Here is a 57,671-nt window from a genome sequence, read left to right on the forward strand (position 1 = left end):
CGAAGGGGTGAATGATGCTTTGCAGGATTCAAGCCGTTCGCTGCCGATGTTGGTGACTGGCTTTCGCCCGCGGCCTTGGAGCCCGAGTTCTGTCCTTCTGATCGGAAACCTGCTCAGCTTTGCAGGCTTAGCCGTCGGCGAACAAGAGAATGAACGTCTGCTGGTTGATCTCGTGCAAACTGGAGTGAAGCCGGAACTCTTGCGAGAGTTGTTCGGCCCCTATCTCGCAGACGTTGACCTGGATGTTCTCAAGGAAGTGACGATGGAGCGGCGACTCTCTGACGATGCTCTTGAAATGCTCACTGACTTACCGCGCCTGGCCGGTAGCAACGCCTGGGCGGTGAGTCCCCGTCGCAGCGCGACCGGCGGCGCGTTGTTGGCTTCAGATCCGCATCTGGAAATCAATCGTCTTCCCGCCATTTGGTACGAAGTGGCTTTGCATTGGGGAGAAGAGGGCAGCGAGCAGTACGCCATGGGCGCGACGCTGCCCGGTTGCCCCTTAATGGCGGTGGGAAGAACGGAAAAACTTGCTTGGGGCGTGACTTACCTGCACGCGGACACGAGCGACTTTTTTATCGAAGATGTTAGGAAGCAATCTGAGTCGAGTAGCGTAAGCTCCCTTGAGCCGAGAAGCGTCAGCTCTCGGGTTGAAGCGGAACCGAGCGAACAACCCGAGAGCTTACGCACCTCGACTCAGGATTTGGTACACGAAAAGTGGCAGTACCGACGTGGCGAAACCTGGTACGACTTCCGACTTCGAGAAGAGCCGATTCATTGCAAAGGGGGCAAAACGCTTCTCTATCGCGTCTTCGAGAACGACCAAGGCACACTAGGCCGCGATCTTACGGGCGGAGCTGATGGGAAGTACCTTGCGGCTAAGTGGGTTGGCACGGGCGAAGGGGCAGGGGATTCGATTGGATGCTGGTTAGATGTGATTCATTCACCCACGACGAAGGAAGCCATGGATGTCGTGCGTGAGAATTCCCATCCAACCCTTGTCTGGGTGTTCGCCGATTGCGAAGGTCATATCGGACGGCAAGCGAGTGGTTGGTTACCCAAGCGAGCCGAGGGGCATCTTGGAGTTGTGCCCGTCCCCGCTTGGGAGAAAAAGAATCATTGGCAAGGCGTACAAACGAGTGAACTGCTGCCCTCCCTCTATGATCCTCCTGAGGGATACTTGGCGAGCGCGAACGAAGATTTGAATCGGGCCTTCGATTGGACGATCAACACGCACCGGTTGGTTGAGTATCGCAAGCGTCGCATTGTTGAAGTGCTGCATGAGAATCACGCGGCAACCATCGAGGACATGCAAGCCCTGCAGTACGACGTACTTAGCCTCCAGGCCCGCGATCTGTTGCCGGTCTTCCTACCACACGTGCCAGAGGGTGAGTTCAAGGAATTGCTCGTCACTTGGGACCTTCGCTACACACCCGAAAGCATCGCCGCCACGGCCTTTCAAATCCTCTATCGGCATGTGCTATTGGAAATCTTCGGGCATAAGGAGGGCATCGGCTGGCAGCGGATGTTTTACTTGGCCACGCGAATCGGGTACTCATCGATGGTCCTCACAGCGATTGATTCATTGCTGCTACGGGAAGATTCTCATTGGTGGTCGGGACGGGATAAGTCGCAACTCCTTGGCCAAGCCGCTTCAGCAGCTTTGGCTGAAGAGTTGAAACCGTGGGGCGAAGTGAATTCGTTTCATTTTGCAAATCGCTACTTCGAGCAAAGTCGTGTGGGTCGACTTCTAGGCTTTCACACGGACCGGATGCCGATGCCGGGTTGCGGGGCGACGCCGTTCCAAGGGCACCTCTTGCAGACGGCCACGCGTGAGTCGAGCTTCGCCCCGAGCTATCACTTCGTTACGGATATGAGCACCGACGAGGCGTGGGCGAATCTCCCCGGCGGCCCAAGCGAAAGCCGCTTTAGCAAGTGGTACAAAAGCGATATCGTCCGCTGGGCTGAGGGCGAATACCGGCGGTTGACCGGATCGTCTGTCGGCTAAACGACACATATAGAGGGGTTTGATGAATTCTCTTAGCATTCGATGCAGTTAGTCGATATGCTAGAGGCTAGGAACGGAACTGCTGGCGAGCTATGGGGATTCTGGGATTTGGGGCGCTCGCTGTCGAGTTGGGTCCTGCACGTGCAGGAACTGCTTGAGATGTCGAGGCATAGCGGGATCGCCTCGAAAGCTCTCGTTCCTTGGATTGCACGGAACAGATAGAGAGCCATTCATGTCGCGCCCGAACGTATTCAGTCGCCGCCTACGCGAAGGTTTTGCGCTGCTTTTAGGTCTCGTCGCTAGCTTCAGCTTCGCGAATGATTCGCCGAACATCATTCTGATCTTCACCGACGATCAGGCCTGGAACGGTACCTCCGTAGCAATGGATCCGAATAATCCAGATTCGAAAAGCGACTTTTATCAGACACCTAGTCTCGAGCGACTCGCATCAGAGGGAATGAGGTTCAGTAACGCCTACTCGGCAGCGGCAGTTTGCTCGCCGACACGAGCCGCTTTGGTAACTGGGAAAAGCCCAGGGCAGATCAATTATCAGGATCTGTACTACGTGGACTCAGTCCGGGGAGGTCTGAGACATCCCCTCACGCCCCCGCAGGTGTTGCAGTTAGATCGCCACCAGGAAGGCATTGCAGACCGGGTAAAGCAGGCGAATGCCGATTATGCGACTCACCTAATCGGGAAGTGGCATATCTCGGGCGCGACACCCCAAGATCTCGGCTTTGACTCTTACGACGAATTGCGCAGAGACACTACGCCAGAGGATCCCAAGGGGATCATGGCACGCAGCAACGCAGCGGTGTCCTTCGTCGAACAGCAAGTAGCAGCTGAGAAGCCCTTTTTCCTTCAGCTTTCAGAGTTCGCTCTTCATCAGCCCATCCGACCCACTCCAGAAAATGTTGCTAAGTATGAGAACTTGCCTCCGGGTAGTCGTCACACCTCCGTCGAGTACGCGGCATACACTGAGGATCTTGATACGGGTATCGGAAACTTATTAGATCGCGTCGATGCTCTCGGGATTCGCGACAACACTTATGTGATTTTTGCATCTGATAATGGATCTTCGACAAACGATAGCCGTTCGACGCCTTTGTTCAGCGGCAAGAAGTCGATCTTCGAGGGTGGAATACGATCGCCGCTCATTATTAGCGGTCCAGGGATCGACGCAAATTCCCATAGTGCGGTGCCAGTCACGACGATGGACCTCTATTCGACCGTTAGTGATTTGGTCGGCAATGCAACGCCGTTTGACGTTGATGTCGAGGGGGCAAGCCTGAAGGCACTTTTAGAGAATGGTGGACAACTGCCTGATGGGACTGAATATCTCCAAAGGGCGCATGCTGAGCAGGGGGCTCTTTACTTTATTTCGCCCTCGAACATTGCTAGTGGCAGTACCTATCGCCTACGGCCTATGGCAGCGGTTCGACAAGGCGATTACAAGCTCGTCAGGATTTTCGGCGAGAATGGGAATCCCGATGAGGATCTTCTGTTTAACATGAGCGCTTCCGTAGAGGAAACCGAGACGGTATCACACGCGCTCAACTTGGCTCGTATTGAGCCAGAGGTCGCCAGCGAGCTTGGCCAGCGGCTGGACAATTGGATTGATTCTGCTGACGTTCCGCTGCCTTACAATGTGGCGTCAGATGTCACCGTTCAGTGGCTTGCCGATCAGAGGAATGGACATCGTGATGTGGTCGTCAGTAATGAGTGGCGAGCGACGACCGACATCAAACAAAAGTTTCGAGAAACTTGGTATCAGTCGACGAGTCCTCAAGCAACTCCTCGCCGGACTTCCGCCGAAAGTTATCAACGCTCTTTGCCTACGGAAGCTTTTACGTTCGATGGCGATGATCGGATGTCGCATCAATACTTCCATGTGTCAGACGAGGTTGAACGGATTTCCAACCGTGCCTTTCCGACCGGTGAAGAGGACTACGATCGCTCCGTCAGCTACGAATTCTGGGTTCGATTACAGGATCTGACCAACGATCATATCCTCTTCGAGTCTGGCAGCCCTGATCGCGGACTCTCCGTGACTCTGGGGGACGCGAACAATGACGGGCTTCATCGCGAAGCGCGCTTTCGCGTTGTCGGTGCTAATGGCGAGTCAATCGCTGTCACGGGCGATATTGGTCGCTATGCGGATCCCACGAAGGACCTCGTCCATCTGGCTGTGGTCTACAGCGACGACCCCAACGATCGGTACGCACAGATTTTCGCTAACGGTCACCCGGTAGCTCGCACCCAAGGACTTTCTGGAACGGAGAACTCGCTTCATTGGGACTCGTTCGAGCAAGGCTTTGAAAATGCTTCTTTGGGAAACGCCAGTGCCGCAGAACTTGGTGCCGCCGGTGGAACTGGAGACTTGCCCTTCACGGCAGCCGGCCTAAGAGGTGAGGTCGCAGTGGTTCGATATCACAACCATTCGATCAGTGCTCAGGAAGTGCTGGCGAACTACAATGATGTTCTTGACCCCGTGGGCATTGGTGTGGATACACTTGCCGGCGACTTGCGACTTCCTGCTAGTCGCCCCTCCTCAGTCGGTTTGGGAGACTTCGAATCAGACGAGGTCATGGTCTTCGAGGAACGTCGCGACCAGTTAGCCGAAGATCTCCCTGTGGACTTCCTAACTGCTGCTGATGGGGCCGGTGTTTTGCCGGCCGAGAATCTGTTTACCAGTTATCTGTTCCATTTCGATCCGGAAGGATCAGATCCGTTGAGCACCGAATTGGTAAGTGGTTTTGCGATTTTCGAGAAGCCGATCCTCGGAGTGATTTTTGATTCGGCATCTTTGGCCAGTACGGACTCGATCTTGGGCAGCGTTGGAAATTATGGTGAAGAGACGGATCGGGGGCTCACCCTCGACGAGGAAAACTTCTTTGCTATTTCTGGCGAAGGGAACAGCCTGTTTTTCGACTTTGCCGTTTCTGGTGAGGAGATGATCCAGTTCCGTGTGCTCACTGAGAAAGCAACCCTACATCCTGCGGACCTCAACTTTGATGCGAAGGTAGATTTCCAGGATTTAGCTATCTGGCAGGAAGCTTATGGCATGGACGATGGGGGGGATATCAATGCTGACGGGTTTAGCGACGGTACAGACTTTCTCGCTTTCCAAAGACCGTTTGTTGAGGGCATCGCGGTTCCGATTAGCGCGGACTTCGACGACGACGGCGACATCGATGAAGACGATTTGGCACTATGGAAAGCAGCCTTTGGGGTTTCAAGAGACGCCGATGCCGACTTGGATGGGGTTTCGTTGGGATCAGATTTCTTGATTTGGCAACGACAAAGACTCTCGAACCCAGACTTCAACGGCGACACCGTGATTGATGGCGATGATTTAGCAATGTGGAAAAACGCCTACGGTGTGAATTCCGAAGCGGATGCGAACTCGGATACACTTACTGACGCTGAAGACTTCCTTGCTTGGCAAATTCGGGCAAGTGCCGAAGGCCAGTCTGGTTTTGGCTCTGTGCCCGAGCCTACGAGCATGGTACTCGGCATGTCACTCATTGCGTGCTTACTTTGGAGACGCGAGCGAGTTTATTCGCAAACGGCCTAAGACCCCAAGATTGCGTCGAGGTCGAATCGGTCACAGCGACCGTAGGTACTTCACCGCGTTGGAGCAATCTCCCAGCAGATTGGGTGAATCGTTTCTCTGGACCGTTACCCAGCCCCGGTAGTTGTGTTCTTCCAACATCCCGAGCAATGCAGGCACGTCGGCGGTGCCGCGGCCCAGTTCAACATCTGTGCTGCCGCTACCACCAAAGCCTTGAACAGCATCATTGGCGTAGATATGTCGGATATGTGCGCCGTGAGACTCCGCGTACTCTTGCGGGCTATGGCCGTGTGCAATCAGCTCAGCCGGATTCAGGTCGAGTCCGCAGGTGCCTTCCGGCAGGGCGTTCATGAGGGCTTCCAGCTCTGTATTCGTGGCCTTGGGAGCATGACCTGCAATGCTGACCCCTAAGCGATTGCCTTGACTTCCGAGGGTTTCTAGCACGTCGACAAGCATTGAGAACCGTGGGCTTTCCAGCTCAGGCACTTCGCCGAAAAGCAAGATGATCGTTCTCGCTTTCAACTCTGAAGCGAGCTTCATTGCTTCCAGCGTGGCCTGCACACGGCGATCAAGGTCCGCGGGGTCCCCGTAGCCCCGACGCGTTGGAAACGTCACGGATCCAACCCGCAAATTCAGATCATCCAGCATCTTCCGAAACTGTCGCAGACCGGTTGCGGATAATTCGGACGGGAGGAGTTCGCGGCGTGTGTCGATTTGCACGCCGTCGTACTCCAGTTGAGCTGCAGTGTGCAATGCTTTCTTGATGCTTTTGTTGCCCATTGTGTGGGGCGCAAGGCACGAGGTCTGCAGGGCGATGGGAAGCATGCGGTTTTCAGTTGTCAGTGTTCAATTTTCAGTTCACGGCTGCTGGTGCTTCCGAGCAGTGTGAAGTGCTCTGAGTTACCGGCCTATTCTCAACTTTGTCGTTGGTTTCAATCAAGCACTGAACTCTGAAAACTGCTAACTGAAAACTCATAGCTCCCCATGTTTTCTCTGGTCAAACTTGTGATCGCACTTGCCTTGGCGACCCCTACTTCGGGCGACCAAGTCGATCTGCATGGCCGACAGACCGATGCGGTACCGGTTTTCTACTGCGACTTTGGGAAAGCTTGGGATGTGAACTTCGATCGTTGGCCTGATCGATGGACACGCGTGACAGGCCCCAAACTGCCCCACTATGTTGAAGCCGATCTGGTGAAAGACAGCTTCGCCAAGGCAGCGCGTACTTTGACGATTCGTGCCAATGGGGGCGACGTGCGGATTGAAAGTCCGTTGATCGCAGTTTCTTCAAAATTTGGCTACGTGGGAGAAGCCAACCTCCAAGTTGAGGGAATCCAGCACGGACGAGCCCGGGTTTGTATTGAGTTTTGCGATGGAGAGCAAAAAGTCATCCAGACAACCCACGGTGACTGGATTCGTCGGACACATGGATGGCAACTGAGCACCCTAGGCCCCGTCAATCCGCAGGATGTACGAGTCGAATACGCTCGCTTCGTGCTTGAGTTTCAGCAAGGCAAGCGAGCTGATCTGACAGGGACAGTTTCCCTGGACGACACATGGTTGGCCCGGATGCCGAAGATGGTTGTCCGCACAAACAGTCCCTCGAATGTATATACAGATCCGAAAAATGTTGAGATCACCTGCGAGCTTTCCGGAATTCGCGAGCAGGACCCAGATATTCTCTTCGAATTACTAGATGCCAGTAGCTTGAAGCTCGGTAACAATCGGGTGCAACTCGATGGGCGATTGATTACCGATGAAATCCATAAAGCTTCCGAGTTTCTCGAACCCTCGAAGTTTGACGGAGCACGCAGCGAGCCCGAAGCGAGCTATATGGGAACAACCTCATGGAAGCCTGATATCACCGACTATGGCTTCTACCGGGTTCGTGTCACGATGAAGACCAAACGCGGCCCTCTGAAGAAGCACGAAGTCAATCTGGCAATTGTACCCCCCCTCGAACGAAAAGCCGTGGGTGAATTTGGCTGGTCATTGGCGAACGGAGAGACACCGCTTGACTATGAGGAACTGGGGCTTCTGTTACCAAATGTGGCTATCAATTGGCTGAAGCTACCCGTCTGGAATAATTCAACAGCTCCCAATGCCATCGAAGAACTGGTGATCTTTACGGAGCAACTCTCGGCAAAAGACATCGAAACCGTTGCGGTCGTTGATCGTCCGCCAGCAGGAACAGAGCTCTCGCAAGAAATCGCCGATAAGACAGCCATTGCAGATGCGCTCTCTAGCGACCCCTCTGCTTGGCTACCCTCGCTCGACCCGATTTTAACGAGGCTTTCCTTACGCGTGCGTTGGTGGCAACTCGGGAACGACCACGATTGGAGTTTTACCGGATTGCCTGACCTAGAAGAGGAATTGGCAGCTTTACGCAAAGCACTCTTTCGCTTTGGGCAAGATGTCAAGCTAGGGATTGGCTGGAAATGGATGATCGCCCAGGGAAGTAGCAAGCTGCCGACATGGGAGTTCGTTCAATTTGCTGCGGACCCACCACTAACAGGTGAGGAAATCGGGGCTTACTTAGACTTGCCCAGCCGCCCAGGGGTCAATCGTTGGGTACTTATCGAACCGCTCTCTGCCGACGAGTACGATCTTGAAACACGTGCTCGAGACCTCGTTGAGCAAATGTTGGCTGCAAAGATGCACGGCGCGCACGCGGCCTTTGCTGCACATCCGTTTGATGATCAACGCGGACTGATGACCTCGCATGGCACTCCCGGTGTTTTATTATTGCCGTGGCGAACAACTGCTTCGCTTCTGTCAGGTGCCAAGTACTTGGGGCAGATCCAGTTACCAAGCGGTAGCGAGAATCGAGTTTTTCGGACTGCTGACGACGATGTCATTATGGTTGTCTGGAACGAGTATCCCGTGGAGGAAGTCATTCACTTAGGAGAAGACGCTCGCGAAGTGGATGTCTGGGGCAGAGAACGTGTTCCTGAACTGCGAGAGCATCGTCAGGTCATCCACGCAGGGACTCTTCCTAAATTCGTCACTGGCTTGAACCCGGCGATCGCTCGCTGGCGGATGTCCGTCAAGTTTGCGAAGTTTCATGTGCCGAGTGTGTTTGGCAAAGCGCATGAAAACCGTGTTGAGTTTCGCAACTTCTTTCGCCAAGGGGTTGGTGGAGTGCTCACGATGGCCACGCCTGAGGGATGGACCGTTGGTCCGTACGAACTTCCTTTCAAACTTGGGGCGGGTGGTCGAGAACGTAAAGACTTTGATTTGACTTTGCCTTTTGATGCCAACAACGGAAATTCCCCCATTCGCCTCGATTTCGTTGTTACCAGTGACAAAGATTACAAGTTCAGTGTCTATCGCGAGCTTGACGTTGGGGACGGTCGCATCGTCTTGGACGTGACCAGTAGGCTCGATCAAGAAGGAAATCTCATTATCGAGCAGCGAATGGTTAATCGAGGCGAGCAACTGACGGACTTCAAATGTCTGTTATTCGCTCCTGGGCACCGCAGGCAGCGGACACACGTTTTCCAATTGGGCGGTTCGGTTAATTTGCAGACGTATCGCTTGAAATACGGTGAGCAACTCCTCGGTAAGGAAATCTGGTTGCGAGCGGAGGAGGTTGATGGGGCCCGAGTACTCAACCATCGATTCGTAGCGGAACAATAGAGGTTCGTTTTCAGTTGGCGGTTTTCAGGTTTCAGTGCTTGATCGATGAGCAGAGAAGCGTAAGCTCTCGGGATACGCAGAGAATCAACGTAAACCCGACGGCTTACGCCTGACGGCTCCTCCTAAACTGAATACTGAAAACTGTTCTATGCCCCAACTCAGCGATATCACTTCGATTCTCGAAACCTACGCCCCGCTGGAATTGGCGGAAGACTGGGACAACGTCGGTTTGCTTGTGGGTGATCCGGACTGGTCTGTGCAGCGTCTTATGACTTGCCTCACCATAACCCCCGCGACAGTCCGAGAAGCCGTCGAAGGGCAAGCAAATTTGATTGTCGCGCACCATCCGCTTCCCTTTCATCCTTTGAAAGCCATTACCACTTCGACAACTGCCGGCAAGATGCTTCTTGAACTGATTGCCCATCGAATCGCTGTGTACAGTCCACACACGGCATTCGATTCGGCCCAGGCGGGGATCAACCAACATTTAGCCATTGGACTTGGCCTGCGTGAGATTCAGCCGCTTGAGCCTGCTTCTGACGAGGAGCCAGAGGTGGGTGCCGGTCGCAGCGGGATCGCTGGGGAGCCACTGACCCTGAGCGAGCTAGCCAATCGACTTGCTAGTTTTTTGAAATCTGAGCGAGTTCAAATCGTCGGGTCCGCTTCGCAGGAAGTTTCGCGAATTGGCGTCGCTTGCGGTAGCGGCGGTTCGTTTCTTGAAAAGGCGATTCAAGCTGGATGCGATGCGCTCGTTACCGGCGAGACGAATTACCACACGTGCCTGGAAGCCGAGGCACAAGGCGTTGGTCTCGTCCTGGCGGGACACTTCGCCAGCGAGCGATTCGCACTCTTGACGTTAGCAGACTACCTTTCGGATCAAATGAATGATGTCGAAGTTTGGGCCAGCCGCACTGATCGCGATCCGGTAAGCAGCCTCTAGCGATTCCATCGCTTTCTATTCGCTTTTCGCGTTGCGTAGCGGCTTTCTGCAAGAAGATTTGACCCAGATAACCAAGGTGCCAATAATGCCGTGAACCAATAAGCACCAAATGCCACACGTCAACGTGAAATCTTATCTGCAATGAATCAATCCGAACTCGATCTGGAAGAACCTGGCTTTCGCTTCTTAACAGCGTTGCCAGTCTTCAATGAAGAGAGTCACGTTGACGAAGTTCTCGACAAAGTACGGAACTATGCTTCGGACATTCTCGTTGTGAATGACGGCTCGTCCGACGGTACGGGCGAAAGGCTTGCTGCTCGTAACGACATTGCAGTGGTTACCCACGAAACCAACCAAGGCTACGGTGCGGCTCTGAAGACGGCCTTCGAATACGCCATTGTGCATCGCTACGACGTGCTGGTCACGATCGATTGCGATGGACAGCACGAACCCCAGCGAATTCAGGCGTTGGTCAACGCTTGCGACCCCACGGTGAGCGAGCCAGTCGACATTGTCTCGGGAAGTCGCTATCTCGATCCGGCTGCGAAGAAGAAAAGCGCTCCGCGTGATCGAAGACGAATCAATTTACAGATCACCGAGGAGATGAATTGCCGTTTCGGTTTGAATCTCACCGATTCGTTTTGTGGGTTCAAAGCCTATCGGGTTCAATCCTTAGCGAAGCTCGACCTCAAGGAAACGGGCTATGCCATGCCGTTGGAACTGTGGGTGCAAGCGGCGGCCCATCAGTTACGCATCGTCGAACGGTCCGTACCGTTGATCTATCTTGAAGAGGAGCGAACCTTTGGCGGTGCCCTGGATGAGAGCGACACGCGGCTTCGCTACTATCACGAAGTGATGGATCGAGCGATGGAATCGACCCGCTCGCTCTTTGCCGCTCAACGTGATAGCTCTGCCCAGGACGACGATTGTCGCCCCTGTCCCGAAGAAGACACCTCGGTTGCTTCCGGCTCGTAACACGTGGACGATGGCCCTTAAAATAAAACCAATGGCCAACGAACTATCGAGCGAGAACCCTACAAGCTTCCCGAATGCTCGGTATCGTGCACCGGAAGCTTCTGGTCAGTACTTCTGTCTACCTGAATGGTCACTCCTGCCTGAGATTGCACAAAGCAATCGGGATCTCTTCTCGAAATCAAGCCAGCAGCTTTTTGGTCTTGAGTTGAATTTACTGAGAACCCGTGCCCGCCGAGAATGTTTGCAGGCCGCGGCCTTACATACTCGTGCCTATGCAGACGTTGCTGATCCCGATGCGGAAGCGACGCTTATCGTGACCGGGCATCAGCCCGCGCTCGTTCACCCTGGAGTGTGGCTGAAAAGCTTTGCCGCTTCGCAACTCGCCGAAGCGGCAGGCTCGTTGGCACTGAATCTGGTCATCGATAGCGACCTCTGCCCTGCCCCATCGATCCGGGTTCCAACAGGCACGATTGATCAGCCGAGAATCGAGTATGTTCCCTGGGACAAAGCCACAGAACTTATTCCTTTTGAAGAGCGGGAGGTGACTGAGGCGACTCTATGGAACTCGTTTCCCGACCGCACGATGGAAACTATTGCGCCATTCGTCGAGGAGCCGATCGTAAGTACCTGGTGGCCAAGACTTCCAGCCTCGTCAGATTCTCGAAACGTGGGAACGCTGGTCTCGCAAGCCAGACATCGCATGGAGCTTGATTGGGGTTTGCAGATACTCGACTTGCCGCAAAGCGCTGTTTGCCAGACGGAAGTCTTCCGCACGTTTTTCGTTCGTCTCATTGAAAATCTGCCAGTATTCACCGAAGCCTACAACGGTGCACTTACCGACTATCGACGAGCGCATCGGCTGCGGAACCACGCCCAGCCCCTGCCAAATCTTCAGCGTGAAGGGGATTGGCTGGAGTGTCCTTTTTGGGTTTGGTCACGCGACGATCCCCAGAGAAGACCGCTATTCGCTTGTCAGCAAGAGGACGGTTGGCAGCTGACGGATCAACGGGGGTGGGCCGAGATGCTTCCGTCCTCAGAGGAGGGGGATTTCAGTCTCTCGTTGGAGGCGCTCCAGCGATGGGAAACTGTCGGAGTGAAGCTTCGCTCTCGGGCTCTGACCACGACTCTCTTCGCCCGCTGGTTCTTGGCAGACCTGTTTCTGCACGGAATCGGTGGCGGGAAATACGACCAAGTCACAGACGAGATAGCACGCCGTTTATCAGAAGCAGAAGCTCCGCAGTACGCGGTGCTGTCAGGAACGCTTCATCTGCCAGTGGATCATCCCGCAGTTAGCGAAGTCGAGCTGCGCGAGCAGAGGAAATTCCTGCGAGACATTGAGTTCCACGGCGAAACGCTCATCGATCCTCGCGAGTTGTCGGATGATCAGCGTGCTAATTTCATGCAGGCACAAAAGCAGAAGCTTGCGGCAATTGATTCCTCAGTCACCTTCAACAGTCCCCGAGAGCGTCATTTTGAGATTTCGGACGCAAATAGAACCTTTGAAAATCTACTCGCCGAGCAAAGGCGACGCGCTGAGCGTGAACTTGGCGAAATGCGGAAGCAACATCAGGCGAACCGCACTCTTGATTCGCGAGAATACGCGTTTTGCCTATTTCCTCGCGAGGATCTGCGGAAGTTTTTACTAGATTTTCGCACGTCAATATCTTAGGCTCATTTGTGTCACATCTGAACGCTTCGTTTGCTTGGGGAGAGCGGCGTCGCGCGTGGAGCCTGACATTTTGTCTTGGAAGACAAGTGCTCAGATTCGCGAGGATGGACGACCCTCCTCAAACCCAAAGTGAGCCACCCGATGCCGACCCCCGCTGAGTCGAGGTCGCAAGTCGATGCCGGAGAAGTCGATGCCGCACAAGTCGGTAAGGCGGCAGCGACTCCGTTTCGCGTCCCATCGAACAATGATACGAATCAAGGCATTCACAGAAGCTCTCCTTCTGCACCCGATTGTCTAAAGCAGATCGATGCCGCGACGCGCATCGTTGCCTGCAATCAAGGAGATCACCCGCTTGTCTCGGAGTTCCTTTCCCGGGTTCAGCAGATCTCGTTGCAGGCCGATTTTCAAAGCCGGCTCGACTATCCTAACTATCAGGCCAGTGATCGACTGATCGTCAAGAAGAGTCAGGAGATCGTTGCCCACTTAAGGGTTAGCCATAAGGCCGGATGGTTCGCAGGAGAGCGGCTACCGATCGTAGACTTTACCGAGCTTGAGACTTTCCCCGAGTTCGCCAACAGCGGCTACTGCCAGGAATTACTAGAAACAGCAGAACAACTTGCCACTGCCGAGGGGGCCGTTGTCGCTTTCCTGCGATCGAACCAGCAAGAACAGCTCGGTAGGCAGGGTTGGACTCGACTAAGGAACCAGGGGCACACCCGCGCGAATACAAGATCTGTGCTCTCGCACCTAGAAGCACAAGAAGTAACGCAACGTCGTCGAAAGCCACGGCTTGAGGTTGCAAGTTGGCGCCATTTTCAGTTGGACAGTATTCGTCATTTGTATGAAAAGGTCGCTGCTCAGGGTTGGGGAACACTTGGCCGTAGTGAGGCTCACTGGCAATGGCTTGCGAATCGAAAAGCGCACGATCACATACTCGTTGTCTACGACCATCGGCTAGGTAAGCCGGCTGGCAAATCTTCGCGATTCGATTCGCCTAGTCATTCGGTCTCAGTCGATGATTCTTCAGCGGTAGCAGTCGACTCGGAGGACGGAGTCGACAAGACCGTTGGGTACGCTGTGTTGCGTGATTCTTGCATTGTCGAACTCTTCACCTTGCCAGGCTATGAATCGGCGAGTGCTTTACTCCTCAGACGCGCTTGCCAGGACGCGATCGACCGCGACCATCGTTTTGTCGCCGTTCATACTTCTCCGTCCGATCCGCTCCACGAGCTGCTTGTCACAGCAGGTGGGGAGTGGATACGCGATGCGACGACACCGGGCGGGGCTTGGATGGCAAAGCTGCTCTCGCCACAGAAGTGGGTGGAAAAGCACTACGCCTTTTTTCATGCACAAGCCCGCTCAGCAGAAGTACCGCGTCCTGTGGAGATTGACTTCCGTTTGAGCGAACCGCAGAACGACGTCCTCGGACTTCGGCTAAAACTCACTCGACGCAGCGCACGCATTGAGCCAATTGCCGAACCTTCGCCCAATGCCATCGTGGCGACTTGGCAAGAGTTGCAAGATCTTCTCCTGTTGAATCGTCGCTGGCCCGATGAAATTTCAGAAACATTAGAAGCAGGTACCGGCGGTGAACTTGCAGGCACTCTGAAGGCGCTGTTTCCCAACCAGCTTTTCTGGCGGTCGCCGTTCGAGTCGATTATGCTGTGAGCTCGCAGGTACTCATCGCCCGCTCTCGGCAGTTATTCGATGATCTTTCCCTACTCGGTTGACGCTCCGCTCTATCACTTGCCGTTCGCCACCGTCGGATTGATTGTGGCGAATGTCGTCTTGTTTCTTTGTGCGGCCTTTGGGCCTATCTATGTGGACGATGGTTGGCTTCTGGAATACGGCACGGGAGTTCATCCCGTCCAATGGTTCACTTCGCGATTCATGCATGCTGACCTCGGCCACTTGCTAGGCAACATGTTCTTTTTGTGGGTCTTCGGTTTGATTGTCGAAGGGAAGCTTGGCTGGCTTCGCTTTCTCTGTGTCTATTTCGCCATCGCGATCGGACAAGCCGCATTGGAACAGGTCGTGATGAGCGGTTACTCAGGTGTCACCCCCGGCTCATTAGGTGCCTCCGCCGGTATTTTTGGCTTGATGGTCATTTCTTGCATCTGGGCTCCCGTGAACAATATCAACGTACTCGTTTGGTTTGCATTTCTCATTGTCTTCACGTTTGAAGTGATGGTCGGCGTGTTCGCTGCGTTTTTTGTCGGTCTTGATATCACGATGTGGCTCATTTTTGGCGGCTACGCTGGTAGTTCGATTCTGCACTTGATGGGTGGTTTTCTAGGGGGAATCCTCGGCGTGGTCATGCTGAAACGCAACATGGTCGATTGCGAAGATTACGATCTCTTCTCGTATTGGAGCGGCGAATACGGCGCTGAGAAGCAAAAGAAACGTCAAGCAGCAAAGGAAGCTGATCCGGCGCGACTTGCCGCGGTGCAACATAGCAAGAGACTTGAAGCGGAAAAAAAGTTAGAAGCGTATCTCCATATCGGCCAGCCGGAGCAGGCCATCGCGCTGCGCCGCCGCATGATTGATCAAGGCATGTCGTTGGACATCAGTCGTGAACAGCTTCTCGCGCTGATCGTCGGCCTTCACAAGAAGCAAGAATGGGCCAAGTCGGCTCCAGTGATGGCAGAGCTGCTCGAGCGTTTTCCGGAAGATTCCCAGGCAGTTCGACTGAAACTCGCACAGATTTGCCTGATGGAGCTGGAGAAGCCAAATCGTGCATTGGAACTACTACAACCACTCAACAAGAACAGCCTAGCCGAGCCGCATCAGAAGCTCTTCAAAAAGATCGTAGTAGCCGCCAAGCACCAGATCGAGCAAGGGGTCGTCGAAATCGATAACGACGATTGGTGAGAAAGTTCGTAGTTCCGCCTTTAGGCGGCTGTTGTTCGAAGCTGGTAGCCCGCGAGCCCCATGATATTGGGGCTGGCTCGCGCGGCTTGTTGATTTTTTACGTTGAGCCGCCTCAAGGCGGAACTACCAACTACTCCTCACGACTCAAATAACCAGCACTCGTCTCGAAGTATTTCCGACGGCGCTTATCGGCGTCTTTCGAGTTCGCGGTTGCTTGCTGTTCTTTCAAATCGGCAACGCTGGCTTGGCAGCGACGGCAATGGACGGTCTCGACATGGAAGGCAACATAGGCAGCTTCCTCCTTCGGCAGGACGCCCATCAGGAAGCTTCCCAATTGTTCGCGACTGGGGCAACTCAATCGGTGCCGTCGCCAAATGGCCCCTAGTGTGTGAAGACCAGCGTCTCTACGACCTGCTGTTTCCGCAACTCGTTTGGCCAGCGTCGCGTCAGAAGCGATTGCCTGCTCAATGGAGTCCATCTGTTCCGCGGCAAGACCTTCGTCAAGAAAGGCATCGAGTTCTGCGTCGGTGTAGCTCATGTCGGTCACTTGCTGGCAAGTTCAGGGAAAACATCGAGATTCAATCGCTCCGTACGAATGAATTTTCGTAGTCGCTCCAAAAAATCGTACTTAAAGTTCGCCACCTGCTGTTCGCTTAAGCTGAGCGCTTCAGCGACCTCCTTATTTCCGCGTCCGACGACGAACAGCATCTCCATGCATTTCACTTTTTCCCAATCACCCTGCTCTCTCCATTTATTGAGTTGGGCTTCGATGCCGTCGGCGAGGACCTCGTCTTCAAGTCGTCGGCGTTCGGCACTTCGTGCGATGCTGCTCGCGTGACGTGCTCTACCCTCGGGTTCCCAATTGCCGCTGGAGCCGTCGGCAGAGGAGAAAGGCACCGCGGGACGACGCCCTTCGCGACGCAGATAGTCGGTCAGTTTGTGGGCGGCGATCGTGAACAGCCAGCTTTCCAGCGGGCGACGGACGTCGTAGTTAGGAAGGCTCGTCAAGAAGCCAATGAACGTATCTTGGACGACATCCTCGCTGGCAGCACGGCGGCGGAGACGGCTCTCGACAAATGCCAGCAGGCGCCCCTCGTACTGCCCGATCAAGCGAGTCCAAGCGTCGGGTTTTCCAGCGCGAATCGCCTCGACCAGTAGGGCGTCAGGATTCGCAGGAGACGTGGTCATGAAAGTTCAGCTTATACAGTCGTTTAGCCCGTTGCCGAAGGCGAGGTTTTCAGCGTGTCTCGCCTTCGGCAGCGGGCGAAACATAGCTAGAAGAATTACATGTTCTCAGCGATGAGCCCGATCAGACAGATGCCTCCGATTATCGCCGCTGGAACGCCTAGGAACAAGCGCTTCGTGTAATAGCCACGTGTAAAAGTATCGAGCCAAAGAAGCCCCCACACGCCTGCGATGATGGCTAAGGTCAATCCTGCGAAGGCAGTGACTCCAAAGATGCGATCGAGACGCTCGTAGTCTCGCCACTGGTTAAGCAGAAAGGCGTTTTGCTCAGGACCAAACTCCATTAAAACGTGCAGCGTTTTCATTTCCCCCACCGAGGTGTCCAAAACCTCGATATATTCCCCATCAGGAGGACATAAAACGCGGAGAATTGTTTGTGGAGTGATGTTGTACCGCCTGAGGTTGGAAACGTGCCCCTGGTTGAAGGCGGGCTGAGAACGGACCAGTTCTTGAAGGTGGACGACGACTGCTTCCTCAAGCTTTCTTTCAATCTGGCGGTAGCAGTCAGACGTCGTCTTAAAGGGCCCTGCAGAGACCACGCGTCTCGTCACGTTGCCAGTGCGTTTGGGAGGATTTGTTACCCAGCTTGGAGGAGCCGCTGGTGGCTCGGCCGTGACCGGCTGATCTTCTTCGTCAGTTTTTTTGGCATTCGGGGCAGTTTCCGCGGCGGATGCTTCCTCCGCTTTGTCATTCGCTTTGTCATTGGGTTCCTCGAGCTGGATACGCGGTTTCGTAAGCTCTTCATGCAGCTCATCAATGCTCGCAACGGCGGCTGCACCCTGTGCCTGAGCAGCTCGAGCAGTTGCCATTTGAGTGTCAGCCACCGCTCGCGCTTCCTGAACCACTCGCTGGCTCGTTCGGGAAGCACTGAGCCAGAAAAATACACTGCCGATGAGCAACAACCCCAGTACTGAACCCACGGTTCCCCATGCGGATGGGCGATCGTCTGCGTGTTCCTCTTCTTTTCCAAAGTGCCGCCACAACGCGAACAGGACGATCAGGGCGAGGGGGAACAGCAACAGAAACCCAAAGCTAAAGCGTGTGCTGGTCGAAACATAGGTCGGTGCAGCACCTGCCGCATTGGAATAGGTAACGGCAGCTTCTTCGTCCTCCGCGGGGGCGATTTCGACGTTCGACTTCTGAAGCGGATCGTCCTGCGCCGCGATGACGGTCGATGGATTGACGAGGACCTCATTGTAAATCTGTGCCATCTCAGCAGTGTTCGTGAGTGGCCTTGATTGACGCTTGACGCCCGCAGAGGTTGCCCCGTGATACTCACCGCTGAAGTACCATAGTCCTGAAGTGCCAACAATGGCAGACATACCAAGTGCTGCAGCGGCGATTCTCCCGAGTACTCCCGCTGACATCGGCGTGCCTGTCAGCCAACGAAGCACATGGTAAAGAATCGCAACGCCCAACAGGATAAATACCAACGGCATTAGAATTGTGGCAGCAGTCATCAAGTAGGAAGGTGAGCTAAGTGCCTGAGCGACCATTTAGACCACCTCTCCCGCCAGCTCACGCCGGCGACTGGGTGGCATCCAGTGAGAGGTGAGCTGCACTGTGAACGCAGTGGCCATCACGACGATCATCCCCACGGGTTGCGGGAACCAGGTGATGAGGCTCAGACCCCAGCTCGCAGCACCGCAGACCGCGATCGACCACACGCTGACGCGGCTATTGCGGGTGTAGTCGGCATGGCGCCACCACCGCAGGCCCACCATCAGGATGGTGAAGTACGAGGCGAACATGGCTAACGGCAGTGAAACGGCACCTCGGTCGAAGTAGCCCTGCTTCAACTCGGGGCTCGTCCAACCAAGCAGACCTGCAAATAAAGTGTCGTGAGGGCCGGGAACGAAGTTACGATTCACAGGCAAATCGAGCATGAGGGTTTGGGCAAGCACATAGGCAGACAATCCAAGCAAAGCTCCTGAGAATAGCATGATGAATCGCATTGGCGCCTGGTCCTCGAACCGTCCCTCGGTCAACTTAGCTGGCACGATCACAGCCCAACTAGCCAGTATGGTTGTCAAGACCGTCCAAATGGACAGCTCCAGCGACGCATGGCTAGCACCAGAGAAAATGCAGGCGACGAGTGCCGTCACTGATGCGACGATGGCAGAGCTCAACAGCGCGCCGAACAAGCTACTTGCTCGTTGGCGGAGCGTGCGGTCCGCCAGTTCGCGATACGCAGCATGACGCCAACCTTGGTTCTTCCGTTTTCTCCAAGGTGACTTTGTGTAGGTGGGTTGCTTGGGCTTTGAGGGTGCTTCCGCTCCGAGGAACGACTCGACACTCTGCGGCTCGAAGCTCGAGATGCTTCCTGGCTCGCCGCCGGGTTCACGGTGACTGGTGAACTCGCGTTGCCCAGCAGGGTGTGATCTTGGTCGGTCGCGTCGTGTGAAAGTGCGCTCTCTGTGCGGGGGATTCAGCAGTGCCCAAATCACCCAATAAAAGCCATAGACACAGCAGGCAAAAAACAAGGGGATCCAAGCACCGGTAGCGACCAGGGCGATCACCAGAAGTAAGAATCCGGCAATCTTTTGAACGGGAGCCCAATTGTGAAAGCCGAGTCGCGCACCGATGTTATCCACGCCACGCATCACGCCGGCAGCGATCGGCTCGACGGGAAAATCAAGGTCCGTGTAGTAATCGTCCTCGATCGGTTTGGCATCATTCACGGGCTCGCCTGAGTAATCCGCGGTGTCAGCCTTTTGAGATTGAAGGTGTATCTCTGGCTCGCCCGGATCGGTCCCCGCGGCCGTAGCAACTCCTGCGGCAGGCGAACCTGCCATGGCTGCTGCTGCAAAGGCGGTCGAGCCAGCGACGTTCTTCAAGCTGCCATCAGCACGCAGTATCGCGAGCATCTCGGCGACGCTCTTGATTCGCTTATCGGGATCCTTAGCCATCGCGCCTTGAATGATCTGGCGGTAAGGCTCTTCGACCACCGTAAAGTCAGGCTCAGCCGTAAGGTGCTTCATCAGCACTTCGCCGACGCTCTCCCCTTCAAAGGGAACATGCCCGGTTAGCATTTCGTAGAAGATGATCCCCAAGGCGTAAGTATCAATCTCCCGCCCGTACCGCCCGTTGGCGATTTCAGGGGCCATGTAATGGACCGTGCCGACGCTTTCGGTTTGTCCGCTACGACGACTGCAGGAGATGAACTTGGAGAGTCCGTAGTCGCCAATCTTTACGCGGCCTTCGTCGATAAAGATATTGGCCGGCTTGAGATCGCGATGCACGATGCCGTGATCATGAAGGTAGGCGACGGCTGAGGCGATCCCCTCGAACCACGCCAGCGCCATGTCTTTGGGCATCCCCTCAGGGTAACGCTCGATCATGTCTTCGAGCGACGCTCCCGAGACGTACTCCATCACGACCCACTGATCTTCGAGATCGTCGGTGCGGATATCGAACAGCGCAACCAAGTTGGGGTGCTTGAGATTCAAGCACTGCTTGACGCCGCGGAGCTCAACTTCTAGATTCCGTCGGATGAGCTTCAGCGCGACTTCCTTGCCGGCATCGCTGACGGCAAAGTAGACCTCGCCAAAGCCGCCGCTGCCGACCCCGCGTTTGATCGTGTAGCCCTCAAGGGGACGAGTCCCGCTGGCGTAGGTAAATCGCGTCGGCTTGCGTGGCGGCTGACTGTTCCCAGAGTCGGGGACGTCAGTCTCGGCAGGCTCAGACGGGGCGGGATGGGGATTCATGGTTAGCGTTTCGGGCATGAGAAGTCGTGGCTCCTAACCACTATGCTATTGTAACCTCATTGCTTGTAAGGTTTTAGTTCTAGCCGGGCAGGTTTCGCTGGGGTGCTTACTCGGCGAATCGGCAAGGATGCTTCTCAGAGTGATTCGAAACTCAGAGCGAAATCTTCCCCCTCAATGCGGGAATTCTCCGCAATTTCCCCCACTTCGACGCCCGGCTCGTCGTCAATCGTCAGTGGGGAGTTGCCCCGGCACCTGAGTTCGTCGCCGTGTCGGAAGAGCACCAGTTCCTCGGACCACTTGCGGCAGCGGACGTGACTATGGGCCTGAGGGCCGAAAACGCAGGTGTCTGCCATTAGGACAATTCCATCCACGGCAGGTTCCAACTTGTTGTGAGTTTGCAGTTGCAGCACCGCCGTGGCACTTAGCACGTGTGGGCGAGTAAACTTCAGCTCCACGGCATCGGAGAGGCCAATCGAGTCGCCGTCGTGTACCACCGTCGGCTCGGTGAGTTTGACTCCATTGATGGTCACTTTGTTTCGAGGTTCCAGAACGTAGTCGCCACCCTCGCGTCGGATGACAGCGTGGCGTCGCGAAAGGTCCGCCAAGATCGGCACATCAACACCGCCGACCGGATCGGGCCGGCCTAAGACAATCGTGTCTCCCAAACACACGAGATAGCCGCCGACTGCGTCAATCCAAGCGACCATGCGTGGGCCTGAATGCTGGTTGGATTGCGAAGGTGTCACGGTGTCGCTCTTGGCACTGACGGGCTTCTGGGTGCTGTGTTTCTGCGGATTGGGTTTCCAACTGGCTCTCTGCTCGCGTTTAGCAGGTCGGCGGAGTTGCAAGGAAGCGACATGTCCGCCAAGTTGTCCAGCGGGAGGTCCCTGGTAGGCACGGGTGACCTCCATACCGACTGCTTTCCAGGCCTTGCGACGCGCCCGACGGGCAGCCGCATGGGACGGAGCTAATTCTAGCAGAGCATCGGCGGTCGCGAGGACCCCGCTCCATTGTCCGGCAGAGATCTGCTCGTGCAGCTTAGGCTCAAGTTCGTGGGTTTCTTTTCCCTTTTCTTCGGCCACGCGAATCGACTCCTCAATGTTACTAGCCAGTTCTGTGGTTGCCGGCTCTAAGGTTGTCGGGGCAGAACTGTCCGATGGCAAGAGATCCTTTGCTGCTTTCCAGTGAGCGACCGCTTTGCGAAATTCTCCTTTGGCTGAGCATTGCTGGGCGGCGGCGACTTTCGCGGTGATGCTCGCCCACACCTTCGCGGTTCCGCTCGCCAAGCGTCGTCGTTTCATTCGGGCAAGCTCATCCTGGGCACTTTGGGTGTCCCCAATCGCAAGCCAGTGAAGAACCTTCTCGAGCCGCTCATTCTGTTGTGAGATGCGAAACTGTTTGAGGTCTTCCTCTTTCGCCCCCAGGTTGGCTGCACGATCAAGATCGCGCCACCCTGCACTACTGGCTCCTTCAGCAATTCGTTCTCCGGCCCTTGCCAGTAATTTGTGGGCCAACTCTTGGGAGAGTCGCTTGGCGGGTAGGAATTCACGCAGCCCTTTGTCGCTTAGGGCGCGGACTGCCTCGTCCCAGCGACCTTCCGCAACCGCCATCCTTGCCGTTCGAAGTTGAAGTCGCCAATACATGGGAGTTGTGAGGGGCTAGAGGTGAGAGGCGAGCGAACACAGAAATGACCAGATCCAAATTACCAATGACCAATGCTCGGGTTGGGACTCCCAAGCATTGGTCATTAAGGCTTGGTCATTGGTCATTCAACAGACAGGCTGACCTTCGCCAGCGAAGTCTCGCCAGCTTCTTCAATCAGGAAGTAGTCCGCGACTTGCTCAGTAATGTCATCAGGCGTCGTCTCGTCGAGAGGAATCTCTTCGACGAAGTTCACGTCGGCATTGGCGAGCTTTGCGGCGACATCTAGCCGTGTGCGAATGTCGTGCATGAGACCTTTAGCGCGAGCGAGTTGACTGTCGTCGAATTGGAAATCGCTCGAAGCTTCGGCGACTTCAACCAACTTGAGCTTGGCTTCCAGGTTCTCCACTTCGACTTGAAGCTGACGCTGCGAGCTCATCATGGCTGTGAGCTTTGCCTGGGCGGCTTCCAGATTACGTTGACGGGCGTCACGCATTTGCTGCAGGCTACCGAGCGTGGCATCGCAAGTCTTGAAGCGATTAAAGCGGCGAGCGAGGTCCTGCTTCACTTCATCCGCACTGTAAGTGCTGCTGGCATAACGGAAGACGTTCTTGCCGGTCTTCAGATCGGCTTGCAGTCGCATGATGTCGGCCTTGTCCTTGTCGGCTTTGGCTTGGGCCTTCTCGATGCGACGATCGAGTTCGGCTACTTCAACCTCTTCCTTGGCGATCACGTGCATCGAACGGCGAATCTCCGGCTCCAGATCGCGTACCATTTTGCGAGCCCGATCGATCTCAAATTCGACGGGGACGCTTTCTTTGACCGATTGAGTGACCCGCTCGTAGCCTGTGCCGACATAGCTTTTCCATTGGTTGCCGAAAAGCAGATAGCCCAAGACGACCGTGGTGACTGTTCCATAAATCAATTTCTTACACATGGCTCTCGCCTCCAAAACTCCAAAAAAACTGGTGGTCGTAAGTACCCAAACGGATGGGCCCGCTCGATGGTGCCAAGGGTAATGAGGCCCCCGAATCGCAGCGGTTGTACGTCAGACAGCACTCAGGAAGTTGCCTAGAGTGGCCGTCTAATAGGGCTTTCGAGTGCTCTGCGACGATCTTGGGAAGTTTTTCAGGTTTTTTTACCAGCATCGCAGCACTGGATTACCGAGGCAGCGTAGGAGTTCAGTGAATCCGCGTCCCTGAGAGGTTCGCGTTGTCTGACATCGAGAAAACCCTAGAATAGTGTGCTTATTAGCTCAAATCCCCAACGCATTAGTGGAACCTGATATGCCTCGCTCCCCCCTCGCTGCCCTGACGGCAGTATTCACGACAGCAAGTTTTTTCTTAATGGCCGGCTGCACCGAGCCAGCTGGCATGAGTACCGCCGACCTGAAAAAGTACCGCACTAGCTTCACCCTGTCAGAGGATCCCGAGGGGGCCATGTCGGTCTTGGACGTGCGTGAGGCGCTGACAGGCGAGCCGCTGGAAGAGGATCACAACCACGATGCGGAGGAAGCTGAGCATGATGAAGAAGGTCACGATCACGAGGATGCCGATCATGACCATGAGGAACACGATCATGCCGACCATGATAGGCATGGCCATGACGGGCACGATCACCACGCCCACGCCGTCGAGGGCGGGAAGGAGATCGTACTGGTTGGCTCCGTAGGTGGACTCGCCAATCCCTGGAAAGAAACTGAGCCGGCGTTCCCCTTCTCCAAGGAGCACGCGGTTCTCTACGTTGTTGATTCGGCCGAGTTGCAAGAGTATGAAGCGCACGAACACAACCACGCCCCAGGCGAGGAATGTGCCTTCTGCGCTGCTCATGCCGGCGATCAATCGAAGCTGATGGCACGGGTAGAATTTAAAGGCAAGGACGGTAAGCTGCTGACCGTGCCGACGCAAAAACTGTTCGAGTTGAAAGAAAAAGAAACCGTCGTCGTGAAAGGCACGGCCCGCATCGCCCCCGGTGGAACCCTGGTGGTTGAAGCGGATGGCCTTTATGTTCGCAAGTAGTCATCAATTGAAACTTTTATATTTTAGGAAACCCATGTTGAACACGATCAAGATATCCACGTTGTGTGTTTTCGCTGCGACGCTGGCGTCTTCGCCGTTGGCGATCGCAGCAACCCAAATCACTGCGAAACCGCAAGCGACGGCAAAAGTTGACGCGACAAAAAAATCAATCAAGAAAGAGCCGGCACTCAAGCTCGCTCCCGAGCAGACAGCCGTTTACGTCGAAAAGATGCACTGCGGCCATTGTGCAAAGAAGATCGTTCGCAAGGTGATTGTCCTCAAGGGAGTGAAGAGCATTTCGACGGACGTGAAAGCCAACCTCGCGATAGTCACGCCGCAGAAGAAGAAGCAAGTCAAGTCCGCCGACATTTGGAAAGCTTGTCAGACTGCCGGGTTTCAGCCCGTGAAGCTGATTGGGCCTGAAGGTACTTTTGCGGCTGACAAGAAGACCAAGGGGCCGCTGCTGGTGGCTAAGCCGCAAGCGGTTAAGAAATCGAAGCAGACTACTCCGCAGAAATCGGCGGCGAAGCCAACAACCAAGAAAAGCTAGCCTCACTGGTTACGCCCAACGGATCGCTTGCGGTTTCGCCGTCATGGCCGACGAACTATCAGCAAGCAGCGTAGAATCCGCAAAGATCACGATCGAGAAGAACTCGGACCCGAACGCCCCGCACAAGGGCGGCTACGTACTGCGTGCTGACTGCGTCGTGCCCGAGTCGATCGAGCGGGTTTTCGACTACTTCAGCGACGCCGGGAATCTTGAGGCCCTAACGCCGCCCTATCTCAACTTCAACATTGTCACACCGCTACCCATTGAGATGCGGCAGGGGGCGATTATCGATTACCGGCTCCGATTGCGGGGACTGCACATCAAGTGGAAGACCGAGATCGCCGCTTGGGAGCCCAATCGGCGGTTCGTCGACCGAGCACTCCGCAGTCCCTACCACTGGTGGCATCACGAGCACTTGTTCGAAGAAACCGAACTCGGCACCCGAGTCATCGATATTGTTCACTACGCGGTGCCAGGTGGTGCGTTGATTCACAATCTACTGGTAAAACGAGATGTCAAGCACATCTTCGAGTACCGCCAGGATCAGCTCGCGTCCGTCTTCCCAAGCTAGGCGAGAACCTATCGCACTTCGGTCGCGAGAAACTTCCGGGTATAACTATGGGCTCGTCTTGCGTAGACGCACACTGACCCAATAGCTTCACTACCTGTTATCCGGAATGTCGAAATTGTCTGGCTCGATGCTACCGCTGGATGCTCCGATCTATGTGACTGGTCATCGGGGAATGGTCGGCTCAGCACTGTTGCGGCGTCTGGAATCCAGTGGATATTCGAATCTGCTCACGGCGACTCGCCAGCAGCTTGATCTCCGCGACCAAACTGCCGTGAACCACTGGTTTGCCGAGATGAAGCCTGCGTTCGTTTTTCACGCAGCGGGAACGGTAGGAGGAATTCACGCCAACAGTTCCCGCCCCGCCGACTTTCTCTACGACAACCTCATGATGCATGCGACCGTCTTGCATGCGTCTTGGCAGACGGGCGTCGAGAAGTTGCTGTATCTAGGGAGCTCCTGCATCTACCCGCGTGACTGCCCTCAACCGATCAAAGAGGAGTATCTGCTCACCGGGCCGTTGGAGGTGACGAACGATGCTTACGCAATCGCCAAGATAGCCGGCTTAAAGGCGTGCGAGGCTTACCGCAGGCAACACGGTTGTCATTTTATTTCGGCCATGCCGACGAATCTGTACGGACCGAACGATAACTTTGACCTGAAGAGTTCTCATGTCTTGCCTGCGCTGATGCGTAAGTTCCATAACTGTCGAGAGTCAGCAGAAGCGGGAGGAGAAGTCACGATCTGGGGCACCGGAAGCCCGCGACGCGAGTTTCTTCATGTCGACGATTTGGCCGATGCCTGCGTATTCATGATGAACCATTACGATGATGCTGAGCCGGTGAATGTCGGCACAGGAATCGACGTGACGATCCGAGAACTTGCCGAATTGATCCAGGAAATCGTCTGCCCCGAAGCTCGGCTGACTTTCGACTCCGACATGCCCGATGGGACGCCTCGGAAGTTGCTTGACGTGACGAAACTGCACGACCTTGGGTGGCACCATAAGATTGACCTGCGCGAGGGGATCGCGAGCACCTACCAGTGGTTCGAGCAAAGAATCGCTTCCGGTGAAAAGTTACGCGGAACGATGGTCTCGTAACCAAGTTTTTGAGAGAATAAATGCCATCGAACTAGAGCCTGTCTTTGTTCAACACTAGGTAATTCGAAAGCAACAGATAATGAATAAGCCTTCGTCACTTCCCGAACTCAACGGCAAGACCGCCTTGATCACTGGTATTACAGGCCAAGATGGCTCGTACCTTTCGGAGTTGCTGCTCAGCAAAGGCTACAAGGTTTGGGGCATCATCCGGCGGAGTTCGTCTTTTAACACCGGGCGGATTGATCATCTCTACCAAGATCCTCACGAATCCAACGTGCGGCTGCGGCTCTGTTATGGTGATCTCAATGACGCCAGCAGCATCAATCGCATCCTGAAAGTGGTTCGCCCGGACGAGATCTATAACCTCGGCGCTCAGTCGCACGTGAAAGTCTCCTTCGAAGTGCCAGAGTACACCGCAGACGTGACCGGATTAGGAGTCGTGCGAATTTTAGAAGCGATGCGGGAGCTCGATCTCGATTCCCGCTTCTATCAGGCTTCATCCTCCGAGCTGTACGGCAAGGTGCTTGAATCACCGCAAACCGAGACGACACCGTTCTATCCACGCAGCCCCTACGCGGCAGCGAAGGCTTACGCCTTTCACATTACGCGTAACTATCGCGAGTCCTATGGCATGTTTGCCGTGAACGGGATTCTCTTTAATCACGAGTCTCCCCGCCGCGGCGAGACGTTTGTCACACGCAAGATCAGCCGTGCTGCCGCTCGCATCAAACTCGGCCAGCAGGATTGCGTTTATCTTGGGAATCTCGACGCACGTCGCGACTGGGGTTTTGCCGGAGATTATGTCGACGCCATGTGGCGGATGTTGCAGGTGGACACGCCCAATGACTATGTGATTGCTACTGGCGAGACCCATTCCGTCAGAAGCTTCTGCGAACTTTGCTTCGCCGAAGTTGGACTGCCCATTGAGTGGTCTGGTAGCGAAACCAACGAAGTTGGTCGAGATACCGAGGGCAACGTTGTTGTACGGATCGACCCACGGTATTTCCGTCCTGCAGAGGTCGACCTGCTTTTGGGTGATGCGACCAAGGCGAAAACCGATCTCGGTTGGGAGCCCAAGGTATCACTGGCGGAGCTGGCCAAGATGATGGTCCAGAACGACCTGCAGCTCGCCGCCTCTCAAGCGGATGCATTCGTCGCCAACGAGGTTTAACTCAATTTGAATAGCCCCAGATCAATGGACATTAAGTAACTACTATGAAGCATTTTTTTCTAGTGTTGTCGCTCTCCCTTCTCGCCTCCCCTGCCTCGGCGTTGGATGTCCTAAGCTGGAACGTCGAATCTGAGGGGGCCGACCCAGAGATCATTGCCAGACAGCTTGCCGAACTTCCCCGGGCCGATGCTTACCTCCTGCAGGAAGTCGATGCGCGTGACATCGGCCGGTATGCCGCAGCCATTCGTGATAAGTACGGACGAAGCTACAAGTATTATGTGTCGTCGCTGGGTGGGCGTGATCGCTTGGCGGCAATTGTGGACACCAGCAAGTTTCATATTCGTTCCTATACGGAGTTGATGAGCTTTCGCAACTATCGTTTGAACGACTACTCGCATCGCTCGCCACTTGTTACACATATTCAACGGAAATCTGACCAGCAAGAATTCCTGCTCGTCACCGTGCACCACGCCCGCAGGAATGAAGACTTGCGAAAAGAACAATCCGTGGGCCTCAGCGAATGGGCGAAGGCCCAACCGTTGCCCGTCATCTTGGCAGGCGACTGCAATTTTGATTACGACATCAATGCAAAACGCGGGAACGCTTCCTACCAAGCTTTCCTAGCCACCAATGTCTGGACGGCCCCAACTCTTGAGAAAGACGTTGACACCAACTACGACGATCGCGACCGCGATGGCCGCGATGACTATCCTGGCTCTCGTCTGGATTTTGCTTTCGTCAAGTCGAATGGGAAGCCGCTGAACGCCAAACTTGAAATCATCGTCCGCCCAGGCGATTTTCCTGATACCAAGGCCACCAGCGATCACCGCCCGTTACTTTTACAAGTGACGACCTCTCAGTAGTTCTCGGACTCCGCCGCCGTTCTTTTTGTCGTGTCGAAACAAGTCTATTATTTCGGCTGTCCCCAGTGGACAACTCCGGGCTGGGTGGGGACTCTTTTCTCCACTAAGAACCGCGGTCGTTGGCTCTCGGAGTACTCACAGGTTTTCAATACCGTTGAAGGGAATACCGTTTTCTACGGATTGCCGACGCGAGATACCGTGCAGCGGTGGTCTCAAGAAGTGGCGCCCGGCTTTCAGTTCTGTTTGAAATTCCCGAGGACTATTTCTCATGAGAGACAACTCGTAAAAGCGGAACGAGAAACTGCCGATTTTCTCGATCGATTGGCGATTCTTAAGGAAGCAGATCACCTTGGACCAAGCTTCTTGCAGCTTCCGCCGCATTTCTCAGGCGAGCATTTTGACAAGCTGGAAGCCTACCTAAGCAGTTTGCCAATCGAGTTTACGTATGCCGTCGACCTACGTCACTTAGACTACTTCGATAATGGCAGATGCGAGACACAACTGAACGTCTTGCTCAAAGAGTTAAACATTGACCGCGTTTTGTTTGAGACAGAGCCCTTATTCTCGGCCGCACCAGCCGATGAGCATGAAGTTCATGCCCAGGATCGCAAACCCAAAGTTCCTTCTCGAGCAACGACGACTGGTGGTCGTCCGTTCCTGCGTTTCGTGGGAAGAACTGACCTCACGGAAATCGAAAGCTGGATTGAACGCTGGACTGCCGAAACAGCCGCCTGGATCGAGCAAGGGAAGACCCCCTACGTGTTTCTCCATGCCCCAAACCAAGTGGATTCAGCGACTTTTGCCGAGGTTTTCCATCGCAGTCTTCAGGCGAGAATCCCCCGGCTACCGGACCTCTCCGAATGGCCAGGCCGCCAAGTCCCCCAGCAAACGTCGCTATTTTAGAAGAGTATCCAGCCACTCATCATTCAACAATCAGCGTTACGAAAATGCGTTCCTACCGCCAAGAACTTTGGTTCAACATCGCCCAGCGCATGGGTTTTGAGAACATCACGCCCACGATCAGCCAGTGCCTCGCCGAAAGCGGAATCACAGAGGGGCTTTGCCTCGTCAACGCAATGCATATCACGGCGAGCGTTTTTATCAACGATGATGAACAGGGTTTACTCCGCGACTACAGCAAGTGGCTTGAAGAACTGGCCCCGTTCGATGCTTCGCCGCAGCGTTACCATCACAATCGCACTGGCGAAGACAACGCCGATGCGCACCACAAACGTCAGATTATGGGACGCGAAGTCGTTGTCGCCGTGACTGAGGGGAAACTCGACTTTGGGCCTTGGGAGCAGATTTTCTACGGCGAGTTTGACGGACGTCGCAAGAAACGCGTGTTGGTGAAGATCATCGGCGAATAGCCGTCGAGTAATCTTCGTGTTCCGCGACACTCCATGCGCGGGCATTGATGTAGGCTCGGGCCTTCGTCTCAGCAAAGGAGCCCTGTTTCTCGATTAAGCCTTCCTTGTAGGCGAGCTCGTCCGAGTATCCCGGCAGCAGCACATGATAATCGTACTTGATCCGGTTTGGGTGGATGCGATTGATGTGCCGCACGAGGTTCGTGGTGCAGTTGTTGGATAGCGTGTCATAGAACTCCGGATGCGCGGCCAGTTCATTCGCTCGGCTCATGACATCCACGAATAACCGTTGTGCTTGCTCTGGGGTTGCCTTGGTGCGGTAGAGATAGACATTCTCGTTGCGGAAGTGCGTCCGGACTTTGATCACGTCGCGTTCGTCAGCAACGACGTACATCAACTCGTACTGGCGGGCGCTTCCTTTCCAAGCCGCGTACGACTCGCCGACTTCTTTACGCGTTTCGACACTGACTGTCAGGTGCTCACGAGGGCCTTTTTCAGGGGCAAACTCGAAGCTCAGCATCGTATGGGCCAATCGCGGCATTCCCTCGAAAGGAACCATGAAGAAGTCGACTGCTTGCAGGTCGCTTAACTTGTAGGTTCGATCGTCATAGTTGACGATGAACTCTTCACCGGTTGGGTCTTCCTGTTCAGCGACTTCGGCACCACCAAAGTATTGGCAGTGGCGAACGTTGCGTACCGTGACCTCATCGCCTGAGAATTCCGCATACGGAAGAACGGCCTGCTCGGGAGCCCAGTTGCGGACATTCGACGGCGCCATCACCTTGGCGGCACTTTGGCAACCAACGAGCGAAGCGAGTAAAATGAGCAGCAAGCAGCGCATGAGGCGAAGAGTAGTCAAACGCTAGCACTGATTCAATGTCAACATCGCCGCTTGCGGCTTAGCCGCGTCAGAGCCGGCAATTGGCGATCGAAGTCTCCAGAATCGCCTTCGCCCCGAGCTGTTCTAGCTGCTCCATGATGCCGATCACTTCGCCCCGCTTGACCATGGCTCGTACGCTGAACCAGCCTTCTTCTTCAAGCCGATTGACCGTCGGTGAGGAGAAGCCCGGGGTGATTTTCTCGGCTTCCACCAGATTCTCCTTCTCGACGTTATACTCCAACAGGGAGTAGGCCCGGGCAATAACGACGCCTTCAATGCGGCGAGTGATTCGATCAGCTAGCTCGGTGTGCTTCGTAGCCGGATTTTGCACGAGGGCCGTTTCGTATCGTCCTATCTCTGTAAGAATCCTTAGGCGATTGGCGGCCAGTGTGCTGCCCGTTTCGACGAGGTCAACAATCGCATCGGCGATACCCAGGGCAATCATCACTTCCACCGAGCCCGTCAACTCAACGATGTGCGCCTCGGCCCCGTGTTCTTTGAGGAAGGTACGGGTAACGTGCGGGAAGCTGGTTGCAATCCGCTTCCCCGCCAAGTCTTTTGGGCTGTTGATCGAACTATCTTCGGGAACGCAAACTGCAAGGCCGCAGTTTCCTACGCCAAGGTTTAACCGTGTGGTCAGCTTGGCACCGCTTTCGGCCACCAAGTCACTCCCCGTGATCCCCAGATCAATGGCTCCTTCTTCGCAGAGAACCGGGATGTCGTTAGTCCGCAGGAAAGTGATATCAATGGGCATATCGCGCACCCGCGCGAACAGACTGCGATCTTGACGGCGGAAGCGCAGGCCTGCGTCTTTGAGTAATTGCCCGGCAAGATCCGCGAGACGGCCTTTACTGGGAATGCCAATGCGTAGATTCTCTGAGTTCATAAAGTGTTTCGTTTGTTACTTTTCTCGACTAGCTTTTTCTTCTAATCCGGACATGCCAAAGCGGCGGGCAAGTTCGCTTTCGACCTCTGCAAGCGTTATCTCCCGTTGAGCTAAAAGAACCAACAAGTGATAGATCACATCTCCGGCTTCGGCGATCGTGTGCTGACGGCCCTCTTCACCCGGTTCGCCAGCGGCTTCGACAACTTCGGCTGCTTCCTCGGTGATCTTGCTGCCGATCTTTTCCACACCGCCGGCAAGCAATTTAGCCGTGTACGAACCGCCTGTGTCGCCTGAGGCTTTACGCTGGGTGATGGTTGCTTCGAGTTGATCGAGAGGACGCATGTCGGTTTCACTGACGGCGTAGTAAGTAGCGCCTAGGAGCGTTATTCGTTTGTAGGTAAGCTCTCCAGTGTAAGTTGCAGTCCAAAGTCTTACAACGCGGCGCAGCTAACAATTGCGCCTTGATGTGCCCGACACCTAGAATCGAAGCTTAATTGACCATGTCTCTTAATGTGTCCGAGACTCTTCCTGCCCAGGATTGCTGGTTTCTCACCGGCGCGACGGCGGTCGGCAAGACCAGCGTGGCTCTCGCTCTTGCGAAGAAGTTGGGGGCGGAAATTATCTCGATGGACTCGATGGCCATCTACCGCGGCATGGACATCGGCACGGCCAAGCCGACGCCGGAGGAACAGGGCCAAGTCCCTCACCACCTGATCGATATTGTCGATCCGAGCGACGAGTACAGTGTGGCTCAATACGTTGAGCAGGCACATTCGCTCGTTCTTGAGATTCGCAGTCGAGGAAACGAGCCGCTGTTCGTTGGTGGAACCCCCTTGTACCTGAAGAGTCTGCTGCGCGGCATCTTCGACGGTCCACCGGCGGATTGGAAGCTTCGCGAGGAAATTGAGAAAGAGCTTGAAGAAGTTGGTAGTCAGGCATTGCATCAAGTACTCCAACAAGTCGATCCACTCGCAGCCGACGCCATCCACCCGAATGATGCCCGTAGGTTGATTCGTGCGATTGAAGTTTATCGGACAACGGGCCAGCCGATCAGCCACCAGCAAATGCAATTCGATGATGGCCGCCCCGCCGAGGAGTGTCGCGTCTTCGTGTTGCGGCGGCCCCGCGAACAACAGCGTGAACGCATTAACGAGCGGGTCGATAGCATGCTCGAGCGCGGACTTGTCGAAGAGGTTCGCGGCCTCGTCGAGAAAGGCGTGCAATTCGGAAGGACCTCTTCACAAGCAGTCGGTTACCGTGAAGTGCTTGCTCAACTTGAAGGAGAGATCACCCACGAAGAAATGGTTGAGAAGATCAAATCTAGCACTCGGAGGTTTTCAAAGCGTCAGGGGACCTGGTTCCGAAGTCTGAGCGAGTGCCGCTTCGTGGATGTCGAGGCAGATGAAACGCCGGAAGAGAATGCTGGGCGGATTGCCGAAATGCCGTGACGACGAATACCGAGGCTGGGGCATCTTGCCCCCAGTATGCGAAGGTGCGAAACTACGGTTGGAAGCCACAGCCACGGGGAGGTCGCTAAGCATTCCGCGCGATGACGAACTCAGCCAACGCCATCAGTGACTGATGGGCCTGGAATCGGCGAGCCGATCCATTGTCTGATGACTCCGGTTTCAGCGATCTGATGCGATCCGCAGCTCGCTCAGCGTATTCAACGGCTATTCGACGAGCAGCAGCGATCTCGCCCGAGTCACTGAGCCAAGCTTGAATCGTTGCCAGATTCTCTGGCGTAGGCGTCGTGCAGAGCCGTTCGAGCTCCGTTCGATCCGCTGGTGAGCATTGATCGCGGAGGTTGATCAGCGGCAGTGTCATTTTGCAATGGGCTAGGTCAGTTCCTAGCGACTTGCCCACGTCTGATTCGTCTCCGATGAGGTCAAGCAAATCATCGGCGATCTGGAAAGCAATTCCCAAGTCGCTACCGTAATCGCGATACTGGGTAACAGTCTTCTCATTGGCACCAGCGTAGAAAGCGCCAAGTTCACACGCACAAGCACAGAGAGCTGCCGTTTTGGCGTCGATGATGTGAAGATATTCTTCGCGACTGATATCAAAGTTGCCAGCACTTGCTGTCTGTAGCAACTCTCCTTCACAGACGCGATTGGTGGCGTGGCCAATGGTGCGGCAGCCATGTGGCGTCTCGAGAGTGCTCGCCAAGTAAAAGGCATGTGTGAAAAGGTAATCGCCAAGCAAAACGCTCGTTTGATTGCTCCAGCGTGCATTCACGGTGTCGGTGTGACGACGAACATCTGCTTCGTCAAGAACGTCGTCATGCACGAGCGTTGCCGTGTGAACCATCTCGACGACGGCGGCGAGCGTGGTATGTTCCCCGGTGACCTTTCCTGAAGCGGCAGCAGTAAGCAAAAGCAACGCTGGGCGCAACCGTTTGCCACTCATGCGAAAAGAATGTTGTGCAAGCTCATCGATGAAAGGCTTTTGATGGCTGAGTTCATCACGGAGCCTCGACTCTGTTGCATTGAGGTCCCCGGCGATTGGCGCAAACAGCCGCTGAAGTTGAGCTGCTATGTCAGGGGGTGTAGCCGTTTGCGTCGTCATCGATTTGTTGTGTTGCTTGTAGGTAGGCAGCTTAGATTATGTGTCTTTCAATCGATCAAATTCGCCGCTCGCCCCGCCTGATTTCTTATCAAGCTGGATGTTCTGGATCGACATCCCTCGATCAACGGCTTTGCACATATCGTAGACCGTCAGGGCCGCGACACTCACGGCGGTTAACGCTTCCATCTCAACGCCCGTCTTTGCAGCAATCGCTGCCGTCGCCGTGATGTGCAGCGTGTCGTCGCCCTGGGGCTCGAGGGAGATCGAAATCGAATCCAAGGACAACGGATGACAGAGAGGGATTAGATCGCTCGTCTTCTTCGCAGCCATGATGCCGGCCAGTCGAGCGACTTCCAAGACATCGCCCTTCGCATGCTTGCGGCTGACGATCAGAGCCAGCGTCTCCGGCTGCATGTGAACCTGACCGCTGGCCGTCGCTGCTCGTTCAGTAACCGGCTTCCCACCGACATCTACCATGCGGCTGGCGCCTTGATCGTCGAAATGGGAGAGGTCAGTCACGGCAAATAAAGCGGGAATCAAGCATGGATTGGGAAAGCCAGTATTGTAGGCAACGGCGGCAGGCCGTCGAGTTCAGCTACTAACTAACCGCCCACTAAACTCGAACTTTAACCCTTCAATCCCACAGGAATTGCCAGGCGATAATGGCTAGCACGGCCACTTCAATAATGATAATCAGTACTCCTTGGGGAAAGAGCTTGAATCTGCCGTCACTATCAGCCTCCTCCTCGCTGCTGGTGCTTTCCTCCGGTTCTCCCTTTGAGCTTGCCTCAGCGACTAGGTTCGCAGCCACTGGCAGATCATCCTTGGCAACGTAGACTCGCACCACCCCAGGAGCCTCTGCCCGGAACCCGGCCGTAAACTCGCCAGTGGTCGCCCCATGAATTGCGTGGTCCTCAAGAAGGCCGAGGATCATCCTCGCTTCGAATTCGTCACCAGCCTTGCAAAGTTCGACAAGTTCAGTCTCCGGCGTCGTTTCGGAATGATCACTCATACCTTGTTGTTCTCCAGATAGTTAGTTTGCTAGGTGCATCATACAGGCAAGACAAGTCCGAGGCACGTTCGGAACAATCGTTACCTTCGGTCCATTCGTTAGCAAGGCTACCGTCCAGCAAACGAAATCCCTCTAGCCGGGCTTCAAAGTGAGTCGCTTGATGCGGTCCGACGTAGGTTTTTCATAGCCCTACATCTCTCGCCGCAGACAATCTTCCATGATTCGCCGTTCCCCTCACCTCAGTCGACGAAGTCCAAAAAGCAGGCACGGTTTGGCAGTGACCGAACTAGCCGTCTGCTTGCCGGTGCTTACCTTGATCGTCCTGGCGACGATAGAAGCCTGCACGATGATCTTCCTCCAGCAATCGCTCAGCATTGCCACCTATGAAGGGGCACGTGTCGCACTAGTGCAAGGTGCTGAAGCTTCCAATGTCGAAGCGCAATGCGATTTGATCCTCAATAGTCGCGAAGTTCAGGGAGCGACGGTAACGGTTACGCCGTCCAATTTTGCTTCTACGCCGCCCGGGGAATGGATCGCCGTGGAAGCCTCAGCACCGTTTAGCTCGAACTCACTGGTGGGCGGTTGGTTATTCAACGGGCGGACAATCACGGCTCGTACGGAAATGATGAAAGAACACTAATCGGTTTACTAGCCGATTCTTTTCTTCGAGGTCTCAACCCATGTCCCCTTCAGAATCAAATCGCTTGCGTCGTTCTGCACGTACAAGACGCGGCGCCATGATGCCGCTGATCGCTTTGCTGCTGCCGGTGATGCTCATCCTGGCTAGCTTCATTGTGAACCTAGCCTACATGGAACTAACGCGTACCGAGCTGCGAATCGCCTCTGATGCTGCCACCAGGGCTGCCGGCTATGCGCTGAATGTGACAGGCGACGAAGTTGAGGCTCGTTTTGCTGCCCGTGAAGCGATGACACGCAATGAAGTCGCAGGAGAATCGACAGTTCTCAGCTCAGGCGATATCGTGTTCGGCACTGCGACACGAACAAGTGTTGCTTCGAGATACAACTTTACTGCCGGTGGCAGCAGGCCAAATGCGGTGCAGGTACTAGCCAGGAGAGATAGCAATTCGGCTAGCGGGACGGTGCGAATGCTCATGCCGGGGTTTGGGGCCGTGACGGAATTTGGGCCGAATCAAACAGCCATTTCCTCGCAGGTAGAACTCGATATTGCGCTTGTACTCGATCGCTCAGGTTCGATGGCCTACGGCGACTACGAAGACTCAGCCTATCGGGCTAGTCAGTATCTTGGCCCTGAAATAGCCCCTGAAGGTTGGTGGTTCGGAGACCCAGCGCCGGAGCAATCCCGATGGCGTGCACTTGTCTCAGGGGTCAATGCATTTATCGACATGATGGAGCAGTCGCCGCAGGTCGAGCACCTCTCATTAACCACTTATGCGACTTCAGCAACTGTTGAGTCTAACCTAGCAAGTGACTACTCCAGTATCACGGATGCCTTGGATGTTTATACCAATAATTTGGAGTCGGGTGGCACAAATGTGGGAGATGGAATCTACCAAGCAATCAATGCGCTAAGTGCTGCTTCCTACAACCGACCCTGGGCCGTAAAAGTCATCGTGTTGATGTCTGATGGTCAGCATAACATGGGTGCCAACCCAGTCTACGCAGCCCAAGATGCGGCCGATCAGGGCATCACGGTCTATACAGTCACATTTTCACAAGAGGCAGATCAGTACCGAATGCAGTCGGTTGCTACCGAAGGAAGCGGCCTGCACTTCCACGCCAATACCGATGCCGATCTGCAAGAGGCATTTCGAGCAATCGCTAGGAACTTGCCTACATTGCTCGTCCAGTAGTCGACCCCTACCGAATCCAAGCTAGCAGAGCGAAGTATGTTATTCGCCAAAAGCCAAAACCCGGAACAAGTCCAGCATCGTGGTGTCACGGTCGTTGAGTTTGCGCTGACGCTTCCGATTCTCATCACGCTCGTCGTGGGCATGATTGAGTTCACACGAATGCACAATCTCCGACACGCCGCGGACAACGCTGCCTATGAAGCTGCCCGATATGTGATTGTCCCGGGAGCGACCAAGGCGGAAGCAGAAGCCGAAGCGCAGAACCTGCTCGCACGAGCCGGCGTAAAAAACGCAACGATCACTGTGCATCCATCAGTCATCAGCGAATCGACGGAAAATGTGACGGTGACGGTGAACGTACCGATGATCTCCAACTCCTGGTTACCAGCTGGCCTGACCCGCGATCGTGTGGTTCAGCGCGACTGTACGCTCATGACCGAGCGAGTCCCGGTGATTCAAGTAGCTGGGCTACCCGAGCCAGAACCCGAACCTGTTCCTGAACCCGAACCTGAACCAGAACCTGAACCCGAACCTGAACCAGAACCTGAACCAGAACCTGAACCTGAACCTGAACCTGAACCTGATCCAGATGACGAAGAGGATGACGAAGAGGATGACGGTCCTGAACCGGAGCCCGAACCCGAGCCACAACCACAGCCCGAACCCGAGCCGGAACCCGATCCACAACCGCCGCCGCCACCTCCACCGCTGATTTAGCCTGAAGAGAAACGACGAAACGCACCGTCAAGCAATTGGCGGTGCGTTTTTCGTTCTATCAAGTGTGCGCACTGTTCTGTGAGACAGATTGCTTTCTCACGTGGACCGATTGGTTTACAATAGAGCAGACGCGGCGTTCTCAGCTTCTGGGAGAACAGCTCGTCTGACTTCTCCTTCAGGAACATTGCAGTATTCGGCAGATAATGAGTCAATCCTCGACGGATATCCCCGCACCTTCTAAGCCCGCCAAGGCTTCCTCTGCGCCTTCCGGTGTCAGAACGAAGAAGCGTGTGCAGGTTGAAGACTCGTCGGACTCCGTGGAGAGCTCTTTTCTTTCACAGCTCACCAGCGGCATGCCCAGCTGGCTAGCCAGCTTGATGTTGCATTTGGCGTTCATCATTGCACTGGCTCTCTGGACCTTGCCCCTAACTTCAAGAGAGCCGACCTCGCTCAGTTCGGCGGAAATTGATACTGACAGCGTTGAGCTTGAAGAAGAGATTCTGGACATCGAGATCAATCCCGTGGACACCTCGCTTGACGAATCGACCGACTTGGATGTGGAAGTCGAACTCGATACCGAGATCGAAATCGAGAGCCTTGAGTCCAGCGAGCCGCTCGCCCTCGAAGAGACTTCGCTCGACATGATCGACTTTACTGCCGATATGGGCATCACCGAAGCAAGTCCCACTGGCGGAGGCATGGGGGCTGACGGGCTCACCGGTCGTAGCGAAGCGGGCCGCCGTCGGATGGTTCGCAAGGCGGGGGGGAGTCGTGAAAGTGAAAAGGCGGTTGAGGAATCCTTGAAGTGGCTCGCTCGTCACCAACTGCCCGATGGCTCTTGGAGCTTCGATCATCGTCATGGCAGCTGCCAGGGGCAGTGCTCGATTCCAGGAGACAAACCCGAGTTGCGTGCCGGAGCTACCGGGTTGGCTCTGCTGCCCTTCCTCGGCGCTGGAAATACACACAAGGAGGGGAAGTATCGCCAGGTGGTTGAGCGTGGTGGCCGTGCGTTAGTTCAAATGCTCAAAATGACCAACGATGGGGCAACGGTCATCGATCAAGATACAAAAGACATTCACTGGATGTATTGTCATGGAATCGCCTCGATGGCACTTAGCGAAGTGTACGCCATGACCGGTGATGAGACGCTCCGTACGCCAGCACAAGCGTTGCTCAATTTCACATGCAATGCTCAAGATCCAAAGGGAGGCGGCTGGCGCTACAAACCGAGACAGACGGGCGACACTTCGGTCATGGGTTGGCACATTGGTGCACTAAAGAGCGGCTATATGGCTTCGCTGCAAGTTCCCCCGATTGTTGTTCGACGGGCGAGCTATTTCCTTGACACCGCAGAAGTCGACGGTGGAGAGGGTTACTGCTACACGATCGATAAACCCTACTACAAGCCGGCAACCTCCGCGATCGGGCTGCTCTGCCGTATGTACATGGGCGTTGATCAGAAGAATGAGAAGCTCAAACGAGGTGTTGAGAGGCTCGTCAAACGAGGTCCTTCCAAGAATGACGTCTACTTTAACTACTATGCCGCACAAGTGATTTATCAGTTCACTGGCGGAGAAGGTCCGTTGTGGACGAAGTGGAATGAGAAAATGCGAGATCAGCTCGTAGCAAGCCAGGAAAAAGAAGGGCATCAGCAAGGGAGCTGGACCCCCGATCTCAAATACAGCCACGCCAAGTATGGTGGTCGTCTGTACGTCACCGCGATGAGTACCATGACTCTCGAAGTCTACTACCGCATCATGCCCATCTATCAGCAGAAGGCGACCCAAGGTTTCGACGGTGAAGACGGCGAAGACGGCGGTGGTAAAGGTGGAAAAGGTGGCGCTGGCGGCCAGGGTTGAGGTCCAGAAAAGTGCTCGCCGCGTTTCGCCGAGGTGCTTGCACTGCGCTGCCCAAAGTCGAATCGCCAGAATTCTTCACTAGCAAGTCTCCAGACGCTCTGCGAAACTACGGTAAAGCAATCGTATTTCGCAATTCGGAGATTTCCAATGCCTGGCCTGCTGCCCAATGTCGACCCCGACGGCCTTCTAGAATACTCGGTCGTTTATACCGACCGCGCTCTTAACCACATGTCGCAGTCGTTCCAGAGCGTGATGAACGACATCTCCTCGACGCTCAAGGAAGTCTACAAAGCACAGGCAGTCGTGGTTGTCCCCGGAAGCGGCACATTTGGGATGGAGGCCGTCGCTCGTCAGTTTGCCACGAACAAGAAGTGCCTGGTAATTCGCAATGGTTGGTTCAGCTATCGTTGGACGCAAATCTTTGAGACCGGTGCGATTCCCTCTTCGTCAACGGTTCTCAAGGCTCGCCAAGTTGCCGAAGGAATTCAGGAACCCTTTGCACCGGCACCAATAGAAGAAGTCGTTGCGACGATCCAAGAACAGCGTCCCGAGGTCGTGTTTGCGCCGCACGTAGAGACTTCTGCCGGAATGATCCTGCCGGAAGAGTACCTGAAAAGCGTTGCCGAAGCGGTCCATTCCGTCGGCGGTATTTTCGTTCTCGATTGCATCGCTTCGGGGACGATTTGGGTTGATATGGAAGCAACCGGGGTGGACGTACTCATCAGCGCCCCACAGAAGGGTTGGAGTGGCTCGCCCTGTGCCGGTCTGGTGATGCTTAGCAAGCTCGGCCTAGAGAAACTAGGAGAAACCCAAAGTACCAGCTTCGCTTGCGACCTTGGCAAGTGGCATCAGATCATGCAAGCCTACGAAAACGGCGGTCATGCGTATCACGCAACCATGCCAACCGACGGCCTCACTGCGTTTTGCCACGTGATGAACGAAACGAAGAGCTACGGCTTCGACCAAGCAAGGGCCAGTCAGCAGGAGTTAGGTGATCGCATTCGCGCGGTTCTCGAAGAGAAAGGCTTCCCCAGTGTCGCGGCAGAGGGCTTCAAGGCCCCCGGCGTAGTCGTTAGCTACACGTCAGATCCCGAAGTCCACAACGGCAAGAAGTTCAAAGAGCTAGGCATGCAAATCGCAGCCGGCGTGCCCCTGCAATGCGATGAACCTGAAGGATTCCAAACGTTTCGCTTAGGTCTGTTCGGCTTAGATAAGTTGAAGAATGTCGATCGCACCGTCGAGACGTTCGAAAAGACGCTCAACGAGATCGCCTAGCCTGGTATCCTGTATCCGAGATCTTTGGCCACTGATGACACGGATTGTCACGGATGTGATTGGATAAGAAATCCGTGTCGATCCGTGGCCCGAATAAGGCGTTGCTATACGAGCTTATTGGCAGCTGCAAGATACTGGTCCTTCAGCTTCACGTAGTTTGCCGCAGAGTACACGAAGTACTTCCGTTCATCATCGGTAATCTCCCGTAGCTTACGACACGGATTCCCAACATACACAAAGCCGCTTTCTAAATGCTTTCCTGGCGGTACAAGGCACCCGGCTCCGATAATGACCTCCTCTTCGACGACGGCACCATCGTTCACGATCGCGCCGATGCCGACCAGTACACGATCAGCAACTGTGCAACCATGCAACACGGCACTATGTCCGACGATGACGTCCTCACCGATGCATAGTGGCCAACCGTCAGGATTGTAAGTGCTGGCATGGGTAATGTGTAACACGGCGTTGTCTTGAATGTTGGTGCGAGCGCCGACTTTGATCCAGTGCATGTCGCCTCGAATGACGGCACCGGGCCAGACGGACACATCGTCACCGAGAGTGACTTCACCAATGACGGTTGCAGCGGGGTCGAGGTAGACCCGCTCGCCTAGAGTTGGGTAGTTTCCTCGGTAGACACGAATTACAGCGGACATGCTTAGGGCAGCCTAAGTGATGAAAGATTGCTTCTGCGAGGCATACTGACTTATAATATGTTAGAGCAAACTAGACAGATAGGTTCACGAAAATGAACATAGATACAAACGCCCTCCTAGCTCTCCCAGCAGCAGATAAACTTCACCTCGTCGAACTCATCTGGGAGAACCTTGGAGAATCTTCCGAGGCTATTCCCTTACCTAAGTGGGCCGAACAAGAAGCGCTCCGCCGTCGAGATGAAATGCTCTCCGATCCCAAGTTAGGGTCAAGCCACGAAGCGACCTGGGCAAAGATCGAAAAGCGGAATGGCTAGGAGTGTTCGCTACCATCTGCTGTTTGATTCCGACGTTCTGGAGGCGGCTGATTGGTACGACAATCGCTCAATGGGATTGGGAACAGCCTTCGTGAATGAGGCACGCCGCATCACTGAGGCGGTTATTCGATCACCGGAGCTTTACGGATTGACTCCTACAGGACTTCGCTTTGCCCGCCTGAATCGCTTTCCGTACTTGGTACTATTCGATTTCAGTGATGAGGAATTGCTGTTATTGGGTGTACTGCATGGGGCACGTTCAATTGAAGCATGGCAGCAGACCCGAAAATAGACTGACGTAGAAAGCAAAAAGCCCCCGCTGGTTTCCCAGCGAGGGCTTTTCGTTGATCGCGGGGTGTCGCTCGCAGAAAGGCCTCGGGAGTTGCCTTGTCCTCTGCTAGCGGCCGGTCGGAATCCGTCGACCGTCCCACGTTATGTTGTCCACCGGTAGACCCCTCTGCTCGGCGGCAAAGCTACCTTCGTGCGACCAGCGAACGGTCGCGTGCTTTGGTCACTTCTTTAGACCAACTCTTTCTTCGCACCGATCAGCGTTCGCAAGCGTTCGGCCAACAGTGCGGCATCGAAAGGCTTTTTGAACGTTTCGTTGATTGTCGACCGATCGAAGCTGGCCGTGGTGCCATCATCTGGCAGCAGGGCGATCAAGATCGTCTCGGCGAAGTCGCTGGAGCGACGCAGGTTTTGGCAAATCTGCAACGCTTCAAGCTGACCAATTGAGAAGTCAACGATGATGCAGTCGGGATGGAAGCTCTCGGCTTGGATGCCGGCTTCGAAACCGCTGGCGGCGGTGGCATTGCGGAACGATTTCTCAGCGGGTAGTTCACGCTTGAGGTTTTCGATCAGCACTTGGTCCTGGGCGACGATTAGCACCTTGGCCATCGCTTCGTCTTCCAGGTCACCCAAAGGCATGCCGTGCTCTTTGAGGAATTTGATCAGGTATTCGCGGGGGATGCGGCGATCTTGGGAACCGGGGATTCGGTAGCCTTTGAGCCGACCGGAGTCGAACCACTTGCTAACCGTGCGCGGTGCCACTTTACAGATCTTGGCGACCTGGCCAGTAGTAAAGACCTTCATCACGGGTACTCCAAACTTGTCTTATGTTGTTCGCTGGTCTTGCCTACCTCCAATACTAGAGGCAGGCGTTAAGCCCTCAATGACATGCTTTCGCTTGGCGGCGACCGTCTTACTCCCTCAGACGGTTTGTGGCTTGCCGTGTGTGCAGGTCACCTGGGTCGGGGCACTAACTCCTACAGTCGAGTTCGCATTTCAAGAACGATCCAGATCCTTCTGGCGTCGTTCAGCAATCTCGAAAAACTTCATCATCTCTAAACAAATGCTTCGGCAGTGCCAGCACTCGGAGATTGGTGAAAATCGTCAAATTGGAGAGCTTGGGTCTAAGCGTTCCAACAGGACTCTTCGCACCGCAAACCAAGCACACTAGCCGGTCAGCAGTCGTGCAACCTGCGGAGGTTGCGCAGCGAGAGAGCAAGTCTTTACGACGACAGACACGCAAAGTATCTGACAGATAGCACTCTCGTTTACCCCTCGAAACTTGGTAAACGAAAGCACTTAGTAAGGCAGGCTCCCCCCTGCAGAAAGAAGGCTTCTTACGAATTGCTTTTGCAAGCAGTGCGAGAGAAACAATCCTTCCAAGACTAAGCATCGAAAGAATGGGCCCCTCAACTTTAGGAACATTCCCTTATTGCACCGGGTAAGAGGGTTGTGCGGGTTGTGTGGGGGGATAGTTCCCGCATCCCAGTGCAAGTTTCAAGACTCGGGCGTGAGCAGTTCGTTAAGAAGCTCTTGATGTAGGTCTACCCAACGCGCAAATGCCTCGTCGGTTTCCGCTATGTGCTTACTTTCCACCGAGGTCGTAGCAACAGGGGGATCCGCGTGCTCAACAGGACCAACTTGAGGCGATGAAACTATGAACGTGGAGGCTTCAAGACTCGTCGCTGGATCCGGTTCGCGATCTGCTTTAAACTCCTCAGAAGAATCCCATTTCAGCGAAAGCCAGAAATTGTTTACCTGGAAAGTTGTGCTCTCGGACATGGCCTCACTGGGAGCACCCGCTGAGCTAACCTGTGGGGAGGACACCGCACCATAATCCCCCACCCACACATCCAAATCCCCCGCGTCGACAGTGCCTGAGGAATCGCCGTCGGCGGCGTCGCCAGCCGGGGTGATGGGAGTGTTGAAGGTTGATTGCCACTGCAGGAAGTCACCACCGTCGGTCGTGCCGTTGTTGTCGTAATCGCCTGAGGCGGGGGCCGCTAGGTCGGCGACCCACAGTTCGCGGCCGTAGGCTTCAGTGACGGCACTGACTAACAGCTTGTCTCCCAACAGCGTTAGATCGTAAGGTTGGCTGCTGCCAGAGTTACCTGTGAAGTCGAAGGCGAGCGCGGTTCCCGCGGTGGTGCCGTCGCTCATCCAAACTTCGCTGCCGTGGTTCTCGGACGTGGCTGTGAAGTAAACGATTCCCTCATGCTCCACGTAGTTACCAGGGCCGGAAGAAGCAATTCCCGGGTTGATCTCTGCCAGTTTCATAGTGCCGACGGCAGTGCCATCGCTGACCCATAGCTCGCGCCCCCCGATGTCGTCGTAGGCTGAGAAGTAGAAGCGATCTCCGAGGACAGTGAAGCCTATCGGTCCAGAATTGATGGGGCCGGGCCTAAGATCGGCCAGCAACACGGTGCCTATCTCGGTACCATCGCTCACCCACAACTCTTGACCGTGCGTTTCATCTTCGGCGCTGAAATAGAGCAAGCCATTAAACTCAAAAAGTTCGTCAGGATAAGAACTCAGATGCCCGGTGCCGATGTCCTTTACGAGCGTCGTACCTGCTGCCGTGCCATCGCTACGATAGAGTTCCTTACCATTTCCATCTCCCCAAGCGGCATAGTAAGCGATGCCACCTAAGTCGGTGATGTGGTCCGGGTACGAGCCGTCGTTGGGCGTGAAATCGGTGACCATCTGAGTGCCGGCTGCGGTGCCATCGCTCTTCCAGAGTTCGCCATAGGCCCCCGATCCGTCATCAGCTTCAAAGTAGAGCGTGTTTCCGATCGCGACCAGATCTTCGGGCCACGAGGAAAAGTTGCCAGGACGAATATCCTTAATGAGTACAGGCGTGCCACTTCCGTCGACCTTCCAGAGTTCACGACCTTCTGACACCGTTAGGGCTTGATAGAAGAGCGTGCCATTGACTTCGGTCAACCATTGAGGCTCAGACCCCTCGGTCCCAGGGGTGACATCACCGACGAACATCGTTCCTGCCGTAGTGCCATCCGTCTTCCAGAGTGCTCGACCGTGAACTCCGTCGCTGGCGGCAAAGTACAGGGTATTCCCAACAACCGTCATGCCAAAAAGGCTACTACTGCCAGGACCAGGATTGATGTCGCTCACCATGACGGTGCCCGCGGCAGTTCCATCGGTTTTCCATAGTTCCGATCCGTGCACGCCATCGTCGGCACGGAAGTAAGCTTCTCCGTTGAATAGGGTTAGATAATCGGGAAAGGAAATCTGCGTACCTCCACGAATATCTTTCACCAGAGTCGGGCTATCGGTCACAACGTCGAGCTTCCACAGCTCATCGCCCACCATTAGATCATCCACATGGAATAGTAAATCGGTGCCGTTAAAGACTAGGTCTTGGGGCGTTGAACCGTCCGTGCCGACTGCAAGGTCGAAAACCTGCGTCGTCCCTGCTTCGGTGCCGTCGGATTTCCAAAGTTCAATTCCCGTGACGCCATCGGTGGCTGTGAAGTACAGGGTGCCGTTGACGTCTGTGAGTTCAGCCGGGTTGGAACTATCTTGGTAGCCGAGTTCAATATCTTTGGTCATGACGGTCCCCGCGGTGGTGCCATCAGTAACCCACAGTTCTCGCCCTTCAAAGTCCGTAAACGCGGTGAAGAAAAGTTGATTGTCGACCACCAGCAAATCCTGAGGCCAAGAGGGTCTTCCCAAGGGGTTGATATCCTTCACCAGGACGGTTCCCGCATCGGTGCCGTCAGTTTTCCAAAGTTCTCCGCCACCGATTTGGGAAGCGCTGTCAAAAACAATCGCGCTGAAGTAGAGCTCATCTTCAAAAACCGTGAGTTCACGAGGCCACTGTAATCGCTGCGAACCGGTGGGAGTCACCGCAATCTGTGTACCCGCTTCGGTGCCATCGCTCTCCCATAGCAACTGCTTTGTGCCGGTATGTGCCGAGAAATACAGCTTGCCGTCGAAAGCAGCAAACTCCTCGAGATTAGCATCCAACTCGCCCGGTTTGATATCCTTGACAAGAACCGTTCCCGCTTCGGTGCCATCGCTTTTCCACAGTTCGTAACCAATCGTGCCATCGTCAGCTGCAAAGAACAGAGTGCCATTGACATCGGTCAGGTAGAGGGGGTCGGCTCCATCCCGAAACCCCGGCATGATGTCCTTCGTGAGAATTGTCCCAGCAGCCGTGCCATCGGTGCGCCACAACTCGCGACCGTAGTCTCCGCCTTGAGCGGTGAAGTACAGGTAACTTCCGCTGAGGGTAAAGTCCTCGACATTGTAAGGACCGTCGAACTGCCCTGCGGGTGCAACTTCAACGGTCCCTGCTTCCGTGCCATCGCTTTTCCAGAAGCCAGTGACTCCAACGTTTGTCCGAAAATAGAGTGACCCGTTAAACTCAGTCAAACGAGTAGGCCCGGAGCCACCACTCCCGGGGCGGATATCTTTGACAAGCGTGGTACCCGCTTCCGTGCCATCGGTCTTCCACAACTCGGCACCAAGGGTCGGTGTGGTCGCGACAAAGTAGGTGTCGCTTCCCACCTGCGTGAATTCGGAAAGCGCACTCCCTTCAAGAACGGGCGTCGCGTTGATGTCCTGGAGCAATTGAAAATCGACCGCCAGCAAACACCGCGGCTGAAGTCGCTCGCCATGAAGCTTTCGTGCCTGTGAGAGACTGGGAGACCCTCTCCTAGTTGCGTTGCTCATGCTGTGCTCGGACTCAAAGGTTTTTGCGGCACGCTCTTGATAAGACGTTTGAGCGAGCCATTTGATAACGGTGTCGGGGGTAGAGAATGCTTTCCGCAGACTCACGTATGATAAGCGACTTTGAGGGTTGGTGCCAACTTGTGGGTTTTTTGGATTTCACCAGTGCTGTACTATGCTAAATTAAACGGTCGGACAACGCTTTTAAGACATTCCCTGGCGAGGCTGGCGACCTAGCGAAGAAACCGTACATTGGAGAATGTATTTTCTGTTAGTTTCGAGCTTCATCTCTTCTCCTTAGGTGTTCGCCATGCTCTTCCGATTGTTGCTATTCATTGCGTTTTTCGCTGCGACGTCCACCACCCAAGCCGAAGAGTGGATTCAACTTTTCAACGGCAAAGACCTCACCGGCTGGACGCCCAAAATTCGTGGCGAGAAGGTTGGCGTGAATTTTGCCGACACCTTCCGCGTTGAGGAGGGTTTACTAAAGGTGCGGTTCGACAAGTACGAAGGACCCTACCGCGGTAAGATGGGGCACCTGTTCTACAACGGTACGTTCTCGCACTATCGGTTGCGCGCTGAGTGCCGCTCGGTCGGCAAACAAGTCGAGGGAGGTCCTGACTGGGGCATTCGCAATAACGGGCTGCTAGTTCACGGGCAGACGCCGCAGTCGATGGGGCTCGATCAAGTGTTTCCGGTTTCGTTAGAAGCTCAGCTCCTTTCTGGACTCGACGACGGTAAGCACCGTCCCGCAGGGAATCTTTGTACCCCAGGGACCAACGTCCATTTGAATGGCAAGCTCTACACGCCGCATTGTGCCAAGCTCGAACCTACGGCAGAGACGATCAAGCATGGTGAGTGGATGACCCTCGAGGTTGAAGTCCACGGCCATGAAGTGATACGCCACTTCGTCAACGGCAAGCAGACGATCGAATACACCCACCCAATGCTCGACGAAAAGGATGTCGACGCGAAGCGGCTCTTGAAAGAGGGAGCCGACAAAAAGCTCTCCAAGGGCACGATTTGTATCCAAGCCGAGAGTGCACCGTTTGATTTTCGCGAGATCGAACTGCTCGACCTTACGAAAAAAACTGAATCTAACGACAACTAGGTCGCCCGCATCGACCTGCTAGCGAAACTTGCTAGGCTCACCATAAGGAGGAGCAGCGTCGAGGGCTCCGGTGTTTGCACGGCGTTTCCGGTAGCGAGCAACTCACCGCTGCCCAATTCACGTTGCCACAGGACAAAGTCGCTTCCGGTAACCGCTTGGTCGTCATCCGCGTCGCCTGTCTGATGGATGGCTCCGCTGAGTGTTCCATATCCGGCTTGCCAGGCGATAAGGTCGCCCGTGCTGACCAGGTGATTGCGGTCGAAGTCGGCTTGCAGGGCAGGGCCGTAAAGAAATTGAATGCCCGCTAGATCGTCCGCATCAAGTTCACGATTGACGAACTTGAAGCAATCAAAGTCGATCGACATGACCGAGCAAACGTCTGAGTGGGCGAGGCCTAGCGCATGCCCGACCTCATGCATTAGCAAGCTTTCGAAATCGTTGAAAATTTGAATAAGATCGCCCTCATCGCCGGGATCAAAAAAGAAAGTGTTGATTAAATTGAGCAGGACATCGCCTTCCAAAGGTCCTCCATTTGGCGGCGGAGCGTAGCCCACACCTCCCACGGTGCCGTCGATGGCGAAGGCACCGATGCGAATGTGCCCATGGGTCGGCGCACTAGAATTGGCACCGGCAAAGGGTTGGCCCCCATCATCAACTTGCTCGAAGTAAATGTTCGCCGCATCCGACCAGCGATCAAACACGCGCTCGATGGTTTCCAGGGCAGCCTCTGAGCCGAGTCCGTTCAGGATGGTGGATAAATTGCTCGTCCCTGAAATGTTCGGGTCGGTGAACGAAGGATCAATCGTCGTACCGTCGGGCATGAGGCTCCAGGTGATGGTGCCTCCAGGAGAACCCGGCGAAAAGATGTCGCCCCACTTCAGGTAGTAATCGGTGGTTTCGTCCCATGGAAAGGGACCGAAGACGTTGTAAGCCTTCGCGTCAGAATTTCCGTGCAGGAATACTGAACCGGCCAACAGTACCGCGACCAAGCATCGCATCGCCAAGCTCCTCGTCACGAAGAACGGAAACTTCTCAGAACAGCAATGCCAAATATTTTAGCCGTCCGTAGGAGTGGAATCCACAAGGCGTTGCCTAAAGATAGTGAACCCCTCTGCAGGCAGGGTCACGCTGCTCGCTTGATCGCTGCAGGCTTAATATGCCCGTCGTGCGTCACGTCCTCAAAACGCACCGAAACCCGTTTCGAGACGCCGCTCTCCTGCATCGTCACACCATAAAGCGTATCGCTGCAGGTCATCGTCCGCTTGGAGTGCGTGATGACGATGAACTGGGTGCTGCTCATGAATTCCTTAAGCACCTCGACAAAACGGTCGATGTTGGCCTCGTCGAGAGCGGCATCAACTTCGTCGAGAATGCAGAAGGGGCTAGGGCGGCTACGGAAAATGGCTAACAGAAGGGCGACGCAGGTGAGCGTTCGCTCACCGCCCGAGAGTAATGAGATACTCCGCGGCTGTTTGCCTGGAGGTCGGGCGACGATTTCGATGCCGCACTCAAGAATGTCCTTCTCAGGCTCGTTCTCAATGACAATGTCTGCTTCGCCGCCACCAAAAAGATTGGCGAATAACTCTTTGAAATGGCCGCGGACTTCCTCAATGGTGTTCAGGAATATCTGCCGGCTCTCTTTGTTGATTTGCTCGACAATTTGCTCTAAGCGAGCACGAGCCGTTTGCAGGTCGTCGTGTTGCTCCGCAAGTGAGCGAAAGCGTTCCTCCAAGGCGTCGAGTTCTTCCACTGCTTCCAGATTGACTGGTCCGCTGGCTTGGAGCTGGGTTTTGAGATCTGCAATCTCTCGGTCGATTTCTGCCCGGTTGATAATCGGTTCCTGCGGCTGACCGTTGGAAGCAGCTTGTTTCGCGATAATTGCCAACTCTAAACGGTGTTGTTCACGCAGCCGCTCGGAAAGCGTACGGCGTTGGCTCTCCACTTGCTGTTTCTCCAGAAGCAGCTTTTGCGATTGCTGCTGAATTTGCTGCAGTTCTTTGCGCAAGCTTTCGGCTTGTTGGCTTACTTCCGATTTCGATCTTTGCAGATCCTGATAGTCTGCAGTGAGGATCGCCTGTTCTCGTTGCCAGTGATCTAACCGGGTGTGTTGCTCCGCGATTTCGCCAGTTTGATCGAGTTGCGTGAGGTTGAGCGCTAGCCGATTCGCCTTTCCCTTTGCTAACCGCTGGACGGCTTCCGCCTGTAGCTGCCTACGGTCATTCCGCTCTCGTGCGAGCTTCTCAAGTTGCTCGTGAAAGCTGTCGCGACGTTGCTCAGCACTGGCAAGCTCGACTTGTTGCTTGGTGCTTTCACGGCGAGAACCGGCGATCAATTGTTCGAGTTCGGTAAACTGTTTGGCCGTGTCGGCAACTTGGCTCTTCAGTTCCGTCGACCTTTGCTCCGACTTTTCGATGCGAGCAAGGCAAGCTTCGATCTCTTCGTCGAGAGACTCGAGTCCTGTTTGACTCGACTGCTGCCGCTCGATGAGAGAAGCGAGCTTCGCTTGCATCTCTTCGTAGCGTTCTTCAATAGCGGCATGACTCAGTTCGGCCTCGTGGGCTTCTTCGCGTGCTTGTTCGAAGGTGTTCGTGAGCGTCTGCAACGTCGCGTCATGGTTTGCTATCCGCTGCTCAACCTCGGCGGCACGCTGTTGGACTCCAGACAAGTCGTGTTGCATTAACTGGATCTGTTCCTCGATGGCCCTTAACTCGTTACGTCGAGACAGCAGCCCAGCCGATTGTTTTCTCGGCCCGACGGCGACAACTCCTTCAGCTCCAACCACTTCACCGCTTACGGTGATAAAGCTCAAGCCGCGCCCGGCACCCATCGAAAGCTGTAACGCCGTTTCCAGCGAATCGACGAACCAGTACCTTCCTAGGAGGCGTCGTACCACTGGCTGAAGGCTCTCATCGACTTCGACGAATCGATCCGCCCGACCCATCACGCCGGGCTGATCAGATAGGTCCACACGGTCGACGGCACTCGGGGGCTGAGAGACATCGAGCCTGAGAAAAACCGTGCGTGCGGGAAGCTCGTTTTCCGAGTCTTCGAGGATACCAGAGAGTCGCTGAACGTCTTCAACGACCAGATAATTGGCCCTCTCACCGAGAGCCAACTCGATCATCTGCGCCGAGTCCGCGTCGACATGCAAAAGATCAGCGACAACGCCGCGCACCGCACCGTAGGGTCCCTCGGGATTCTCTTGGGCTTGTCGTAAAACCTCACGCGTCCCAGCGCTGAGCCCATCTAGTCGTTTCTCCAACTCCGCAAGCACCACCGAACGCTCCCGCGCACCGGTTAACTTCCCTTGCAACTCAGCTTCTTGCTTGTGAAGCTGAGAAAGCGTGCGGCGATCGTCGGTCAGTTGAGATTGTGCCTGTCGCAGGTTGGTGGTGGCCGCCTGATGACGACTTTGCACCGCTTCGAGGATCTCCGCAGCAGAATTCAACTGAGCAGTGAGTCGTCCCAGCGAAGTCTGCAGGTCCCAGGTTTCCTGCGAGCCCTTGCTGACAACCTCTTGTGCCGATTGTTGTCGTTCCTTCAGCACTTCGACCCGATTGCGATCATCGGCTGCCAGTTTCTCGCTTTCACTGAGTTGCTCTTCTGCCGTTAGTCGATCGCGTTTGAGTTGTTCGAGACGATGCTCCGCTTCTTCGAGCTGAGAATCGCGAGAGTCGGCAAGCTGCTTCAACTCGCAAAACTTCGCTTCTGCTTCGGCGAGAAGTTTGTCGACGTGCTGATATTCAGAATCGGAATCCTGGACCTTGATGGCGAGTTGGACCGTTTGAATCGCCACGCTCTCGATTTCGCTCGACAGTTCTTCCAATCGTTCGCGATCGCGCCGTTGGTTCGTTTGGCAGTGGTGGATGCGCTCTTTCGCTGACGCATGCCCAACGGTCGCTTCGCGGAGGCTGCTCTGCAAGTCTTCCAACTGCTGTTCGTGCTGCTGACTTGCCGCGGCGAAACGGTCTAATTCTGATTCGAATTGCGACTGCTGCTTCCCGACCGCCTGGATGTGAGAATCAAGCACTTCGAGCTGCTGGCTCGTTTCATTCCAGTCCGCCACCGCGACTTTGATTTGCAGTTCGCGCAGTCGGGAGTGAACATCTTTGTATTGCCGTGCTCGGCCTGCTTGCGATCGCACCTTCGTGAGCTGCGACTGCAACTCCTCGACAATGTCGGTCAGCCGCAACAGATTCTGCTGCACGCGATCAAGTCTGCGGGCCGCGTCTTGGCGCTTCGTCTTGAAACGGCTAATCCCGGCCGCCTCTTCAAAGATTTGGCGACGGTCTGCTGGCGAAGATTGCAGCAGTGCGTCGACTTTCCCCTGCTCGATGATGCTATAGGCACCACCCGCCATGCCGGTGCCGGAGAGCACGTCACGCAGATCGCGGAGCCGACAAGGCTGGCGATTAAGTAGATACTCGCTCTCGCCACTGCGAAACACGCGACGGGTGATTTCTAACTCCGCCGAATCATGCCCCAGTAAGTTCTCGGTATTATCGAACCGTAGGGAGACTTCTGCAGCACCAGAGGGGCGTCGCTTCGGGGTGCCGCTGAAGATGACATCCGCCATCTCTTTGCCGCGAAGCATTTTCGCACTTTGGGCTCCCAACACCCATTTCACCGCATCAACCACATTCGACTTACCGGAACCGTTCGGCCCCACAACGACGGTGATCCCCGCGGGGAAATCGAACCGCGTCTTTTCAGCGAAGCTCTTAAATCCGTTGAGTTCAAGAGCCTGGAGCATGGGGACTTATTTCGAGGGGCGGGTAGAATCGAGCTTCATCAGATTTTCAAGAGGCGGACTTTCGCGAGAATGACCAATGTTCAAGTCCAAATGACCAATGATGTCTGCAATTCGCTTGCGTTTGGTCATTTAGGCTTGGTCATTGGTCATTAGCAGTTTCACGAGTTTGTTGGTTTTTGCGTGCTCTCTGAATTGCTGGCCGTAGTCTCCTGAATCTCACTCTCCCGCGAATGCTCTCGCCCACCCTCAGGCAGCGCGTTGACCTTAAAGCGACCCGTCAATACTCCCGTTTCTTTGGCTTCTTGCAGCAGTTGAACCACGTCGGGGTAATCGCCACCCAAATCGACGACTGCGCGAATGACGGAGTCGACGTCGGCGGTTACCGTTCGTTGTTGGGTCGGCTCGTTCACGCCGAAACGGCTCACAACGACCTCGTTTCCGCTCAGTCCCTTCACCAAGATCCGCGGACCTGCGTCAAGAACCAGCGGCGTTTGCAATGCGTGGTTTCTCCCGAACAGGACCACCTCGGGGCGGTGACTTCGTGTCACGTGAACCATTGTTGGTCCTGATACGTCGAGGACGTGATAGGCAAATTTTTCGCTGATCGACTCGTCACGAATCATCGGATCGCTCGGAGCCATGTGCCAGAGCGAACGGAACGCACCGTAGCGAGTTTCCGAGCTCTTGACGCCAAGCAAGGTTGTCAGATGCTCGTAAGCGACCGGATCGTCCATGGCGCTGAGCGCAAGAAAAGCCTCCGCTCGGAAAGCAACTTCGTCGCGTGCTACATCCACGAGGGTTTCAACCGCTTCGGTCACGTCCAAATAAGCAAGAGCTTCTGCTGATCGAAAACGAACTTCCGCATCGTCGGACGCGAGCCCGCTCTTGAGCTTCTCAATCGCCGCATCATCACCCAAGGCTTCCAGACGCAGCGCGGCGGTTGTCGTCGTAACCGGGTCGAGCAACTGATCGCCAAGCTGACCAATCCGTCGTTGGCGTTGACTCGGGGTTTCGCGAATCGGGATGCTACGGACGACCCGCATGTAGCGGCTCACGTTATCCTTGTAGCGTGGATGAAGCTGGATCTCGACGAACTCATCGGTCTTCGGCGCGGCCACCCCTTCGCGACGTCCGCCGTCGTAGGAATGGAATCGCTGGTTGATCGCTTTGCCTAACGATTGGCTCAAACGAATCGACTGGTGTTGGTGATCGATAATCAGACCAAGGCCGCGAGATTTCTTCGCGACGCCTCCACCAAGAATTCGTCCTCGTGTGGTGTGTCCCTCAGATCCCTCGTCATTCGAAGAAGGATCTACAAGAATCGCGCCCTCGCCGAGTCCCATCAGGTGACCTTTTCGCACCTGACCACCTAGCACAGCTGTTTCGGTGAGTTGTGTTTCCATCAACCAACCGCCGCGAAGGCTTGTGGTTTCGCTACGTGCCATCGTTGCGACTTCGAGATCGAACTTGTCACCCTCTTGAATTCCCGGGTGCAGCAGTCCGCGGATCATGACCATCGCGGTCTGAGGGGAGGCCAGCACTGCGTTGGGGTCTTCAACCTCCATCCGATTCATCTCGGCAAGCAGCCCCGCACGCTGGCCGGAGAGCGGCGGATCGCCGCCGGTGTTGTTCAGCCCCGTCACTAATCCAATCGCCTCGACCTTCATATAGCCCATCCCATGCGGATGTGCCACGCTGCCAACCAGTTGGCTCTCTTGAATCGAAGCTTCGGTAATCTCAGCGTCGGGCGACTGCTGCCGCAGGATCGGCCCCATGCAACCGGCGAAGGCTACGACCGCGCACCACGTAACGGCTACCTTCGTTCGAAGGCCAAGTTGTTGAAGAGATAAATGCCCCATGTGTCCATGCTCCGTCAGTAACGAGCGATCATCCGTGCGGTGAGAATCGCCGGGAACTGTAGGACTGGCAGCCGGGGGGGTCAAGAGAAGGGCAACGCGGGTGCTAGCACCTGTGCTACATACCTCTCACGCTGGACTCTTGTCAGCGATGCGAGCGCTAAGCTGTTAAGAGTCAATAGCGGGGTCGCGAATCGATTTCATATCGGCTCCCATCAGGCCGACGGAAACGCCATATTTACGGAGGAGTCTCGTAGCTCGATTATTCAGCATGAGTAATGCGATAATTCCAACAAGTGGAATAAACATGAGAAATGCATAAAGACATCCAATACCTTGCCCGGGCATAATTAACGCAGCCAGTTTCCCGATCGCATAAATAGCGAAGACTGTTACAACAAGGTAGTAGAGAACGCTAATATTGCTACCTACTCCCACCGCTCTGCCATCTTCAAATGTGACGAGCCCCGTAACAATAAGAAGGAAGGCCAGCGGAGGCTGAAGGACTTTCAAGAGTACAGCAAGAATAACTCTCCGCTGGGCGACCGCAAGTTCCCGGAGTTCATCAACGGTGGGGAGTCTTGGTGCTTGTTGCGACGGTGTTGATCTCGATTCCGAGTCTTCTGACATGAATGAAATACCTTTGCGACTAAAAAACAAATCACTTTCATGATCTTACACAGGAGTTGCTCGACACTATAGTACAGCGACTCACGGTGGATCGTATCCACTTCCGCCCCACGGGTGGCATCGTAGGATACGTCGCATGCCGCGGTAGGTTCCCTTGAGGACCCCGTGCTTGCGGATCGAGAGAATCGCATACTCGCTGCACGTCGGCTGAAATCGGCAGCTTGGTCCAAGCCAAGGGCTGATGGTGTATTGGTAAACGCGAATCATGCCGACAGCAAGAACGCGCGGCAGCGCTGTCAGCGGGTTGGAGGAGCGACCGTTCAAGATTCCAACTTCCCGGCAAGTTTCGTCGCTAGACGTACCAGGGCTGCTCGCAGCTTAGCCGTCGCGTCTTCGCCGCTGGGTGCCGCTGCGTTTCCACGGGGCAGGACGATTAGATCTAGGGATTGGGGCAACTCATGTTGCATTAAGCGAAATGCCTCGCGTAACGCGCGCTTCCAGCGATTCCGCGCCACGGCGTTCCCTACTTTTTTCGAAACCACCAAACCCAAACGCGGGTGTCCGAGTTCATTCCTCGCCGCATAGACAATCAAATTTCCCTCAGCCGCTGAGCACTTCTGAGTGAACACATGGTCGAACTCAGCGCTCTTTCGGAGGTGCATGCGTTTGGGAGAGGAAAAGTCTGGCACAGTGGGCAGTAGGCAGTGGGCAGTAGGCAGTCTGGTCAAGTTCACCAACAAGACTGCCGACTGCCTACTGCCGACTGCCTACTTGCTTTACCACTTTAAGTCATCACGAAGAGACTCATCGTACTTCCCCAGCAGGTCCAACAAAAAGTCGCGGTCTTCGTCGCTCAAGCCTTTCGGGACGATCACATGCAACTCCGCGAATAAATCTCCCGGTTCGCCGCTGGCCGGTTTCACCCCTTGGCCTTTGGCACGCAGCTTCTGACCGCTGGAAGTTCCCGGTGGGACCGTGAGGGTGATCGTTCCGTGCGGTGTGGGGACGTCAATCTTGGCTCCACCGACGGCTTCCGCCAGCGTGATAGGCACACGCAGATCGAGCCGCTTGCCGTTGCGGCGGAAAACCGGATGGGCGGCGACGTTGATCTTGATGAGAATGTCACCCGCGGTGCCGCCGGCGCTGCCCGGATCTCCCTGACCACGGAGGCGAATTTTCTTTCCGTGCTCGATCCCCGCCGGGATTTTGACTTGGATCGTTTCACGGTTGCCGTCGGCCCGGCGGACGGAAATCTGAGCTTCCCCGCCAGTGACAGCCGTCGCAAACGGGACGGTCAACTCGTGTTCGATATCCGAACCGCGGACATTTGTGCGTCGTTGCTGTCCCGCACCTCCGCGACCGCCTCCGAACTGTTTGAACAGGTCAGCGAAACCGCCGCCTCCACCGCCGAACGGATTACCTCCGCCCCCTCCGCCGAAGAGGTCCTCGAAGTTGACATTCACCTCGGGTCCGCCGTTGGGCCCACCGCCTCGAAACGGGTTGCCTCCACCACCAGGACCTCCGCCCATCTGTTCGTAGGCACTCCCGTAGCGGTCATACATCTCACGCTTCTTCTCATCCTTCAAAGTCTCAAACGCGGTTTGCACCTCCTGAAATCGCTTTTTGGCTGTCGCGTCATCGGGGTTCTTGTCAGGATGATACTTGCGCGCAAGGTCACGGTAGGCCTTCTGGATCTCCGAATCCGAGGCCGTGCGACTCACACCAAGCGTCTTGTAATAGTCTTCTGCCATATTCCTTCTTACGTTAGCAATCGCGGCTGGTTTTCGCCGCGAATGCCTTATTTTAGCCGTTTTCCGCCGAAAAGGTAGGCTCCTCAAAGCGTGCTAAAATTGTAACAAGGTCTTAGTTTTGCAAAGGTGGGGACTTTTATGCGTAGCAGGACACAGCGAATTCCAGAAACGCACTGCTGGGCAAGCCAGCAGTGGCACCCTAGCTGCTGCCTGTCTCCGGTGTCGTGCACCGCCAGAGCTTGCCTCTTCGCCGTCGCAATCATCGCGACGTCCACAGCGAAAACGAACGCTGCTCGCTACGACGGCCAACTCACCTTAACCGTCACTGACGAACAGACCGGCAAACCGCTGGCCTGCCGGATTGAACTGCGCGACGCCCGCGGACGGCTCGTCAGAACGCGTGCCGAGGGCGCCATTCCCACCGACGCGGGGCTCTACTTTGACGGCGAAGTCGTGTTGAAACTCCGCCGCGGCAACTACCAGTTTCTCATTGAAGCTGGCCCCGAGTACCGCACGCGGCCTGGGACGTTTGAAATCCAGCGTCGTGCCGAGGATGCCAAGCAGGTGAGCGTCCTACGGCGAATCGACATGAAGTCAGAGAGCTGGTGGTCGGGAGACCTTGATGTCCGCGAAAAGCTCGATCACGTTCCCCTCTTGATGAGGGCTCGGGGTGTCGATTTTGTTCC

At 55.2% G+C, this 57,671-nt stretch carries 49 protein-coding genes (2 of these 49 running past the window's edge); 26 read left to right on the forward strand and 23 right to left on the reverse strand.

Annotated features, from left to right (window positions below; all coding sequences use genetic code 11):
- Both RIB44_01145 and RIB44_01150 read left to right on the forward strand, forming a co-directional pair.
- On the forward strand, positions 1 to 2,005 hold the 3' portion of the coding sequence (locus RIB44_01145; GenBank protein ID MEQ8615176.1) for a penicillin acylase family protein. 314 nt of this gene lie to the left of the window's left edge; the window shows 2,005 of its 2,319 coding nt (coding positions 315-2,319); its start codon lies beyond the left edge, outside the window; the stop codon is at positions 2,003 to 2,005.
- Positions 2,006 to 2,237: 232 nt separating this feature from the next.
- Positions 2,238 to 5,582 (forward strand): sulfatase-like hydrolase/transferase, encoded by a 3,345-nt coding sequence (locus tag RIB44_01150; GenBank protein MEQ8615177.1) that lies wholly within the window; start codon positions 2,238 to 2,240, stop codon positions 5,580 to 5,582.
- Positions 5,583 to 5,612: 30 nt separating this feature from the next.
- On the opposite strand, the gene RIB44_01155 is transcribed toward RIB44_01150, so the two are convergent.
- Positions 5,613 to 6,359 carry a sugar phosphate isomerase/epimerase family protein gene (locus RIB44_01155; GenBank protein ID MEQ8615178.1) on the reverse strand — a complete coding sequence of 249 codons (747 nt, stop codon included), beginning with the start codon at positions 6,357 to 6,359 and terminating at the stop codon, positions 5,613 to 5,615.
- Between the two features lie 204 nt (positions 6,360 to 6,563).
- Here RIB44_01155 and RIB44_01160 point away from each other — a divergent pair, with 204 nt between their 5' ends.
- The 6 genes from RIB44_01160 to RIB44_01185 all read left to right on the forward strand — a co-directional run bounded on the left by RIB44_01160 (position 6,564) and on the right by RIB44_01185 (position 15,673).
- Positions 6,564 to 9,218 carry a hypothetical protein gene (locus tag RIB44_01160; protein MEQ8615179.1) on the forward strand — a complete coding sequence of 885 codons (2,655 nt, stop codon included), beginning with the start codon at positions 6,564 to 6,566 and terminating at the stop codon, positions 9,216 to 9,218.
- Between the two features lie 148 nt (positions 9,219 to 9,366).
- Positions 9,367 to 10,158 carry a Nif3-like dinuclear metal center hexameric protein gene (locus tag RIB44_01165; protein ID MEQ8615180.1) on the forward strand — a complete coding sequence of 264 codons (792 nt, stop codon included), beginning with the start codon at positions 9,367 to 9,369 and terminating at the stop codon, positions 10,156 to 10,158.
- A gap of 141 nt (positions 10,159 to 10,299) precedes the next feature.
- On the forward strand, positions 10,300 to 11,133 hold the full coding sequence (locus RIB44_01170; protein MEQ8615181.1) for a glycosyltransferase family 2 protein: 834 nt from the start codon (positions 10,300 to 10,302) through the stop codon (positions 11,131 to 11,133).
- A gap of 31 nt (positions 11,134 to 11,164) precedes the next feature.
- The gene (locus tag RIB44_01175; GenBank protein MEQ8615182.1) at positions 11,165 to 12,802 is read left to right on the forward strand and encodes a hypothetical protein; all 1,638 of its coding nucleotides are present in this window, start codon (positions 11,165 to 11,167) and stop codon (positions 12,800 to 12,802) included.
- Positions 12,803 to 12,943: 141 nt separating this feature from the next.
- Positions 12,944 to 14,470: a hypothetical protein gene (locus tag RIB44_01180; GenBank protein ID MEQ8615183.1), complete on the forward strand. Its 1,527-nt coding sequence runs from the start codon at positions 12,944 to 12,946 to the stop codon at positions 14,468 to 14,470.
- A 39-nt stretch (positions 14,471 to 14,509) separates the two neighbouring features.
- Positions 14,510 to 15,673: a rhomboid family intramembrane serine protease gene (locus RIB44_01185; protein MEQ8615184.1), complete on the forward strand. Its 1,164-nt coding sequence runs from the start codon at positions 14,510 to 14,512 to the stop codon at positions 15,671 to 15,673.
- 130 nt (positions 15,674 to 15,803) lie between these two features.
- On the opposite strand, the gene RIB44_01190 is transcribed toward RIB44_01185, so the two are convergent.
- The 6 genes from RIB44_01190 to RIB44_01215 form a co-directional block, all read right to left on the reverse strand.
- On the reverse strand, positions 15,804 to 16,211 hold the full coding sequence (locus RIB44_01190; protein MEQ8615185.1) for a hypothetical protein: 408 nt from the start codon (positions 16,209 to 16,211) through the stop codon (positions 15,804 to 15,806).
- A gap of 5 nt (positions 16,212 to 16,216) precedes the next feature.
- Positions 16,217 to 16,861: a sigma-70 family RNA polymerase sigma factor gene (locus RIB44_01195; GenBank protein ID MEQ8615186.1), complete on the reverse strand. Its 645-nt coding sequence runs from the start codon at positions 16,859 to 16,861 to the stop codon at positions 16,217 to 16,219.
- 95 nt (positions 16,862 to 16,956) lie between these two features.
- Complete coding sequence (locus tag RIB44_01200) at positions 16,957 to 18,378, reverse strand: hypothetical protein (protein MEQ8615187.1); 1,422 nt, start codon at positions 18,376 to 18,378, stop codon at positions 16,957 to 16,959.
- A gap of 36 nt (positions 18,379 to 18,414) precedes the next feature.
- On the reverse strand, positions 18,415 to 20,643 hold the full coding sequence (locus RIB44_01205) for a bifunctional serine/threonine protein kinase/MFS transporter (protein MEQ8615188.1): 2,229 nt from the start codon (positions 20,641 to 20,643) through the stop codon (positions 18,415 to 18,417).
- Between the two features lie 116 nt (positions 20,644 to 20,759).
- A complete protein-coding gene (locus tag RIB44_01210) occupies positions 20,760 to 22,268 on the reverse strand; it encodes an FHA domain-containing protein (GenBank protein ID MEQ8615189.1) in 1,509 nt (502 codons plus the stop codon).
- A 122-nt stretch (positions 22,269 to 22,390) separates the two neighbouring features.
- A complete protein-coding gene (locus tag RIB44_01215) occupies positions 22,391 to 23,203 on the reverse strand; it encodes a hypothetical protein (GenBank protein MEQ8615190.1) in 813 nt (270 codons plus the stop codon).
- 349 nt (positions 23,204 to 23,552) lie between these two features.
- On the opposite strand from RIB44_01215, the gene RIB44_01220 reads away from it, so the two are divergent.
- From RIB44_01220 to RIB44_01255, 8 genes are all read left to right on the forward strand, one after another.
- The gene (locus RIB44_01220; protein MEQ8615191.1) at positions 23,553 to 24,284 is read left to right on the forward strand and encodes a hypothetical protein; all 732 of its coding nucleotides are present in this window, start codon (positions 23,553 to 23,555) and stop codon (positions 24,282 to 24,284) included.
- A gap of 34 nt (positions 24,285 to 24,318) precedes the next feature.
- Complete coding sequence (locus tag RIB44_01225; GenBank protein MEQ8615192.1) at positions 24,319 to 24,834, forward strand: heavy-metal-associated domain-containing protein; 516 nt, start codon at positions 24,319 to 24,321, stop codon at positions 24,832 to 24,834.
- A gap of 43 nt (positions 24,835 to 24,877) precedes the next feature.
- Positions 24,878 to 25,405: an SRPBCC family protein gene (locus RIB44_01230; GenBank protein ID MEQ8615193.1), complete on the forward strand. Its 528-nt coding sequence runs from the start codon at positions 24,878 to 24,880 to the stop codon at positions 25,403 to 25,405.
- Between the two features lie 106 nt (positions 25,406 to 25,511).
- Positions 25,512 to 26,504, forward strand: coding sequence for a GDP-L-fucose synthase (locus RIB44_01235; GenBank protein MEQ8615194.1), 993 nt, complete (start codon positions 25,512 to 25,514; stop codon positions 26,502 to 26,504).
- Between the two features lie 79 nt (positions 26,505 to 26,583).
- A complete protein-coding gene (gene gmd / locus RIB44_01240; protein ID MEQ8615195.1) occupies positions 26,584 to 27,675 on the forward strand; it encodes a GDP-mannose 4,6-dehydratase in 1,092 nt (363 codons plus the stop codon).
- Between the two features lie 44 nt (positions 27,676 to 27,719).
- Positions 27,720 to 28,538 carry a hypothetical protein gene (locus RIB44_01245; protein MEQ8615196.1) on the forward strand — a complete coding sequence of 273 codons (819 nt, stop codon included), beginning with the start codon at positions 27,720 to 27,722 and terminating at the stop codon, positions 28,536 to 28,538.
- A gap of 30 nt (positions 28,539 to 28,568) precedes the next feature.
- Positions 28,569 to 29,441, forward strand: a complete 873-nt coding sequence (locus RIB44_01250) for a DUF72 domain-containing protein (protein ID MEQ8615197.1) — start codon at positions 28,569 to 28,571, stop codon at positions 29,439 to 29,441.
- Positions 29,442 to 29,485: 44 nt separating this feature from the next.
- A complete protein-coding gene (locus tag RIB44_01255) occupies positions 29,486 to 29,908 on the forward strand; it encodes a secondary thiamine-phosphate synthase enzyme YjbQ (protein ID MEQ8615198.1) in 423 nt (140 codons plus the stop codon).
- Here RIB44_01255 and RIB44_01260 read toward each other — a convergent pair.
- Genes RIB44_01260 through hisE form a run of 3 tightly spaced genes read right to left on the reverse strand, consistent with a single transcriptional unit; the run spans position 29,895 to position 32,013 of the window.
- Entirely contained in the window at positions 29,895 to 30,764 is an 870-nt protein-coding gene (locus RIB44_01260; protein ID MEQ8615199.1) for a DUF4105 domain-containing protein, read from the reverse strand. The genes RIB44_01255 and RIB44_01260 overlap by 14 nt on opposite strands.
- A gap of 49 nt (positions 30,765 to 30,813) precedes the next feature.
- Entirely contained in the window at positions 30,814 to 31,671 is an 858-nt protein-coding gene (gene hisG / locus RIB44_01265; GenBank protein ID MEQ8615200.1) for an ATP phosphoribosyltransferase, read from the reverse strand.
- Between the two features lie 15 nt (positions 31,672 to 31,686).
- Positions 31,687 to 32,013: a phosphoribosyl-ATP diphosphatase gene (gene hisE, locus RIB44_01270; GenBank protein ID MEQ8615201.1), complete on the reverse strand. Its 327-nt coding sequence runs from the start codon at positions 32,011 to 32,013 to the stop codon at positions 31,687 to 31,689.
- Between the two features lie 158 nt (positions 32,014 to 32,171).
- Between hisE and miaA the strand changes: the two genes are divergently transcribed.
- Complete coding sequence (gene miaA, locus RIB44_01275; GenBank protein ID MEQ8615202.1) at positions 32,172 to 33,119, forward strand: tRNA (adenosine(37)-N6)-dimethylallyltransferase MiaA; 948 nt, start codon at positions 32,172 to 32,174, stop codon at positions 33,117 to 33,119.
- A gap of 85 nt (positions 33,120 to 33,204) precedes the next feature.
- On the opposite strand, the gene RIB44_01280 is transcribed toward miaA, so the two are convergent.
- From RIB44_01280 to RIB44_01290, 3 genes are all read right to left on the reverse strand, one after another.
- The gene (locus tag RIB44_01280) at positions 33,205 to 34,239 is read right to left on the reverse strand and encodes a polyprenyl synthetase family protein (protein MEQ8615203.1); all 1,035 of its coding nucleotides are present in this window, start codon (positions 34,237 to 34,239) and stop codon (positions 33,205 to 33,207) included.
- 36 nt (positions 34,240 to 34,275) lie between these two features.
- Entirely contained in the window at positions 34,276 to 34,758 is a 483-nt protein-coding gene (gene moaC, locus RIB44_01285) for a cyclic pyranopterin monophosphate synthase MoaC (protein ID MEQ8615204.1), read from the reverse strand.
- A gap of 115 nt (positions 34,759 to 34,873) precedes the next feature.
- Positions 34,874 to 35,251 (reverse strand): DUF2007 domain-containing protein, encoded by a 378-nt coding sequence (locus RIB44_01290; GenBank protein ID MEQ8615205.1) that lies wholly within the window; start codon positions 35,249 to 35,251, stop codon positions 34,874 to 34,876.
- A gap of 217 nt (positions 35,252 to 35,468) precedes the next feature.
- On the opposite strand from RIB44_01290, the gene RIB44_01295 reads away from it, so the two are divergent.
- The 5 genes from RIB44_01295 to RIB44_01315 all read left to right on the forward strand — a co-directional run bounded on the left by RIB44_01295 (position 35,469) and on the right by RIB44_01315 (position 40,934).
- Complete coding sequence (locus RIB44_01295; GenBank protein ID MEQ8615206.1) at positions 35,469 to 35,891, forward strand: pilus assembly protein; 423 nt, start codon at positions 35,469 to 35,471, stop codon at positions 35,889 to 35,891.
- A gap of 40 nt (positions 35,892 to 35,931) precedes the next feature.
- On the forward strand, positions 35,932 to 37,083 hold the full coding sequence (locus RIB44_01300) for a VWA domain-containing protein (GenBank protein ID MEQ8615207.1): 1,152 nt from the start codon (positions 35,932 to 35,934) through the stop codon (positions 37,081 to 37,083).
- Positions 37,084 to 37,119: 36 nt separating this feature from the next.
- Complete coding sequence (locus tag RIB44_01305) at positions 37,120 to 37,800, forward strand: TadE/TadG family type IV pilus assembly protein (protein ID MEQ8615208.1); 681 nt, start codon at positions 37,120 to 37,122, stop codon at positions 37,798 to 37,800.
- 353 nt (positions 37,801 to 38,153) lie between these two features.
- Positions 38,154 to 39,659: a hypothetical protein gene (locus RIB44_01310; protein ID MEQ8615209.1), complete on the forward strand. Its 1,506-nt coding sequence runs from the start codon at positions 38,154 to 38,156 to the stop codon at positions 39,657 to 39,659.
- Between the two features lie 147 nt (positions 39,660 to 39,806).
- Positions 39,807 to 40,934, forward strand: a complete 1,128-nt coding sequence (locus tag RIB44_01315; protein ID MEQ8615210.1) for an aminotransferase class V-fold PLP-dependent enzyme — start codon at positions 39,807 to 39,809, stop codon at positions 40,932 to 40,934.
- Positions 40,935 to 41,038: 104 nt separating this feature from the next.
- Here RIB44_01315 and RIB44_01320 read toward each other — a convergent pair whose 3' ends face one another.
- The gene (locus RIB44_01320) at positions 41,039 to 41,590 is read right to left on the reverse strand and encodes a gamma carbonic anhydrase family protein (GenBank protein ID MEQ8615211.1); all 552 of its coding nucleotides are present in this window, start codon (positions 41,588 to 41,590) and stop codon (positions 41,039 to 41,041) included.
- Positions 41,591 to 41,682: 92 nt separating this feature from the next.
- On the opposite strand from RIB44_01320, the gene RIB44_01325 reads away from it, so the two are divergent.
- Both RIB44_01325 and RIB44_01330 read left to right on the forward strand, forming a co-directional pair.
- A complete protein-coding gene (locus tag RIB44_01325) occupies positions 41,683 to 41,904 on the forward strand; it encodes an addiction module protein (protein MEQ8615212.1) in 222 nt (73 codons plus the stop codon).
- The gene (locus RIB44_01330) at positions 41,897 to 42,196 is read left to right on the forward strand and encodes a hypothetical protein (protein MEQ8615213.1); all 300 of its coding nucleotides are present in this window, start codon (positions 41,897 to 41,899) and stop codon (positions 42,194 to 42,196) included. The genes RIB44_01325 and RIB44_01330 overlap by 8 nt, the downstream gene beginning before the upstream one ends.
- 227 nt (positions 42,197 to 42,423) lie before the next feature.
- On the opposite strand, the gene RIB44_01335 is transcribed toward RIB44_01330, so the two are convergent.
- Both RIB44_01335 and RIB44_01340 read right to left on the reverse strand, forming a co-directional pair.
- Positions 42,424 to 42,996 (reverse strand): helix-turn-helix domain-containing protein, encoded by a 573-nt coding sequence (locus RIB44_01335; GenBank protein ID MEQ8615214.1) that lies wholly within the window; start codon positions 42,994 to 42,996, stop codon positions 42,424 to 42,426.
- Positions 42,997 to 43,689: 693 nt separating this feature from the next.
- A complete protein-coding gene (locus tag RIB44_01340; GenBank protein MEQ8615215.1) occupies positions 43,690 to 46,887 on the reverse strand; it encodes a hypothetical protein in 3,198 nt (1,065 codons plus the stop codon).
- Between the two features lie 307 nt (positions 46,888 to 47,194).
- On the opposite strand from RIB44_01340, the gene RIB44_01345 reads away from it, so the two are divergent.
- Positions 47,195 to 47,995: a DUF1080 domain-containing protein gene (locus RIB44_01345; protein ID MEQ8615216.1), complete on the forward strand. Its 801-nt coding sequence runs from the start codon at positions 47,195 to 47,197 to the stop codon at positions 47,993 to 47,995.
- Here the strand turns inward: RIB44_01345 and RIB44_01350 are convergent.
- The 7 genes from RIB44_01350 to RIB44_01380 form a co-directional block, all read right to left on the reverse strand.
- Positions 47,992 to 48,993, reverse strand: a complete 1,002-nt coding sequence (locus tag RIB44_01350) for a matrixin family metalloprotease (GenBank protein ID MEQ8615217.1) — start codon at positions 48,991 to 48,993, stop codon at positions 47,992 to 47,994. The two genes, RIB44_01345 and RIB44_01350, sit on opposite strands and share 4 nt — an antisense overlap.
- Before the next feature lie 125 nt (positions 48,994 to 49,118).
- On the reverse strand, positions 49,119 to 52,748 hold the full coding sequence (gene smc / locus RIB44_01355) for a chromosome segregation protein SMC (protein MEQ8615218.1): 3,630 nt from the start codon (positions 52,746 to 52,748) through the stop codon (positions 49,119 to 49,121).
- Positions 52,749 to 52,906: 158 nt separating this feature from the next.
- Positions 52,907 to 54,607: a flagellar basal body P-ring protein FlgI gene (locus tag RIB44_01360; protein ID MEQ8615219.1), complete on the reverse strand. Its 1,701-nt coding sequence runs from the start codon at positions 54,605 to 54,607 to the stop codon at positions 52,907 to 52,909.
- A 165-nt stretch (positions 54,608 to 54,772) separates the two neighbouring features.
- A complete protein-coding gene (locus tag RIB44_01365) occupies positions 54,773 to 55,234 on the reverse strand; it encodes a hypothetical protein (GenBank protein ID MEQ8615220.1) in 462 nt (153 codons plus the stop codon).
- An 81-nt stretch (positions 55,235 to 55,315) separates the two neighbouring features.
- Entirely contained in the window at positions 55,316 to 55,525 is a 210-nt protein-coding gene (yidD, locus tag RIB44_01370) for a membrane protein insertion efficiency factor YidD (protein MEQ8615221.1), read from the reverse strand.
- A gap of 29 nt (positions 55,526 to 55,554) precedes the next feature.
- Positions 55,555 to 55,896: a ribonuclease P protein component gene (rnpA, locus tag RIB44_01375; protein MEQ8615222.1), complete on the reverse strand. Its 342-nt coding sequence runs from the start codon at positions 55,894 to 55,896 to the stop codon at positions 55,555 to 55,557.
- A gap of 114 nt (positions 55,897 to 56,010) precedes the next feature.
- Complete coding sequence (locus RIB44_01380) at positions 56,011 to 56,985, reverse strand: J domain-containing protein (GenBank protein ID MEQ8615223.1); 975 nt, start codon at positions 56,983 to 56,985, stop codon at positions 56,011 to 56,013.
- A gap of 219 nt (positions 56,986 to 57,204) precedes the next feature.
- Here RIB44_01380 and RIB44_01385 point away from each other — a divergent pair, with 219 nt between their 5' ends.
- Positions 57,205 to 57,671: the beginning of a hypothetical protein gene (locus tag RIB44_01385; GenBank protein ID MEQ8615224.1), read on the forward strand. It continues 1,039 nt past the right edge of the window; 467 of the gene's 1,506 nt are visible here — the first part of the coding sequence; its start codon is at positions 57,205 to 57,207; the stop codon falls past the right edge of the window.

The organism is Lacipirellulaceae bacterium (assembly GCA_040218535.1).
Lineage (GTDB): Bacteria > Planctomycetota > Planctomycetia > Pirellulales > Lacipirellulaceae > Adhaeretor.

Coding starts and splice junctions, on each gene's coding strand:
- RIB44_01150 (MEQ8615177.1), top strand. CDS start 2,238: ATGTCGCGCCCGAACGTATTCAGTCGCCGCCTACGCGAAGGTTTTGCG.
- RIB44_01155 (MEQ8615178.1), bottom strand. CDS start 6,359: ATGGGCAACAAAAGCATCAAGAAAGCATTGCACACTGCAGCTCAACTG.
- RIB44_01160 (MEQ8615179.1), top strand. CDS start 6,564: ATGTTTTCTCTGGTCAAACTTGTGATCGCACTTGCCTTGGCGACCCCT.
- RIB44_01165 (MEQ8615180.1), top strand. CDS start 9,367: ATGCCCCAACTCAGCGATATCACTTCGATTCTCGAAACCTACGCCCCG.
- RIB44_01170 (MEQ8615181.1), top strand. CDS start 10,300: ATGAATCAATCCGAACTCGATCTGGAAGAACCTGGCTTTCGCTTCTTA.
- RIB44_01175 (MEQ8615182.1), top strand. CDS start 11,165: ATGGCCAACGAACTATCGAGCGAGAACCCTACAAGCTTCCCGAATGCT.
- RIB44_01180 (MEQ8615183.1), top strand. CDS start 12,944: ATGCCGACCCCCGCTGAGTCGAGGTCGCAAGTCGATGCCGGAGAAGTC.
- RIB44_01185 (MEQ8615184.1), top strand. CDS start 14,510: ATGATCTTTCCCTACTCGGTTGACGCTCCGCTCTATCACTTGCCGTTC.
- RIB44_01190 (MEQ8615185.1), bottom strand. CDS start 16,211: ATGAGCTACACCGACGCAGAACTCGATGCCTTTCTTGACGAAGGTCTT.
- RIB44_01195 (MEQ8615186.1), bottom strand. CDS start 16,861: ATGACCACGTCTCCTGCGAATCCTGACGCCCTACTGGTCGAGGCGATT.
- RIB44_01200 (MEQ8615187.1), bottom strand. CDS start 18,378: ATGACTGCTGCCACAATTCTAATGCCGTTGGTATTTATCCTGTTGGGC.
- RIB44_01205 (MEQ8615188.1), bottom strand. CDS start 20,643: ATGCCCGAAACGCTAACCATGAATCCCCATCCCGCCCCGTCTGAGCCT.
- RIB44_01210 (MEQ8615189.1), bottom strand. CDS start 22,268: ATGTATTGGCGACTTCAACTTCGAACGGCAAGGATGGCGGTTGCGGAA.
- RIB44_01215 (MEQ8615190.1), bottom strand. CDS start 23,203: ATGTGTAAGAAATTGATTTATGGAACAGTCACCACGGTCGTCTTGGGC.
- RIB44_01220 (MEQ8615191.1), top strand. CDS start 23,553: ATGCCTCGCTCCCCCCTCGCTGCCCTGACGGCAGTATTCACGACAGCA.
- RIB44_01225 (MEQ8615192.1), top strand. CDS start 24,319: ATGTTGAACACGATCAAGATATCCACGTTGTGTGTTTTCGCTGCGACG.
- RIB44_01230 (MEQ8615193.1), top strand. CDS start 24,878: ATGGCCGACGAACTATCAGCAAGCAGCGTAGAATCCGCAAAGATCACG.
- RIB44_01235 (MEQ8615194.1), top strand. CDS start 25,512: ATGTCGAAATTGTCTGGCTCGATGCTACCGCTGGATGCTCCGATCTAT.
- gmd (MEQ8615195.1), top strand. CDS start 26,584: ATGAATAAGCCTTCGTCACTTCCCGAACTCAACGGCAAGACCGCCTTG.
- RIB44_01245 (MEQ8615196.1), top strand. CDS start 27,720: ATGAAGCATTTTTTTCTAGTGTTGTCGCTCTCCCTTCTCGCCTCCCCT.
- RIB44_01255 (MEQ8615198.1), top strand. CDS start 29,486: ATGCGTTCCTACCGCCAAGAACTTTGGTTCAACATCGCCCAGCGCATG.
- hisG (MEQ8615200.1), bottom strand. CDS start 31,671: ATGAACTCAGAGAATCTACGCATTGGCATTCCCAGTAAAGGCCGTCTC.
- hisE (MEQ8615201.1), bottom strand. CDS start 32,013: ATGCGTCCTCTCGATCAACTCGAAGCAACCATCACCCAGCGTAAAGCC.
- miaA (MEQ8615202.1), top strand. CDS start 32,172: ATGTCTCTTAATGTGTCCGAGACTCTTCCTGCCCAGGATTGCTGGTTT.
- RIB44_01280 (MEQ8615203.1), bottom strand. CDS start 34,239: ATGACGACGCAAACGGCTACACCCCCTGACATAGCAGCTCAACTTCAG.
- RIB44_01290 (MEQ8615205.1), bottom strand. CDS start 35,251: ATGAGTGATCATTCCGAAACGACGCCGGAGACTGAACTTGTCGAACTT.
- RIB44_01295 (MEQ8615206.1), top strand. CDS start 35,469: ATGATTCGCCGTTCCCCTCACCTCAGTCGACGAAGTCCAAAAAGCAGG.
- RIB44_01300 (MEQ8615207.1), top strand. CDS start 35,932: ATGTCCCCTTCAGAATCAAATCGCTTGCGTCGTTCTGCACGTACAAGA.
- RIB44_01305 (MEQ8615208.1), top strand. CDS start 37,120: ATGTTATTCGCCAAAAGCCAAAACCCGGAACAAGTCCAGCATCGTGGT.
- RIB44_01310 (MEQ8615209.1), top strand. CDS start 38,154: ATGCCCAGCTGGCTAGCCAGCTTGATGTTGCATTTGGCGTTCATCATT.
- RIB44_01315 (MEQ8615210.1), top strand. CDS start 39,807: ATGCCTGGCCTGCTGCCCAATGTCGACCCCGACGGCCTTCTAGAATAC.
- RIB44_01320 (MEQ8615211.1), bottom strand. CDS start 41,590: ATGTCCGCTGTAATTCGTGTCTACCGAGGAAACTACCCAACTCTAGGC.
- RIB44_01325 (MEQ8615212.1), top strand. CDS start 41,683: ATGAACATAGATACAAACGCCCTCCTAGCTCTCCCAGCAGCAGATAAA.
- RIB44_01330 (MEQ8615213.1), top strand. CDS start 41,897: ATGGCTAGGAGTGTTCGCTACCATCTGCTGTTTGATTCCGACGTTCTG.
- RIB44_01335 (MEQ8615214.1), bottom strand. CDS start 42,996: ATGAAGGTCTTTACTACTGGCCAGGTCGCCAAGATCTGTAAAGTGGCA.
- RIB44_01340 (MEQ8615215.1), bottom strand. CDS start 46,887: ATGAGCAACGCAACTAGGAGAGGGTCTCCCAGTCTCTCACAGGCACGA.
- RIB44_01345 (MEQ8615216.1), top strand. CDS start 47,195: ATGCTCTTCCGATTGTTGCTATTCATTGCGTTTTTCGCTGCGACGTCC.
- RIB44_01350 (MEQ8615217.1), bottom strand. CDS start 48,993: ATGCGATGCTTGGTCGCGGTACTGTTGGCCGGTTCAGTATTCCTGCAC.
- smc (MEQ8615218.1), bottom strand. CDS start 52,748: ATGCTCCAGGCTCTTGAACTCAACGGATTTAAGAGCTTCGCTGAAAAG.
- RIB44_01360 (MEQ8615219.1), bottom strand. CDS start 54,607: ATGGGGCATTTATCTCTTCAACAACTTGGCCTTCGAACGAAGGTAGCC.
- RIB44_01365 (MEQ8615220.1), bottom strand. CDS start 55,234: ATGTCAGAAGACTCGGAATCGAGATCAACACCGTCGCAACAAGCACCA.
- rnpA (MEQ8615222.1), bottom strand. CDS start 55,896: ATGCACCTCCGAAAGAGCGCTGAGTTCGACCATGTGTTCACTCAGAAG.
- RIB44_01380 (MEQ8615223.1), bottom strand. CDS start 56,985: ATGGCAGAAGACTATTACAAGACGCTTGGTGTGAGTCGCACGGCCTCG.